The sequence below is a fragment of the Streptomyces yangpuensis genome, from assembly GCF_001005295.1.
Taxonomy (GTDB): Bacteria; Actinomycetota; Actinomycetes; order Streptomycetales; family Streptomycetaceae; genus Streptomyces; species Streptomyces yangpuensis.
The window spans coordinates 211,110-267,333 of the sequence record NZ_LBMK01000006.1 but is presented as its reverse complement, the minus strand read 5'-3'; the positions used below and the strand labels follow the sequence as shown (position 1 = coordinate 267,333).

Annotated in this window: 51 protein-coding genes, 1 tRNA gene and 1 riboswitch (1 of these 53 running past the window's edge); of the genes, 25 read left to right on the top strand and 27 right to left on the bottom strand. The window is 72.9% G+C overall.

Annotation, left to right across the window (positions count from 1 at the left end; translation table 11 throughout):
• A protein-coding gene (locus AAT21_RS27610) for a restriction endonuclease (RefSeq protein ID WP_200904469.1) crosses the window boundary here: on the bottom strand, positions 1–1,019 show its beginning. 1,072 nt of this gene lie to the left of the window's left edge; only the first 1,019 of its 2,091 coding nucleotides appear in the window; its start codon is at positions 1,017–1,019; its stop codon lies beyond the left edge, outside the window.
• 107 nt (positions 1,020–1,126) lie between these two features.
• Entirely contained in the window at positions 1,127–3,583 is a 2,457-nt protein-coding gene (locus AAT21_RS27605) for a DNA gyrase/topoisomerase IV subunit A (RefSeq protein ID WP_046779635.1), read from the bottom strand.
• Between the two features lie 240 nt (positions 3,584–3,823).
• Here AAT21_RS27605 and AAT21_RS27600 point away from each other — a divergent pair, with 240 nt between their 5' ends.
• From AAT21_RS27600 to AAT21_RS27585, 4 genes are all read left to right on the top strand, one after another.
• On the top strand, positions 3,824–5,191 hold the full coding sequence (locus tag AAT21_RS27600) for a M16 family metallopeptidase (protein ID WP_046779634.1): 1,368 nt from the start codon (positions 3,824–3,826) through the stop codon (positions 5,189–5,191).
• A gap of 20 nt (positions 5,192–5,211) precedes the next feature.
• Positions 5,212–6,579, top strand: coding sequence for a M16 family metallopeptidase (locus AAT21_RS27595; protein WP_046779719.1), 1,368 nt, complete (start codon positions 5,212–5,214; stop codon positions 6,577–6,579).
• A gap of 265 nt (positions 6,580–6,844) precedes the next feature.
• Positions 6,845–7,004, top strand: a riboswitch (cyclic di-AMP (ydaO/yuaA leader).
• A gap of 12 nt (positions 7,005–7,016) precedes the next feature.
• Positions 7,017–7,817: a M23 family metallopeptidase gene (locus AAT21_RS27590; protein WP_046779633.1), complete on the top strand. Its 801-nt coding sequence runs from the start codon at positions 7,017–7,019 to the stop codon at positions 7,815–7,817.
• Positions 7,818–8,023: 206 nt separating this feature from the next.
• Positions 8,024–8,701, top strand: coding sequence for a GntR family transcriptional regulator (locus tag AAT21_RS27585; RefSeq protein ID WP_046779632.1), 678 nt, complete (start codon positions 8,024–8,026; stop codon positions 8,699–8,701).
• Positions 8,702–8,942: 241 nt separating this feature from the next.
• On the opposite strand, the gene AAT21_RS27580 is transcribed toward AAT21_RS27585, so the two are convergent.
• Positions 8,943–9,224, bottom strand: a complete 282-nt coding sequence (locus tag AAT21_RS27580; RefSeq protein WP_030026990.1) for an HPr family phosphocarrier protein — start codon at positions 9,222–9,224, stop codon at positions 8,943–8,945.
• A 179-nt stretch (positions 9,225–9,403) separates the two neighbouring features.
• On the opposite strand from AAT21_RS27580, the gene AAT21_RS27575 reads away from it, so the two are divergent.
• The 4 genes from AAT21_RS27575 (at position 9,404) to AAT21_RS27560 (ending at position 14,698) form a co-directional block, all read left to right on the top strand.
• The gene (locus tag AAT21_RS27575) at positions 9,404–12,133 is read left to right on the top strand and encodes a bifunctional acetate--CoA ligase family protein/GNAT family N-acetyltransferase (RefSeq protein WP_412180344.1); all 2,730 of its coding nucleotides are present in this window, start codon (positions 9,404–9,406) and stop codon (positions 12,131–12,133) included.
• A gap of 50 nt (positions 12,134–12,183) precedes the next feature.
• Complete coding sequence (locus AAT21_RS27570) at positions 12,184–12,783, top strand: DUF5998 family protein (RefSeq protein ID WP_046779630.1); 600 nt, start codon at positions 12,184–12,186, stop codon at positions 12,781–12,783.
• Complete coding sequence (locus AAT21_RS27565) at positions 12,783–13,985, top strand: alkaline phosphatase family protein (protein WP_046779629.1); 1,203 nt, start codon at positions 12,783–12,785, stop codon at positions 13,983–13,985. The genes AAT21_RS27570 and AAT21_RS27565 overlap by 1 nt, the downstream gene beginning before the upstream one ends.
• Positions 13,986–14,047: 62 nt before the next feature.
• Entirely contained in the window at positions 14,048–14,698 is a 651-nt protein-coding gene (locus tag AAT21_RS27560) for a thymidine kinase (RefSeq protein WP_046779628.1), read from the top strand.
• Between the two features lie 4 nt (positions 14,699–14,702).
• On the opposite strand, the gene AAT21_RS27555 is transcribed toward AAT21_RS27560, so the two are convergent.
• The 12 genes from AAT21_RS27555 to AAT21_RS27500 form a co-directional block, all read right to left on the bottom strand.
• The gene (locus tag AAT21_RS27555; protein WP_046779627.1) at positions 14,703–15,992 is read right to left on the bottom strand and encodes a DUF2254 domain-containing protein; all 1,290 of its coding nucleotides are present in this window, start codon (positions 15,990–15,992) and stop codon (positions 14,703–14,705) included.
• Between the two features lie 199 nt (positions 15,993–16,191).
• On the bottom strand, positions 16,192–17,958 hold the full coding sequence (locus AAT21_RS27550) for a cation:proton antiporter (RefSeq protein WP_046779626.1): 1,767 nt from the start codon (positions 17,956–17,958) through the stop codon (positions 16,192–16,194).
• A 42-nt stretch (positions 17,959–18,000) separates the two neighbouring features.
• Positions 18,001–19,062, bottom strand: a complete 1,062-nt coding sequence (locus AAT21_RS27545; RefSeq protein ID WP_046779625.1) for a cytochrome d ubiquinol oxidase subunit II — start codon at positions 19,060–19,062, stop codon at positions 18,001–18,003.
• Complete coding sequence (locus AAT21_RS27540) at positions 19,059–20,510, bottom strand: cytochrome ubiquinol oxidase subunit I (protein ID WP_046779624.1); 1,452 nt, start codon at positions 20,508–20,510, stop codon at positions 19,059–19,061. The genes AAT21_RS27545 and AAT21_RS27540 overlap by 4 nt, the downstream gene beginning before the upstream one ends.
• A 39-nt stretch (positions 20,511–20,549) precedes the next feature.
• Positions 20,550–21,344: an SDR family oxidoreductase gene (locus AAT21_RS27535; RefSeq protein WP_046779718.1), complete on the bottom strand. Its 795-nt coding sequence runs from the start codon at positions 21,342–21,344 to the stop codon at positions 20,550–20,552.
• A 266-nt stretch (positions 21,345–21,610) separates the two neighbouring features.
• A complete protein-coding gene (locus AAT21_RS27530) occupies positions 21,611–23,200 on the bottom strand; it encodes a GMC oxidoreductase (RefSeq protein WP_412180343.1) in 1,590 nt (529 codons plus the stop codon).
• Between the two features lie 23 nt (positions 23,201–23,223).
• The gene (locus tag AAT21_RS27525) at positions 23,224–24,141 is read right to left on the bottom strand and encodes a cyclase family protein (protein WP_046779623.1); all 918 of its coding nucleotides are present in this window, start codon (positions 24,139–24,141) and stop codon (positions 23,224–23,226) included.
• Positions 24,142–24,182: 41 nt separating this feature from the next.
• Positions 24,183–25,697: a gluconokinase, GntK/IdnK-type gene (locus AAT21_RS39905; protein ID WP_079025994.1), complete on the bottom strand. Its 1,515-nt coding sequence runs from the start codon at positions 25,695–25,697 to the stop codon at positions 24,183–24,185.
• 6 nt (positions 25,698–25,703) lie between these two features.
• A complete protein-coding gene (locus tag AAT21_RS27515; protein ID WP_079025993.1) occupies positions 25,704–26,144 on the bottom strand; it encodes a DUF7144 family membrane protein in 441 nt (146 codons plus the stop codon).
• Between the two features lie 14 nt (positions 26,145–26,158).
• A complete protein-coding gene (locus AAT21_RS27510) occupies positions 26,159–27,526 on the bottom strand; it encodes a chloride channel protein (protein ID WP_046779622.1) in 1,368 nt (455 codons plus the stop codon).
• A 39-nt stretch (positions 27,527–27,565) separates the two neighbouring features.
• Positions 27,566–27,859 carry an SHOCT domain-containing protein gene (locus AAT21_RS27505; RefSeq protein WP_046779621.1) on the bottom strand — a complete coding sequence of 98 codons (294 nt, stop codon included), beginning with the start codon at positions 27,857–27,859 and terminating at the stop codon, positions 27,566–27,568.
• 121 nt (positions 27,860–27,980) lie between these two features.
• Complete coding sequence (locus tag AAT21_RS27500) at positions 27,981–28,427, bottom strand: DUF6325 family protein (protein ID WP_200904468.1); 447 nt, start codon at positions 28,425–28,427, stop codon at positions 27,981–27,983.
• A gap of 247 nt (positions 28,428–28,674) precedes the next feature.
• On the opposite strand from AAT21_RS27500, the gene AAT21_RS27495 reads away from it, so the two are divergent.
• A tRNA-Cys gene (locus AAT21_RS27495) sits at positions 28,675–28,746 on the top strand.
• Here the strand turns inward: AAT21_RS27495 and AAT21_RS27490 are convergent.
• The 6 genes from AAT21_RS27490 to AAT21_RS27465 are packed head-to-tail and all read right to left on the bottom strand — an operon-like array spanning position 28,747 to position 34,611.
• Positions 28,747–29,745 carry a pyridoxal-phosphate dependent enzyme gene (locus tag AAT21_RS27490; protein ID WP_046779620.1) on the bottom strand — a complete coding sequence of 333 codons (999 nt, stop codon included), beginning with the start codon at positions 29,743–29,745 and terminating at the stop codon, positions 28,747–28,749. It lies immediately after the preceding tRNA gene.
• On the bottom strand, positions 29,666–30,703 hold the full coding sequence (locus tag AAT21_RS27485) for a GHMP family kinase ATP-binding protein (RefSeq protein ID WP_079025992.1): 1,038 nt from the start codon (positions 30,701–30,703) through the stop codon (positions 29,666–29,668). Before AAT21_RS27485 ends, AAT21_RS27490 begins: the two co-directional genes overlap by 80 nt.
• The gene (locus AAT21_RS27480; RefSeq protein WP_046779619.1) at positions 30,700–31,542 is read right to left on the bottom strand and encodes a Rossmann-like domain-containing protein; all 843 of its coding nucleotides are present in this window, start codon (positions 31,540–31,542) and stop codon (positions 30,700–30,702) included. The genes AAT21_RS27485 and AAT21_RS27480 overlap by 4 nt, the downstream gene beginning before the upstream one ends.
• A 45-nt stretch (positions 31,543–31,587) precedes the next feature.
• Positions 31,588–32,403 (bottom strand): ABC transporter ATP-binding protein, encoded by an 816-nt coding sequence (locus AAT21_RS27475; RefSeq protein WP_046779618.1) that lies wholly within the window; start codon positions 32,401–32,403, stop codon positions 31,588–31,590.
• The gene (locus AAT21_RS27470) at positions 32,400–33,584 is read right to left on the bottom strand and encodes a FecCD family ABC transporter permease (protein WP_079025991.1); all 1,185 of its coding nucleotides are present in this window, start codon (positions 33,582–33,584) and stop codon (positions 32,400–32,402) included. The genes AAT21_RS27475 and AAT21_RS27470 overlap by 4 nt, the downstream gene beginning before the upstream one ends.
• Positions 33,574–34,611 (bottom strand): ABC transporter substrate-binding protein, encoded by a 1,038-nt coding sequence (locus AAT21_RS27465; protein ID WP_052758003.1) that lies wholly within the window; start codon positions 34,609–34,611, stop codon positions 33,574–33,576. The genes AAT21_RS27470 and AAT21_RS27465 overlap by 11 nt, the downstream gene beginning before the upstream one ends.
• Positions 34,612–34,752: 141 nt before the next feature.
• On the opposite strand from AAT21_RS27465, the gene AAT21_RS27460 reads away from it, so the two are divergent.
• Entirely contained in the window at positions 34,753–36,021 is a 1,269-nt protein-coding gene (locus AAT21_RS27460; RefSeq protein ID WP_046779617.1) for an MFS transporter, read from the top strand.
• On the opposite strand, the gene AAT21_RS27455 is transcribed toward AAT21_RS27460, so the two are convergent.
• Complete coding sequence (locus tag AAT21_RS27455) at positions 36,015–36,806, bottom strand: VOC family protein (RefSeq protein ID WP_046779616.1); 792 nt, start codon at positions 36,804–36,806, stop codon at positions 36,015–36,017. The genes AAT21_RS27460 and AAT21_RS27455 overlap by 7 nt on opposite strands.
• A gap of 175 nt (positions 36,807–36,981) precedes the next feature.
• On the opposite strand from AAT21_RS27455, the gene AAT21_RS27450 reads away from it, so the two are divergent.
• The gene (locus AAT21_RS27450) at positions 36,982–37,827 is read left to right on the top strand and encodes a sulfurtransferase (protein WP_046779712.1); all 846 of its coding nucleotides are present in this window, start codon (positions 36,982–36,984) and stop codon (positions 37,825–37,827) included.
• A 35-nt stretch (positions 37,828–37,862) separates the two neighbouring features.
• On the opposite strand, the gene sepH is transcribed toward AAT21_RS27450, so the two are convergent.
• Positions 37,863–38,888 carry a septation protein SepH gene (gene sepH / locus AAT21_RS27445; RefSeq protein ID WP_046779615.1) on the bottom strand — a complete coding sequence of 342 codons (1,026 nt, stop codon included), beginning with the start codon at positions 38,886–38,888 and terminating at the stop codon, positions 37,863–37,865.
• A 527-nt stretch (positions 38,889–39,415) separates the two neighbouring features.
• On the opposite strand from sepH, the gene AAT21_RS39755 reads away from it, so the two are divergent.
• Positions 39,416–40,195, top strand: a complete 780-nt coding sequence (locus AAT21_RS39755) for a hypothetical protein (protein WP_268768209.1) — start codon at positions 39,416–39,418, stop codon at positions 40,193–40,195.
• Positions 40,196–40,201: 6 nt separating this feature from the next.
• Here AAT21_RS39755 and AAT21_RS27435 read toward each other — a convergent pair whose 3' ends face one another.
• Positions 40,202–41,530 carry a D-arabinono-1,4-lactone oxidase gene (locus AAT21_RS27435; RefSeq protein ID WP_046779613.1) on the bottom strand — a complete coding sequence of 443 codons (1,329 nt, stop codon included), beginning with the start codon at positions 41,528–41,530 and terminating at the stop codon, positions 40,202–40,204.
• On the bottom strand, positions 41,481–42,734 hold the full coding sequence (locus AAT21_RS27430; RefSeq protein WP_046779612.1) for an MFS transporter: 1,254 nt from the start codon (positions 42,732–42,734) through the stop codon (positions 41,481–41,483). Before AAT21_RS27430 ends, AAT21_RS27435 begins: the two co-directional genes overlap by 50 nt.
• A 171-nt stretch (positions 42,735–42,905) precedes the next feature.
• On the opposite strand from AAT21_RS27430, the gene AAT21_RS27425 reads away from it, so the two are divergent.
• Together AAT21_RS27425 and AAT21_RS27420 are read left to right on the top strand one after the other, a co-directional pair.
• On the top strand, positions 42,906–44,060 hold the full coding sequence (locus AAT21_RS27425) for a ferrochelatase (protein WP_046779611.1): 1,155 nt from the start codon (positions 42,906–42,908) through the stop codon (positions 44,058–44,060).
• A 58-nt stretch (positions 44,061–44,118) separates the two neighbouring features.
• Positions 44,119–44,880 carry an inositol monophosphatase family protein gene (locus AAT21_RS27420; RefSeq protein ID WP_412180348.1) on the top strand — a complete coding sequence of 254 codons (762 nt, stop codon included), beginning with the start codon at positions 44,119–44,121 and terminating at the stop codon, positions 44,878–44,880.
• Positions 44,881–44,977: 97 nt separating this feature from the next.
• On the opposite strand, the gene AAT21_RS27415 is transcribed toward AAT21_RS27420, so the two are convergent.
• Positions 44,978–45,157, bottom strand: coding sequence for a hypothetical protein (locus AAT21_RS27415; RefSeq protein ID WP_046779610.1), 180 nt, complete (start codon positions 45,155–45,157; stop codon positions 44,978–44,980).
• A 246-nt stretch (positions 45,158–45,403) separates the two neighbouring features.
• Between AAT21_RS27415 and AAT21_RS27410 the strand changes: the two genes are divergently transcribed.
• The 4 genes from AAT21_RS27410 (at position 45,404) to AAT21_RS27395 (ending at position 48,927) form a co-directional block, all read left to right on the top strand.
• The gene (locus AAT21_RS27410; protein WP_030036265.1) at positions 45,404–46,057 is read left to right on the top strand and encodes a response regulator transcription factor; all 654 of its coding nucleotides are present in this window, start codon (positions 45,404–45,406) and stop codon (positions 46,055–46,057) included.
• Positions 46,058–46,061: 4 nt separating this feature from the next.
• Positions 46,062–47,306, top strand: a complete 1,245-nt coding sequence (locus AAT21_RS27405; protein WP_046779609.1) for a sensor histidine kinase — start codon at positions 46,062–46,064, stop codon at positions 47,304–47,306.
• A 382-nt stretch (positions 47,307–47,688) separates the two neighbouring features.
• A complete protein-coding gene (locus AAT21_RS27400) occupies positions 47,689–47,985 on the top strand; it encodes a DUF4193 domain-containing protein (protein WP_030036261.1) in 297 nt (98 codons plus the stop codon).
• 12 nt (positions 47,986–47,997) lie between these two features.
• Positions 47,998–48,927 carry a hypothetical protein gene (locus AAT21_RS27395; RefSeq protein WP_046779608.1) on the top strand — a complete coding sequence of 310 codons (930 nt, stop codon included), beginning with the start codon at positions 47,998–48,000 and terminating at the stop codon, positions 48,925–48,927.
• 46 nt (positions 48,928–48,973) lie between these two features.
• Here the strand turns inward: AAT21_RS27395 and AAT21_RS27390 are convergent, their stop codons facing one another.
• Positions 48,974–49,432 carry a DUF3093 domain-containing protein gene (locus AAT21_RS27390; RefSeq protein ID WP_046779607.1) on the bottom strand — a complete coding sequence of 153 codons (459 nt, stop codon included), beginning with the start codon at positions 49,430–49,432 and terminating at the stop codon, positions 48,974–48,976.
• Between the two features lie 58 nt (positions 49,433–49,490).
• Here AAT21_RS27390 and AAT21_RS27385 point away from each other — a divergent pair, with 58 nt between their 5' ends.
• The 7 genes from AAT21_RS27385 (at position 49,491) to AAT21_RS27355 (ending at position 56,189) form a co-directional block, all read left to right on the top strand.
• Positions 49,491–50,075 carry a PaaI family thioesterase gene (locus tag AAT21_RS27385; RefSeq protein WP_046779606.1) on the top strand — a complete coding sequence of 195 codons (585 nt, stop codon included), beginning with the start codon at positions 49,491–49,493 and terminating at the stop codon, positions 50,073–50,075.
• A complete protein-coding gene (gene dut, locus AAT21_RS27380; protein WP_046779605.1) occupies positions 50,075–50,620 on the top strand; it encodes a dUTP diphosphatase in 546 nt (181 codons plus the stop codon). The genes AAT21_RS27385 and dut overlap by 1 nt, the downstream gene beginning before the upstream one ends.
• Position 50,621: 1 nt before the next feature.
• A complete protein-coding gene (locus AAT21_RS27375) occupies positions 50,622–51,407 on the top strand; it encodes a DUF3710 domain-containing protein (protein ID WP_046779604.1) in 786 nt (261 codons plus the stop codon).
• Positions 51,408–51,620: 213 nt separating this feature from the next.
• Positions 51,621–54,260, top strand: coding sequence for a sensor histidine kinase (locus AAT21_RS27370; RefSeq protein ID WP_079025990.1), 2,640 nt, complete (start codon positions 51,621–51,623; stop codon positions 54,258–54,260).
• Positions 54,257–54,943, top strand: a complete 687-nt coding sequence (locus tag AAT21_RS27365) for a response regulator (RefSeq protein WP_046779603.1) — start codon at positions 54,257–54,259, stop codon at positions 54,941–54,943. Before AAT21_RS27370 ends, AAT21_RS27365 begins: the two co-directional genes overlap by 4 nt.
• A gap of 25 nt (positions 54,944–54,968) precedes the next feature.
• Positions 54,969–55,388, top strand: coding sequence for an OB-fold nucleic acid binding domain-containing protein (locus AAT21_RS27360; RefSeq protein ID WP_079025989.1), 420 nt, complete (start codon positions 54,969–54,971; stop codon positions 55,386–55,388).
• A 6-nt stretch (positions 55,389–55,394) separates the two neighbouring features.
• A complete protein-coding gene (locus AAT21_RS27355; RefSeq protein ID WP_235439234.1) occupies positions 55,395–56,189 on the top strand; it encodes a DUF3159 domain-containing protein in 795 nt (264 codons plus the stop codon).
• Positions 56,190–56,224 lie beyond the last annotated feature (35 nt).

Below are 56,224 nucleotides of genomic sequence, written 5' to 3'. Positions count from 1 at the left end.
TGCTCCAGCCGGAGCCCGGTGAAGGTGCTGCGCGGCGCCGGCACCGAGGCGAGCACGATGCGCGCCTCCTGCCCGGTCACCGGATCGTGGTCGTCCACGAAGCCGTTGACCACGACGGACTCCAGCGCGCCGAACTCGTCCGCCGCGTAGAGCTCGTGCACCACCAGCAGCAGGCACTGCGCCAGCAGGTCCCGGTACAGGGCGCGACGTTGCGTGGCGGGGCGAGCCGTCTCCTTGTCCTGGTCCGTGCTCGGCATGTACCGGACCGACTTGGCCTCGGGCACCACCTGGAAGCCCGGCAGCTGCCAGTCCAGCACCAGCTCGCGCGCGCCCGGATCGTACGCGGCGGCCAGCTGTCTCGGCAGCGCCTCGGGCCAGGCGGTGGAAGCGAAGAGGGCGGCCGAGAAGTACTCCACGGCGGCCTCTGCGTCACCCGCGCGCAGCGCCCTGGCCAGCTCGGCGAGACCGTTGTTGTGCTCCCGGATTCCGGCAAGCTGCTGCGCCGCCCACCGGTCGTACTGCTGCCGGTAGGCCGTCAGTTGCTGCTGCCGTTGCATCTCCGCAGCGTGCGCCGCCTGCCAGGCCTGGGTGTAGCGGGCGTGTGCCTCGCGCTCCGCCTGCGCCCGGCGGTTCGGGCCGAGGGTCCAGCCGCTGCTCTGCTGCTGGAACTGCTCAAGGCGCGGCATCGGCAGCGGGTGGGCGAGATTCCCCGGGGCGAAGGGCTCCAGCTGCTCCGGCCTGACCAGTGCGGCCGTACGGAACGCCGGTGCCCGGCAGCCCGCGGCCAGCAGTCCCTGGAGCGCGGCGACCTCCGCCTCGATGCGCTCCGTCCGCCGTCGTGCCTCGGCCTCGCGATGCTGCCGGTAGGCGGCCTGCTGCTCGCGCTGCCCCCGGGCCGCCTCCCGTTCGTACGCGCGCTGCCGGTGTTCCGCCTCGCGGTGCTGGATCTGCTGCGTCTGCTGCATCCGGCGCTGGGCCTCGGCCCAGTCCCCGATCAGTCCGCCCGACCGACGACTCATCAGCTCTGTGTTCTCCCGCCCCACCCGACAGTGCCAAGAGGGAAAACACTAGTCGCCGTTCGGGTGATACGTCCCCCGGACGTACCACCCGAACGGTCTGGAACCTCCTACAGTGCGGGCCCTGCCAGCGTCGCCACCGCCGCCGGCAGCGGCGCCCCCGAGCCGTCCCGGCGCGGATCGGTCGCCGGCAGCTCGGCCGGGGCGCCGTTCGCCGCCGCCGCCCGGGCGGGCGCGCCGCCGGCCCAGGCCAGCACCAGCAGGTCCTCGCCCTTCAGGAACCGCTGGCAGCGCACGCCGCCGGTGGCCCGGCCCTTGCGTGGGTACTGGTCGAAGGGGGTCAGCTTCCCCGACAGCATCGAGTCGTCCAGGGTCCCGTGCGAACCGGCCACCGTGAACACCACGGCGTCCCGGCCCGGGTCGACCGCCGAGAAGTGGATCACCTTGGCGTTCTGGGAGAGCTTGATGCCCGCCATACCGCCCGCCGGGCGGCCCTGCGGGCGCACCTGGCCCGCCGGGTAGCGCAGCAGCTGGGCGTCGTCGGTGATGAAGACCAGGTCCTCCTCGCCCGTGCGCAGCTCGACCGCGCCGACGATCCGGTCACCGTCCTTGAGGGTGATGACCTCCAGCTCGTCCTTGTTGGCCGGGTAGTCCGGCACGACGCGCTTGACCACGCCCTGCTCGGTGCCCAGCGCCAGCCCCTGCGAGGACTCGTCCAGCGAGGTCAGGCAGATCACCTTCTCGTCCGGCTCCAGCCCGGAGAGGAACTCCGAGACCGGCGCACCGCCCGCGAGGTTGGGCGCGGCGTGCGTGTCCGGCAGCTGCGGCAGGTCGATCACCGAGAGCCGCAGCAGCCGGCCCGCGGAGGTGACCACGCCCACGTCGGCCCGTGCGGTCGCGGCGACCTGCGAGACGATCAGGTCGTGTTTGGCCCGGGCGCCGCCCTCGTCCTGCGGCAGCGGCTCGCCGTTCGCCGTACGGGCCAGCAGGCCCGTCGAGGACAGCAGCACCCGGCACGGGTCGTCCGCGACCTCCAGCGGGACGGCCGCCACCGCGGTGCCCGCCGACTCCAGCAGGACCGTACGGCGCTCGGTGCCGAACTTCTTGGCGACGGCGGCCAGTTCCGCGGAGACCAGCTTGCGCAGCTCGTTGTCCGACTCCAGGATCCCGGTCAGCTCGTCGATCTCGCCCGTCAGCCGGTCGCGCTCGGACTCCAGCTCCAGGCGGTCGAACTTGGTGAGCCGGCGCAGCGGGGTGTCCAGGATGTACTGGGTCTGGGTCTCGCTCAGCGAGAACCGCTCCATGAGCCGGGCCTTGGCCTGGGCGGAGTTCTCGCTGTCGCGGATGAGCCGGATGACCTCGTCGATGTCGATGAGGGCCACCAGCAGGCCCTCGACGAGGTGCAGCCGGTCCCGGCGCTTGGTGCGGCGGAACTCGCTGCGCCGCCGGACGACCTCGAAGCGGTGGTCGAGGTAGACCTCCAGCAGCTCCTTGAGGCCGAGGGTGAGCGGCTGCCCGTCCACCAGCGCCACGTTGTTGATGCCGAAGGACTCCTCCATCGGCGTCAGCTTGTAGAGCTGCTCCAGCACGGCCTCCGGGTGGAAGCCGTTCTTGATCTCGATGACCAGGCGCAGGCCGTGGGCGCGGTCGGTGAGGTCCTTGACGTCGGCGATGCCCTGCAGCTTCTTGGAGCCGACCAGGTCCTTGATCTTCGCGATGACCTTCTCGGGGCCGACCGTGAAGGGCAGTTCGGTGACGACCAGACCCTTGCGGCGGGCCGTCACGTTCTCCACGGTCACCGTCGCGCGGATCTTGAAGGAGCCGCGGCCGTTCTCGTAGGCGTCCTTGATGCCCGAGAGCCCGACGATCCGGCCGCCCGTCGGCAGGTCGGGACCCGGGACGAAGCGCATCAGCGCCTCCAGGTCCGCGTGCGGGTAGCGGATCAGGTGGCGGGCGGCGGCGATGACCTCGCCGAGGTTGTGCGGGGGCATGTTGGTCGCCATGCCGACCGCGATCCCGGACGCGCCGTTGACCAGCAGGTTCGGGTAGGCGGCGGGCAGCGCCACCGGCTCCTGCTCCTGGCCGTCGTAGTTGGCGGTGAAGTCGACGGTGTCCTCGTCGATCGACTCCGTCATCAGCGACGTGGCGTCGGCCATCCGGCACTCGGTGTAGCGCATCGCGGCCGGCGGGTCGTCGTTGCCGAGCGAACCGAAGTTGCCGTGGCCGTCGACCAGCGGCAGGCGCATCGAGAAGGGCTGGGCCATGCGCACGAGGGCGTCGTAGATGGAGGCGTCGCCGTGCGGGTGGAGCTTGCCCATGACCTCGCCGACGACGCGGGCGCACTTCACGTACCCGCGGTCGGGACGCAGCCCCATCTCGTTCATCTGGTAGACGATGCGCCGGTGCACCGGCTTCATGCCGTCCCGGGCGTCGGGCAGGGCACGGGAGTAGATCACCGAGTACGCGTACTCGAGGAAGGAGCCCTGCATTTCGTCGACGACGTCGATGTCGAGGATCTTCTCCTCGAAATCCTCCGGCGGCGGGGTCTTCGTGCTGCGGCGGGCCATCGCTGCGCGGCTCCTTAACCAAGAATGGGATGTGCTGGGTGTCTGGCTGGTCTGGCGGGGTCTGGCTGGGTCCCGCCGGTGTCCGGCGGGGTACGACGCCGACCATTGTGGCCCGAGGCGCCGACAACGCCGACTCCGACCCAGGTCTGGGCCGGGAACTTATCCGGTGGCCGACGCGCTTGCATACAGTGGCAGGTCTGACGGAAATCTCTGCATCGCGATCGAAGGGACCACATGCCCATGGGTCACACGGCCACAGCCCAGGCCGGCTCCGGCGGCCTGACAGCGACCGAGCACCGGCTGGCCAACGGCCTGCGCGTGGTGCTGTCCGAGGACCACCTGACCCCGGTCGCCGCGGTCTGCCTCTGGTACGACGTCGGCTCGCGCCACGAAGTCAAGGGGCGTACCGGCCTGGCTCACCTCTTCGAGCACCTGATGTTCCAGGGTTCGGCGAGCGTACCGGGCAACGGCCACTTCGAGCTCGTCCAGGGCGCCGGCGGTTCCCTGAACGGCACCACGAGCTTCGAGCGCACCAACTACTTCGAGACGATGCCGACCCACCAGCTGGAGCTCGCGCTCTGGCTGGAGGCGGACCGCATGGGGTCCCTGCTGGCCGCCCTGGACGACGAGTCCATGGAGAACCAGCGCGACGTCGTCAAGAACGAGCGCCGGCAGCGCTACGACAACGTCCCGTACGGCACCGCCTTCGAGCGGCTGACCGCCCTCGCGTACCCCGAGGGCCACCCGTACCACCACACCCCGATCGGCTCCATGGCCGACCTGGACGCCGCCTCCCTGGAGGACGCGCGCACCTTCTTCCGTACGTACTACGCACCCAACAACGCGGTGCTGTCGGTCGTCGGGGACATCGACCCGGAGCGGACGCTCGCCTGGATCGAGAAGTACTTCGGCACCATCCCCTCCCACGACGGCAAGCAGCCGCCGCGCGACGGCTCGCTGCCCGACGTCATCGGCGAGCAGCTGCGCGAGGAGATCGTCGAGGAGGTCCCGGCCCGCGCGCTGATGGCCGCCTACCGGCTTCCGCACGACGGCACCCGCGAGTGCGACGCCGCCGACGTGGCCCTGACCATCCTGGGCGGCGGCGAGTCCTCGCTGCTGCACAACCGCCTCGTACGCCGCGACCAGACGGCCGTCGCCGCCGGCTTCGGCATGCTGCGCCTGGCCGGGGCGCCGTCCCTGGGCTGGCTGGACGTCAAGACCTCCAGCGGGGTCGAGATCCCCGCCATCGAGGCGGCCGTCGACGAGGAGCTCGCGCGGTTCGCCGCCGAGGGCCCGACCGCCGAGGAGATGGAGCGCGCCCAGGCGCAGCTGGAGCGCGAATGGCTGGACCGGCTGAGCACGGTGGCCGGCCGCGCCGACGAACTGTGCCGGTACGCGGTGCTCTTCGGCGACCCGCAGCTGGCCCTCACCGCCGTCCAGCGCGTCCTCGACATCACCGCCGAGGAGGTGCAGGCCGTGGCCGCGGCCCGACTGCGCCCGGACAACCGCGCGGTGCTCGTCTACGAGCCGCTCGCGGCGGACGGGGCCGAGGGCGACGAGGGCGAAGAGAACGCCGACAGCGACGAGAACGAGGGGGCGGAGCAGTGAGCGACACCGCAGCCGTCACGATGACCTTCCACCCGCGCCCGCAGGCCGGCGAGCCGCAGCCGTGGGCCTTCCCGGCCCCCGAGCGCGGGACGCTGCCCAACGGGCTGACCCTGCTGCGCTGCCACCGCCCGGGCCAGCAGGTCGTCGCGGTCGAGATCAACCTGGCCGCGCCGCTCGACGCCGAGCCCGAGGGCCTGGACGGCGTGGCGACCATCATGGCGCGCGCCCTGTCGGAGGGCACCGACAAGCACTCCGCCGAGGAGTTCGCCGCCGAGCTGGAGCGCTGCGGAGCCACCCTCGACGCGCACGCCGACCACCCGGGCCTGCGGGTCTCCCTGGAGGTCCCGGCCTCCCGGCTGGCCAAGGCGCTGGGCCTGCTCGCCGAGGCGCTGCGCGCCCCCGCCTTCGCCGACGCAGAGGTGGACCGGCTGGTGCGCAACCGGCTCGACGAGATCCCGCACGAGCTGGCCAACCCGCAGCGCCGCGCCGCCAAGCAGCTCTCCGCGGAGCTCTTCCCGGCCTCCCTGCGGATCTCCCGGCCGCGCCAGGGCACCGAGGAGACGGTCGCCCGGATCGACGCCGCCGCCGTACGCGCCTTCTACGAGGCCCACGTACGCCCCGCCACCGCCACCGCGGTGGTCGTCGGCGACCTGACCGGCATCGACCTGGACGCCGTACTGGCGGACACCCTGGGCGCCTGGACCGGCGACACCGCCGAGGCCCGCCCCGTGCCTCCCGTGACCGCCGACGACACCGGCCGCGTGGTCATCGTCGACCGGCCCGGCGCGGTCCAGACGCAGCTGCTGATCGGCCGCATCGGGCCGGACCGCCACGACCGCGTCTGGGCGGCCCAGGTGCTCGGCACCTACTGCCTCGGGGGCACTCTGACCTCCCGCCTGGACAAGGTGCTGCGCGAGGAGAAGGGGTACACCTACGGCGTGCGGGCCTTCGGCCAGGTGCTGCGCTCCACCGCCGACGGCAAGGGCGCCTCCATGCTCGCCATCAGCGGCTCGGTGGACACCCCCAACACCGGCCCGGCGCTGGAGGACCTCTGGAAGGTGCTGCGCACCCTCGCGGAGGGCGGTCTGACCGACGCCGAGCGCGATGTGGCCGTGCAGAACCTGGTGGGCGTGGCCCCGCTGAAGTTCGAGACGGCCGCCTCGGTCGCCGGTACCCTGGCCGACCAGGTCGAGCAGGAGCTGCCGGACGACTACCAGGCGCAGCTGTACGCGCAGTTGGCCGAAACCGGCACGGTGGAGGCGACCACGGCGGTCGTGAAGGCGTTCCCGGCGGACCGGCTCGTCACGGTCCTGGTGGGCGACGCCGCGCAGATCGAGGAGCCGGTGCGGGCCCTCGGGATCGGTGAGGTCACGGTCGTCACCAACTGACGTCGTGGTCGACGTCGTGGTCATCACCAACTGACGCACGTCACCAACTGACGTAAAGGACGCCCGGATGACGGGCGGCCGACGCACTTCGCACGAGGCTCCGGCGGTTTTCCGCCGGAGCCTCTTTTGTCCGTTTAGTGGTGAGGTTGCTTGTATGTGATGTGGCGTACGCAACAAAAAGGCGCGTCTGTTTGGCGATTGACTGATGATCCGCCTAGCGTCGGCCGTGCTGTCCGTCAGTTGTGCCCGCCGCACCCGCGGCACCGGGCAGCGATCGCCGAGTCCCCGTCAGGCGCGAGCCTGGGGAGCCGGGGACCCACATCAGTCCCTGGGGTGAATCGGACTCCCTCGCAAGAGGAGGTCCGTAGGAGACCTTCCTGCTCCGAACCCGTCAGCTAACCCGGTAGGCGAGAAGGAAGGAAAGGATCAAACCCTTCATGGCGTTTGGCAGTCGTCCCGCTGGTACCGGCAAGCACCGTGGTTCCAGCCGCCTGAGCAAGAAGACCGCCGGCTACGCCGGTATCGCCGCGATCGCCACCACGGGTGTGGTCGGCTCCCTCGCCGCCCCGGCCTTCGCCGCGGACAACCACAGCAGCTCCGCCCCGGAGAACGGGCTGGGTGCCGTCGTCGTCGCCGAGGACCTCGCGGGCGACATCCAGGACCAGGCCGAGTCCCAGCAGCGCGCCGCCGAGCACGCCGCCGCCAAGGCCCAGGCCGAGGCCGACGCCAAGCAGAAGGCCGCCGAGGCCAAGCGCCTCGCCGAGGCCAAGGCGAAGGCCGAGCGCGAGGCCGCCGAGCGCGCCGCCCGCGAGGAGGAGCGCAAGCGCCTCAACACCTTCGTCTCGCCGCTGGCCGACTCCTACGTCAGCACGCAGTACAAGGCGGGCGGCGGCATGTGGTCCTCCGGCAGCCACACCGGCATCGACTTCCACGCCGCCTCCGGCACCTCGGTTCAGGCAGTGGGCTTCGGTACCGTCGTCGAGGCGGGCTGGGGCGGCGCGTACGGCAACAACGTCGTCATCAAGCACAACGACGGCACCTTCACGCAGTACGGCCACCTGTCCTCGCTGAACGTCTCCGTCGGCCAGCAGGTCACCCCGGGCCAGCAGATCGGCCTGTCGGGATCCACCGGCAACTCCAGCGGCCCGCACCTGCACTTCGAGGCCCGCACCGGCTCGCAGTACGGCTCGGACATCGACCCGATCGCCTACCTGCGCTCGCACGGCGTCAGCCTCTGACCCCTCGGCGCCGCCCACCGCGGCGCGCGTGCAGCGCACAGCTTCACGAAGACCCCGCTCCCGAGCCGGGGTCTTCGTGTTTTTGCATCCGGGTGCAATGTTTCGGATTTCCGTCCGCTCTCGAAATTATGCTGTGCTGCAATAGAGTCGTGGCGTGCGCGTGTGCGCACGGGGACTGGCGATCGGAAATAGGCGGAGGTTCGGTCTTGCGTATTCCTGCGCACGCGGTATGCACGGCAATTCGCGACGACATCGTCTCCGGGGTGTTCGAACCGGGAGGTCGGCTGACCGAGGAGGTGCTGGCCCGCCGGTACGGGGTCTCGCGCGTCCCGGTCCGCGAGGCCCTGCGGACCCTGGAGTCCGAGGGCTTCGTGACCACGCGGCGCCACGCCGGGGCCTGTGTGGCCGAGCCGACGGCGCAGGAGGCCGCGGACCTCCTGGAGCTGCGGATGCTGTTGGAGCCGCTGGCGGCCGCCCGGGCCGCCCGGCGCCGCACCGACGCGCACCTCAAGGTGCTGCGGGGGCTGGTCAGGCTGGGTCAGGAACGGGCCAGGCGGGGGCAGGGCGAGGACCTGCGGTCGCTCGGCGGCTGGTTCCACGAGACGCTCGCGCAGGCTTCCGGCAGCCCGGGGCTGATCGCGCTGCTCACGCAGATGCGGCACAAGGTGGCGTGGATGTACGTGGTGGAGGCGCCGGCCCGGCCCGTGGAGTCCTGGGCGGAGCACGGCGCGATCGTGGACGCGGTGGCGCGCGGGGACGCCGAGCGGGCGCGGACGCTGACCGCGGTCCACGCCGATCGCGTGGCCGCCGCGCACCGGCTGCGGAAGCGGCCGGCGGTGAGCACTTCGCAACCTGCCGTAAACATGTCGAGCGGCCGGCATTAACAGGAGCCGTATACAAAGGATGGCACCGTGCGAATTCCGTGCGCTGAGTAATTCGCTGCGCCGAATTCCGGTGGACCGCGTGCGATGCCGCGCGGCGCGAATCGGGCCGGGCCTTTTCGGCGGAGCCGAATTACCGGGCGGCCGGTTCCCCAGGCCTTCCGTACCGGAGAACGACGCAGCCGCGGCCCCCGTCCGGGGCCGCGGCTTCGCCGTTCGCGTGATGCGGGGTGAACCCGAAGGGTCAGACGGTCTCGGGGAGCTCTTCGAGACCCTCGGCGACCAGCTTCGCGAGGCGGTCCAGTGCGGCCTCCGCACCCTCGGCCTCGGAGGCGAGGACGATCTCCTCGCCACCCTGCGCGCCCAGGCCCAGCACCGCCAGCATGGAGGCGGCGTTGACGGGGTCGCCACCGGACTTCGCGATGGTCACCGGGACGCCGGAAGCGGTCGTCGCACGGACGAAGATCGAGGCGGGACGAGCGTGAAGGCCCTCGGCCCAACCGACGTTGACGCGGCGCTCTGCCATGGTGATGCCCTTCAGGTTCTCAACGTTGTCTAGACCAGTCTCTCACGGCACCCCGAATGCTCCGACCGACCTCCGGCCCGAATGCCGCCGCTCCTCGACCTTCCCCAGCTTGCACCGGTCTGACCCGGCTTGCCTACTACGCCGCGCGAGCGCTGTCCGCCCCGGTCCGGCCGTAAGGTATGCGCATGACCATAGAGTCGGACCCGTCCTACCCGGCCCACTGGGAAGCCGACGTCGTCCTCCGCGATGGCGGCACCGCCCGGATCCGGCCCATCACCACCGAGGACGCGGGCCGGCTCGTCAGCTTCTACGAGCAGGTCTCGGACGAGTCGAAGTACTACCGCTTCTTCGCGCCCTACCCCCGCCTCTCCGACCGCGACGTGCACCGCTTCACGCACCACGACTACGTGGACCGGGTGGGCCTCGCCGCGACCGTCGGCGAGGAGTTCATCGGCACCGTCCGCTACGACCGCATCGGCCCCGACGGCCGGCCCGCCTCAGCCCCCGCCGACGAGGCGGAGGTCGCCTTCCTCGTCCAGGACGCCCACCAGGGCCGCGGCGTCGCCTCCGCACTCCTCGAACACATCGGCGCGGTGGCCCGCGAGCGCGGCATCCGCCGGTTCGCCGCCGAGGTGCTGCCCGCCAACACCAAGATGATCAAGGTGTTCACGGACGTCGGCTACCAGCAGAAGCGCAGCTTCGAGGACGGGTCCGTCCACCTCACCCTCGACCTCGAACCCACCGCCGAGTCCCTGGCCGTGCAGCGCGCCCGGGAACAGCGCGCCGAGGCCCGCTCCGTGCAGCGCCTGCTGGCCCCCGGCTCGGTGGCGGTCGTCGGCGTCAGCCGTTCCGGCGCCGGCGTGGGCGCGGCCGCACTGCGCAACCTCCGCGACAGCGGCTTCCACGGCCACCTCTACGCCGTCAACGAGGCCGTCACCCGCGACCTCCTCGACGGGGTGCGCGCCTACCGCACCGTCGGGGCCATCGGCGCCCCCGTCGACCTCGCGGTGATCGCCGTCCCGGCCGACCGGGTCCCGGACGCGGTGGCCGCCTGCGGCGAGCACGGCGTGCAGGGGCTCGTCGTCCTCTCCGCCGGGTACGGGGACAGCGGCCCGGCCGGGCTGGCCCGCCAGCGCGAGCTGCTGCGGCAGGTGCGCTCGTACGGGATGCGTCTCATCGGACCCAACGCCTACGGGGTGATCAACACCGCCCCGGAGGTGGAGCTCAACGCCTCCCTGACCCCCGCGCCGATGCCGGTGCGCGGCCGCACCGGCCTGTTCACCCAGTCCGGGGCGATCGGCATCGCCCTGCTCTCGGCGCTGCTCCGGCGCGGCGAAGGCCTGTCCTCCTTCGTCTCCGCCGGGAACCGGGCCGACGTCTCCGGCAACGACATCCTCCAGTACTGGTACGAGGACGAGGCGACCGACGTCGCCCTGCTCTACCTCGAAACCCTCGGCAACCCGCGGAAGTTCACCCGCCTCGCCCGCCGGACCGCCGCAGTCAAGCCCGTGGTCGTCGCCAAGGGCGGCCGCCACACCCCCGCCGGACACGTCGTCCCCGGCACCCGCCTGTCGGAGGACACCGTCTCCGCCCTGCTGCGGCAGGCCGGCGTCATCCGGGTCGACACGGTCACCGAGCTGGTGGACGTCGGCCTGCTGCTGGCCTCGCAGCCCCTGCCCGCCGGACCCCGGATCGCCATCCTCGGCAACTCCGAGTCCCTCGGCGTCCTCACCTACGACGCCTGCCTCACCCAGGGCCTGCGGCCGCTGCCGCCCCTGGACCTGACGACCGCGGCGTCCCCGGAGGACTTCCGCACCGCCCTGGCCGCCGCCCTCACCTCCGACGACTGCGACGCGGTGGTCGTGACCGCCATCCCGTGGGTCAGCGAGCACGCCCTCGCCGACGACCTGGCCGACGCGCTCCGCGAGGCCGTCGCCGAGGCCCCCGGCAAGCCGGTGACGGTCGTGCACGTGGAACTGGCCGAGCTGGTGCAGGCCCTGTCCGCGACCCGCGCACCCGGCGCCACCACCGCCGACGCGGACCGCATCCCCAGCTACCCCGCCGCCGAGCGCGCCGTGAAAGCCGTCGCGGAGGCCGTGCGCTACGGACAGTGGCGGCGGGCCCTCGCCGACGCCGGGCAGGTCCCCGAGTACGAGGACATCGACGAGGCCGGCGCCGCGGCCCAGCTCGCCGGGCTGCTCGCGGACGTCGACGGCGGGGCCGTGCTGACCCTGAGCGACCCGGACGCCCGCGAGCTGCTCGCCCGCTACGGGATCCGCGTCCTGCCCACGCTCCCCGCGCCCAGCCCCGACGCCGCCGTCCGGGCCGCCGGGATCCTGGGCTACCCGGTCGCCCTCAAGACCACCGCCCCGCACCTGCGCCACCGCGCGGACCTGGGCGGCGTACGGCTCGACCTCACGAACGAGGCCGAGCTGCGGCGCTCGTACGAGGAACTCACCGACGCGCTCGGCAAGCCCGCCGAGCTCCAGCCCGTGATCCAGGCCATGGTGCCGCGCGGTGTCGACACCGTCGTCCGGTCCGTCATCGACCCGGCCGCCGGCGCCGTCCTCTCCTTCGGGCTCGCCGGGGTCGCCTCCGAGCTGCTCGGCGACACCGCCCACCGGCTGGTCCCCGCCACCGACCGGGACGCCGCCGGACTGATCCGGTCCATCCGCGCCGCTCCCCTCCTCTTCGGCTGGCGCGGCAGCGACCCCGTCGACACCCCCGCCCTGGAGGAGGTGCTCCTGCGGCTGTCCCGGCTCGTCGACGACCATCCGGAGGTGATCGGCGTCTGCCTGGAGCCCGTCGTCGTCGCCGTCGAGGGGATCTCCGTGCTCAGCGCCACCGTCCGGGTCGCCCATCCGCCCGCCCGCGGCGATCTCGGGCCGCGGACCCTCCCCAGTTACTGACCGGGTACGGCGCGGTAGGAGGGCACCCGAGGGGCCTTACCATTGACCCCATGGCGAAATCCGGTACGACGACCCAGGGGCTGCGCACGGCGATCGAGCGCAGCGGCTACTACCCGGCCCTCGTGGCCGAGGCGGTGGAGGCCGCGGTGGGCGGCGAGCCGATCTCGTCGTACCTGGTCCACCAGGAGACGACCTTCGACTCCAACGAGGTGCGCCGCCACGTCACCGTGCTCGTCCTGACCGGCAACCGCTTCATCGTCAGCCACACCGACGAGCAGGCCGCCGACGCCGGGTCCCCGTCCCCGTACGCGACGACCTCCACCGAGTCGGTCAAGCTCTCCAGCATCTCCTCCGTGGTGCTGAGCCGCGTCGTCGCGAACCCGGAGTCCTACACCCCCGGCACCCTGCCCCGCGAGGTCGTCCTGACCATCGGCTGGGGCGCGGTCTCCCGGATCGACCTGGAGCCGGCCGCCTGCGGCGACCCCAACTGCGACTCCGACCACGGCTACACCGGCAACTCCACCGCCGACGACCTCAGCCTGCGGGTCAGCGAGGCCGGCGACGGACCGGAGGCGGTGCGCCAGACCCTGGTCTTCGCGCAGGCCCTCTCCGAGGCGACCGCGGCGACCTCCACCCCCTCCGCCCGCTGATGGCGTACTCCGCACCGCAGGACTGGACCGAGCCCGAGCTGCTGGACCTCGCCGGCGCCCCCGTCCCGGAGTATGGCGCCGGCTCGCTAGCCGACCTGCTGCCGACGCTCGTGGCCGGCCAGGGCGTCCCCGGCTACACCGCCGCCATCGCGGAGCTGACCCCGGCCGACCGCAACTGCGTCTTCCTCGTCGACGGCATGGGCTGGGAGCAGATCAGGGCCCACCCGGACGAGGCCCCCTACCTCACCTCCCTGCTCGGCAGCTCGCGCGGCGGCACCGGGCGCCCGATCACCGCGGGCTTCCCGGCGACCACCGCCACCTCGCTGGCCTCCGTCGGCACCGGGCTGCCGCCCGCCCGCCACGGACTGCCCGGCTACGCCGTCCGCAACCCGGCCACCGGCGAGCTGATGAACCAGCTCCGCTGGCACCCGTGGGCGCCGCCGAAGCCGTGGCAGCCGTACCCGACGGTCTTCCACGAGGCCGACAAGGCCGGCGTGGCGACCGCGCAGGTGTCCTCGCCCGCCTTCCAGACCACCCCGCTCACCAAGGTCGCCCTGAGCGGCGGCACCTTCCTCGGCCGGATGACCGGCGAGGAGCGGATGGACGTGGCCGCCGAACGCCTCGCCGCCGGTGACCGCTCGCTCGTCTACACCTACTACAGCGAGCTCGACGGGGCCGGACACCGCCACGGCGTGGACTCGGACGCCTGGCGCGGCCAGCTCATGTACGTGGACCGGCTCGTCCAGCGGCTCGCCGAGCAGCTTCCGCCGCGCACCGCGCTGTACGTGACCGCCGACCACGGCATGGTCGACGTCCCCTTCGACGAGGACGCGCGGATCGACTTCGACGAGGACTGGGAGCTGGGCGCCGGCGTCGCCCTGCTGGGCGGCGAGGGCCGGGCCCGGCACGTGTACGCGGTGCCGGGGGCGGAGGCCGACGTGCTGACCGTGTGGCGCGAGGTGCTCGGCGACCGCTTCTGGGTCGCGAGCCGCGAAGAGGCCCTGGAACTGGGATGGTTCGGCCCGCCCGGGGAGTGCGACGAGCGCGTGCTCGGCCGGATCGGCGACGTCGTCGCGGCGGCCCAGGCCGATGTCGCGATCACCGCTTCGCGCAACGAGCCGAACGAGTCGGCACTCACCGGAATGCACGGCTCCATGACCGCGGCGGAACAGCTCGTCCCGCTGCTCGAAATCCGCACCTGACCGGTCCGGTCTCCGGCCGCCACCCCCGTACCCGCCCACGACCCGAAAGGTCCGTACTTCCCATGCCCGAGCTGGTGTTCTTCTCCGGAACGATGGACTGCGGAAAGAGCACTCTGGCGCTCCAGATCACGCACAACCGCTCGGCCCGCGGCCTGCAGGGCGTGATCTTCACCCGCCAGGACCGGGCCGGCGAGGGCAAGCTGTCCTCGCGTCTGGGCCTGGTCACCGAGGCGGTCGAGGTCGCCGACGCCATGGACCTCTACGCCTACCTCGTGGGCGAGCTGTCCCAGGGCGGCAAGGCGGACTACGTGATCGTCGACGAGGCCCAGTTCCTGGCTCCGGAGCAGATCGACCAGCTGGCCAGGATCGTAGACGACCTCGACAAGGACGTCTTCGCCTTCGGTATCACCACGGACTTCCGCACGAAGCTCTTCCCGGGCTCGCAGCGCCTGATCGAACTCGCCGACCGGATAGAGCAGCTCCAGGTCGAGGCCCTGTGCTGGTGCGGCGCCCGCGCCACCCACAACGCCCGCACGGTCGGCGGCGTGATGGTCGTCGAGGGCGAGCAGGTCGTCGTCGGTGACGTGAACCGCCCGTCGGAGGAGATCGGCTACGAGGTCCTCTGCCGCCGCCACCACCGCCGCCGCATGACCTCCGCCGCGGCCCACGCCGCCGCCCTCTCCCCGGACGTCCTCCCCGTCACCTCCGGCTGACCGGTCAGTCGGAGCGGGGGCGGGGGCGGGCACCGATGCCCTGGGGGTCGGGGGTGCGGGCACGGGTGCGGCGGGCGGGGTCGGGGTACTCGCGCTCGACGGCCTCCCGCAGCAGGGTCAGTTCGGTGTGGACGGCCGGCAGGGGGCCCGGGGGCAGGGCGGTAAGCAGGCCCTCCAGCAGGGCGCGCAGCCGCCGGCAGATCTGGACGGACGAGGTGCCGTACTCGCGGATCTCGGTCACGGCCAGCTGGAGGTAGTCCTCCCAGTCCCGGCCCTGCACCACCAGCCGCGGCGTGCCGTCCCGGTCGGCCAGCACGTAGCGGTTGCGCAGGCCGGTGCGGCCGACCGTGTGGAGGAACGTCTCGATCCGGTTGAGCACCTGGACCGCGGTGGTCGGGTCGTTCACGGCGGGGGAGAGCGCCCGGACGGCGATGTCCACGAGGACCCGCAGCGCGAACGCCGGGTCCTGCTCGATGGTCCGCTCGGAGCCGAAGGCGATCAGTCCGGTCACCCGCCGCGCCGCGGGGGCCGGGCCTGCGCCGTGCACCTCGACGACGACGGCGCCCGGCGGTACGTAGTCGCCGACCAGGCGGGTGACCACGAGGAGGCAGTCGTGGCGCGCCGCCAGGGCCGTGAGCCGTTCCGGGTGGAACGCCTGGATCACACCGCCGCGTTCGGACCGAACGTAGGTGACCGGACCGCCGGCCGGAGGCGGTACGGGGTCGCCCGCGCGCGGCGCGGCGCCGAGGACCGCGGCCTCCCCGCGTGCCAGGACCTCCTCGCCCATCCGTCCGACCAGGCCGGCGATGGCCACGGGCCGGAGGTTGTGGGTGAACCGGTTGAGGTAGACGAGCAGCAGCAACAGGCTGACGGACACGGCCGACCCGGCCATGGTGACCCCGAGGTCGGGCACGGAGTCGGACTCGATGCTGCGCAGCAGGGCGAAGGAGAAGGAGAAGGTCCCGGTGAAGGTGGCCAGCACGGCCTTCTGCAGCCGGTCGCGGTACCACAGGCGCATGTAGCGCGGGGACAGGGTGCCCGTCGCCTGCTGGACGACGAGCACGCCGATCGTGACGACGAATCCGAGCAGGGCGATCATCGCGCCGACGATGGCGGTGAGTACGCCGCCGGCCGTCGAGGCGGAGTACCGCCAGCCGGCCGGGAGCCACTCCGTGGCGTCCACGGAGACGGCCCATTCCGCCAGCAGTACGCCGAGGACCAGACCGATCAGCGGCACGATCCAGAGGCTGGCCTTCGTGTACTGCAGCAGCCGGAAGCGGGAGGCCCAGGACATCAGGGACCGGAGCGGGCGTCCGGTGGCCCGGCGGGCGCCTTCGTGCGCCTGTGCGGCAACGGCACGTGTGACCTCCGACCTCCGGTTCGCGGTTCGGGACGGCTTTCGGCCCCACGGTAAGGCCGTCTCCCGCCCTCCGCATGCCGCCGGTGGCGAGACCGGGAGGCGGTCACCCCGGACGCGGTCACCCCGGACGCGGTCACTCCGGACGCGGTACGGGACCGAGCAGGACGAGGAGGTCGTCCGCCGCCGGGGAGACGGTCCCGCCCTCGGTGACCGGGTGGAGCCTGCCGTCGCCGCGTACCACGAACAGCGTCTCGGAGCCCGCCGGGACCGGCCGGGAAGCAGGCTGCACCAGGTACCGGGCGCCCCGCCGGTACCGCTCGGCCAGGACGTGCCGGACCAGACGGGCGCCGAAGAGGACGTCGCCGCCCGTGTAGGGGGCGACGACGCCGTGACCCTCGTGCGGGGGCGCGACCCGGTAGACGGGCCCCTCGACGTTGCCCTCCACCACGACCGAGGCCAGGGCGTTGAAGTCGTCGTCGTCCGTGAGCAGGAAGACGGTGGTGACGCCCTCCAGCCGGGCGCGCGGATTGGTGGCCGTGGCCAGGAGCTCCCCCTGGGCCAGTTCGAGTCCGGCGTCCTTGATCCGCTCCCGCTCGTCCTCGTCGCCGGCCCACATGAGGACGTCGAGTCCGGCCGACCGCAGGGCCCTGCCCAGGTCGACGACCCAGTGGTCGCCGCCGACCAGCAGGGGACGTGAGCGGGACGGGCGGACGACGCCGAGCCTGCGGGCCACGGGCGCGGCGGTCAGGGCGTAGAGCAGGACGGTTCCCACGATCACCAGGAAGGTGACGGGCAGGATCTTCCCCGCCCCGGCCAGACCCTGGTCGGACAGGGTGGTGGCGAAGGCGGAGGCCGTGGAGGCGGCGACGATGCCGCGCGGGGCCATCCAGCCGATGAACCCACGCTCCCCGCGGGTCAGCCCCGACCTCCCCGTGGAAAGGAAGGCGACCAGCGGCCGTACGACCAGGACCAGGAACGCGACGAGGGCGAGCGAGGGGAGCAGTACGGGCCGCAGGGAGGCCGGGGTGACGGTCGAGGAGATCGAGACGAACAGCAGGCCGATGATCAGCTGGACCAGCGTCTCGAAGAAGGGCCGCCGGGCGGGCATGTCGAAACCGGGGAGGTTGGCGACGGCCAGACCGGTGACGGTCGCGGCGATCAGTCCGGTGTCGTCACGGACGACGTCGCATCCCGCCGCCACCACGATCACCACGGCCAGCTGGGCGATCGTGCCGAGCGTCTCGCCGAGCCGCAGCACGCGCAGCGTCAGCCACAGCAGGGCGACGCCCACGACGCCGCCGACCAGGCCGACGCCCATGCTGATCGCGAACTGGCCCAGCTGGTAGCCCCGGCCCAGGTCGGCCTGCGAGGAGGAGACGGCGTGGAAGACGAGCGCCCCGAGGATGCCGCCGATCGGGTCGATCAGCGTCCCCTCCCAGACCAGGACGCGCCGCAGCCTGTCGGTGGGCCGCACGTATTCGAGGAGGGGCCCCACGACCGTCGGGCCCGACACCACGAGGATCACGCCCACCATCGCGGCACTGGCCAGGGACATGCCGAACAGGGCGGGGGCGACGGCGCCGACGGCCAGGAAGGTGACGAGGACGCCGGTCGCCAGCAGCCGGCCGACGATCCCCCGGGTGCGGCCGGTGAGCCGGCTCACGTCGAGCCCGAGCCCGGCGTCGTACAGGATCACCGCCACCGACAGGGAGACCAGGGCGGAGAACTCCGGCCCGAGCAGGTTGTCCGGATGGATGACGTCGGTCAGTGCCCCGGCGACGAAACCGGCCGGCAGCAGCAGGAGCAGCGCCGGTACGCGCAGCTTTCCGGCGAGGATCTGGCAGGAGGCGGCCAGCCCCACCGTGAGGGCGATGCCGAGGAGGATCCGGTCCTCGTTCACGACGGCGTTCCCCTCCGGTCTTTCCGCTGCGGCGGACGGCCCTCAGGCCCCATCGGCGCCCTCGCCCGGTCCGGCGGCGCCGCCGCGGCGCCGCAGGTCGGTGTCGGTGAGCGACTCCAGCTCGCCGTGCGTGTCCAGCCAGTACAGGAGGAAGACGGCCGGGGCGACGATCACCAGCGAGACCAGGGTGACGAACACCAGCCACGTCAGGGTGGACGGGGCACCCGCGGCGTCGGCGACCGTCAGCGAGGTGGGGATGAGGTAGGGACGCTGGGCCATGCCCCAGGCGAGGACCGCCGCCGCGACGACCCCGACGGCCGTGACGCGTACCCAGGTCCCCGGCGGGCGCAGCAGCAGCCACGCCGTGGCGAAAGTGGCCGCCGCGGCCAGGAGGACGAAGCCGAGCCCCACGCCGTGGGTGAGGCCGTGCCAGATGTGCGGGGCGTCCGTGCGGGTGACGAACAGCGCGACCACGGCCAGTACGGCCACCACGGCCAGCGAGGCCAGGGCCCGCCCCCGGAAGTGGTCGACCAGATCGGGCGCGTCGAAGCGGCGGGCGTCGCCGGAGAGGAACACGGCGCCGAGGAAGGCCGTGGTCGCGATGGCCAGCAGCCCGAACATGAGGGAGGTGGGGTTGGACCAGGCCTTCGCCGAGGCCTCCGTACCGAGCGCGACCCGGCCGGAGGCGATCCCGCCGACGGCCGCGCCGAGGAAGAAGGGCGTCAGAAGCGAGGACACGGCGAACAGGGTCCCGAACAGGCGCCGCCCGGCGATCCGCTGCGAGGCCTTGCGGAAGGCGAAGCCGGCGCCGCGCAGGACCATGCCGACGGCGGCCAGCGCGAGCGGTACCCACATCGCGGAGAACACCGTCTGGAAGAAGACCGGGAACCCCGTCCACATGATGACGAAGATGAAGATCAGCCAGACGTTGTTGACCTCCCACACCGGGGCCATGGCGTGGTCGATGAGCCACCGGGGCCGCTTGCCCCGCTCCGTCCCTCCCGCGGTCAGGTCCCAGAAGCCGGCCCCGTAGTCGGTGCCGCCCGCGCAGGTGTAGGCGGTCACGGCGAGCAGCAGCACGAAGGCGATGACGTCGGCGGTCACGGGCTGCCGTCCCGGGAGGCCGATGCCACGGACGAGCGCGGTCCGTACGGTGTGTCCGCCTCCGGTGGCTCGACCGGACGCCCCGCCCCCTCCTGCGCGTCGGCGAGCCGCCATCGGGTGCGCATCTTCAGCAGGACGGCGAGGAACGCGCCGAAGACGAACACGTACACCACGATCACCAGCCCGAACATGATCCACAAGGTGGTCGAGCGCGTCGCGGTGACGGCCTCGGCGACCCGCATGTTCTGGTAGACGATCCACGGCTGGCGCCCCACCTCGGTGGCGACCCAGCCGCATTCCACGGCCACGACGGAGGCGACCCCCGCGCAGGCGGCGCTGCGCCAGAACCACTTGGACTCCGGCAGCCTGCGGCGCCGCCACCAGACCAGGGCGTACCAGAGGGCGAGCAGCACCAGCACGGACCCGATCACGGCCATGAGGTCGAAGGCCCAGTGGGCGATGGTCGCCTGCGTGGCGTTCGGCCGGTCGCTCTCGGGCACCGAGGACAGCCCGATCACCTTCGTGTCCGGGCTGAAGCCGGCCAGGATGGAGTCGAGCTGCGGGACCTTGATACCGCCCGAGACCGTTCCGTCCGGGTGCAGCCGGCCGAACAGGTACTCGGGGACGTGGGTGTCGGTCTCCCAGACGATCTCCAGGGCGGCGAACTTCACCGGCTGCTTGTGGAACACCTGCCGGGCGATGGAGTCGCCGAGGAAGAGCTGGATCGGGGTGGCGACGGCGGCGACGGTGAAGGGGACGGTGAAGCCGAGCCGGTGGTAGTGGTCCCGGCGGCCGCGCAGCCAGCCGACGGCGTAGACCCCGGCCACCACGTATCCCGCGGTCAGCACCATCGCCACGACGAAGTGCCAGTACTGCGGGCCGAACATGGGGGTGAAGACGGCCTTCCAGATGTTCACGTCGACCGGGTTGCCCGCGGAGTCGAGGGTGAAGCCCCGCGGTGTGTTCATCCACGAATTGGCGGCCAGGATGCCGAACGCCCCCATCAGCGCGGCGGCCGGCAGCGGGAGGCCGAGCAGGAAGTGCGTACGGGGCTTCAGCCGGCGCCAGCCGTACAGGTAGATCGCGATGAGCACCGCTTCGAGGAAGAAGGCCCAGGCCTCGACACCGAAGCCGATGCCGAACACGTCGCCCCACTTGCCCATGAGCCCCGGCCAGAGCAGCCCGAACTCGAAGGACAGGACGGTGCCGGTGACGACGCCGACGGCGAACTGCACCGCCATGACGGCCGACCACCGCCGTGCCAGCAGCAGGGCGGTGGGGTCGTCGCGGCGGATGCCGCGGTAGTGCATCAGCAGGGTGATGAAGGGCAGGGCCACGCCCAGCGGTACCAGGATGATGTGCGAGGCGAGGGTGAAGGCCATGAGCTGTCGGGCCGGGAGCAGCTGGGCCGGCGCGTCCGCCGCCAGCAGCTGGAACATCGTGTGCATGCGTGCCTTCGCTGCTAGGACCTGGCGGAGGGGGAGCGGTCAGCCGCCGGTGGCGAATCCGGGGAAGAGGGTCATCCCGCCGTCGACGTAGAGAGTGGCCCCCACCACGTAGTCCAGAAGGTCGGAGGCGAGGGCGACGACCGCGTTGGCGATGTCCTCCGGGTCGCCGATCCGGTCGTACGGGATCAGCTTCAGCAGGTCCTCGCGGGCCTGTTCGGTCTCCCAGGCGTCGCGGTTGATCGGCGTCCTGATGGCTCCGGGGGCGACCGCGTTCACCCGGATCTTCTGCGGCGCCAGCTCCTGGGCCAGGGTTTCCATCATCATCTGCACGCCGCCCTTGGAGGAGGCGTAGTTGACGTGCCCCGCCCACGGAATGATCTGGTGCACCGAGCTCATGCAGATGATCTTCCCGGCCGCCCGGGACACCTCGGGTACCACGCCGCGCCGCAGGAACTCCTTCGTCGCCTCCCGCGCGCACAGGAACTGGCCCGTCAGGTTGACGTCCAGGACCTTCTGCCACTGGGCGAGGGTCATCTCGGTGAACGGGGCGTCGCGTTGCAGGCCGGCGTTGGCGACCATGATGTCGATCGTCCCGAACTCCCGGACCATCCGCTCCACCATGGCGACGACCTGGTCCTCCTGGGACACGTCCGCCTCGTACGCCGCCGCGCGCACCCCGAAGGAGGTGATCTCCCGGACGACCGCCTCGGCGGACTCCTGGTCCGCCACGTAGTTCACGACCACGTCGGCGCCGGCCCTGCCGAGCCCGATGGCGGTCGCCTTCCCGATACCGGAGTTGGCGCCCGTGACCAGCGCCTTCTGGCCCTTCAGCAGGTGAGCCGGATTCACACCCTGCGGTGCGCCGACGGTGGAATCCACGTTGTGCTGCCTCCTCGACGAGCGGGCCCGGCGCGGCCGGGCCGCGGGCGGCCGGACCGACCGCCCACGTAATCACCGGCTGTGGCGGCGGGCCCGCCGGGCGGGCCCCGGTTGGGCCGTTCGGCCGAGGATCTTCCTCCGGTCGGCGCAGGTCCGCGCAGGTCCGCGCAGGCTCTCGCAGGTCCCCGCCGGTCGGTGACCGGCGGGGCCCGGGGCGGAGGTCAGTTCAGCCGGGCCAGGAGGTGGTCGCCGACCCGCAGGGCGTTGGCGATCGCGGTCAGGGACGGGTTGACCGCGCCGATGCTCGGGAAGAAGCTCGTGTCGACCACGTACAGGTTGTCGAGGTCGTGCGCCTTGCAGTTGAGGTCCAGTGCGGAGGAGGCCGGGTCCGTGCCGAAGCGTACGGTGCCCGCCTGGTGCGCGGTCGCCCCGATCGGCATGCCCTTGTGCAGGTAGATGCTGTGCGACAGCAGGTGGTGCTCGTGCATGCCCAGGTGGCCGAGCATGCTCTGGAGCTTGTGCCGCAGCCGCTTCAGGCCCTCGGTGTTGTTCTTCTCGTCGAGTGCGAGGTGGATGGCGCCGTCACCGTCCAGGGTGACCCGGTTGCCGGGCTGCGGAAGGTCCTCGCCGCACAGCCAGAAGTCGACCGCGTGGTGCGCGAGTACCTCGAAGGGCAGGTCCGGGGTGACCGCTCCGGCCCAGCGCGGCGCCTCGCCGTGGATCTGCTCGGCGTCCGACTTGCCCAGCATCTGGATGCCGCCCAGCGGGAAGTCCCAGTCGTCCGCGCCCAGGTACCAGTCGTGCAGCGCGAGGGTCTTCTGGAACTGCGTGGGGTTGGGCTCCTTCGACACCGCCATCAGGGCCAGGTTGTTGTGCCGCATGTAGTGCCGGCCCACCACGTCGGAGCTGTTGGCCAGCCCGCGGGGGTGACGGTCGTTGGCCGAGGCCAGCAACAGGGCGGCGGAGTTGACCGCCCCGCAGGAGACGACCACGACATCCGCGGAGAACCGGGTCTCGCGGCCGTCCGGCAGCCTGACGACGACGGCGGTGACGCTGCGCCCGGCCGGGTCGGTCTCCAGCCGGACCACGTGGGCGCCGGTGACCAGTTCCACGCCGGGGTGTTCGAGGGCGGGCTCCACGCAGATCACCTGGGCGTCGGACTTGCCGCGCACCAGGCAGGGGAAGCCGTCCACCCGGTTGCAGCGGATGCACACGCTGGAGGGGACGGCCCGTCCGTCGGCGTCCTGCACCAGGTCGACCCCGATGGGCAGGTGGAAGGGGTGCAGTCCCTTCCTCTCCAGGTCGTCGCTCAACTGCTGGATGCGCGGCTCGTGTTCGACCGGCGGGTAGGCGTACTGCGCGCTCGCCGGGCCCTCGCCGGGGTCCTCCCCGTGCCGCCCGTGCACGCGGTAGAGGTGCTCGGCCTGCGTGTAGTACGGCTCCAGGTCCTCGTACCGCAGCGGCCAGGCGGGGGAGACGCCGCCGTGGTGGCGGATCTCGCCGAAGTCCTCGGGCCGCAGCCGGAAGAGGGCGGCTCCGTAGAACTTGGTGTTGCCGCCGACGTAGTAGTTGACCTCGGGCGGGAACTCGTTGCCGTGCCGGTCGAACCAGAACTCCGGGGCCCGGTACTTGCCCCGGACGAACACGGCCTTGGACTCCCAGTTGTCCCGCTCCCGCGGCAGCCAGCCGCCGCGTTCGAGGAGGAGCACGCGCTTGCCGGAGGGCGCCAGCCGGTGGGCGAGGGTACCGCCCCCGGCGCCGGTGCCGATGATGATGACGTCGTAGGGGGAGGAGTCGCCCACGTCGACCACCGTCCTTGGGTTAGGGACCGCCGTCACAGCACGGCGACCGGGTTCACGGGGGAGCCGGTGGCACCGGGCAGGCGCAGCGGCGCGACCACGCACAGGAAGCTCCAGCGGCCGGCCCGTGCGCAGGCGCCCGCCAGTTCCTCGAACTGCAGGTAGTCCATGAGGTGCACGCCCATCGCGTGCACCGCCAGGACGTGCACGGGGAAGGCGACGTCCGCCACCGCGCTGGGGGCGGTGTCGTTGTTGCCGTCGCCGCCCAGGACCGACACCTCCCGCTCGGCCAGAAACGTCAGGGCCCGCGGGTGCAGGCCCGCCCTGGCCCGGGCCGCCTCCCACGCCCCCAGCTCCCGGCGGCGGCGCCGGTGACCCACCCGGACCAGCAGCAGGTCCCCGGGGCCGACGCGGACCCCCTCGGCCGCCTCGGCGGCCGTCAGGTCCTCCACCGTCACGTGGTCGCCCGGCTCCAGCCAGGGCACGCCGCGCAGCCGCGGCACGTCCAGCAGCACACCCCGTCCGACGATGCCCTCCCGGACCAGGTCCACGGAGAGGGAACGGACCTCCGGGGCCGTCGGGTCGCCGGCCGGGACCCCGTCGTAGAGCTCGCCGTCGTACAGCACGTGGTTCAGCGCGTCGAGGTGGCTGTCCGCGTCCCCGTGGACGTTCATGGCGAACCGGTCGAGGGCGAAGTGCAGCCCGTCGGCCCCGGCCTCCCCGGTGGCGGGGCCGGTCATCCGGTGTTTCGCCGGCTCGGGGTTGTCCGGGCCCGGCCGGGTCTCGATCGGAGCGGCCAGGGACACCGTGCGTCCGAGCCGGACCTCGGCCGCGGCCGCCGCGACACGGGCCGGGGTCAGGTGGCGCAGCGCCCCGCGCCGGCCGCCCTCCGTGCCGGACCGCGCCGCCCGGCGCAGCCGCTCGTACAGCGTCCGGAAGTCCTCCGTGCTCATGGGCCGCGGCGCGGGAGGTCCGGGAGGTCCGGGGGGCCGGGTCATCGGGTCCCGTCCGGGTCCGCGCTTCTCCAGGGGCGCAGGCCCCAGCGGAGCACATGGCCGGCGCCGGGCTCCAGGACGGTGAGGCCGCTGCCGGTCCGGAAGGCGTCCGCGGGGCAGGACATGGGCTCCACGGCGACACCGCGCCGACGCCGCCCGGGCTCTGCGAGGGTGTCGCCCGTGTAGATCTGCACGTACCGGGTGCCCTCGCCGAGCCACAGGTCGGTACCGCGCTGCCCCGACGGGTGCGCCAGCCGCACCACGGCCCGCCCCTCCGTGTCGCGTTCGAGTCCGGTGAAGGCGGTGTCCAACGCCTGCGTGCCGATGGGCCGGGCGGTGCGGAAGTCGTACGCGGTGCCCTCGACGGGCTCCTCGCCCGTCGGCAGGCCCTCCTCGCCGGTGGTCAGCCGGTGGCGGGCGGGCACGGTGAGCAGCGCCGTGTCGACGAGACCGGTGCCTACCGTCAGGTACGGGTGCTGCCCCACCCCGTACGGGGCCCTCGTGGGGCCCGCGTTGACGGCGCGGACCAGCACCGTCAGGCCGTCGTCGCCCAGCCGGTACTCGGCGTACACCTCCAGCAGGAAGGGATATCCGGGCTGCGGGTGGAGGGTGGCCCCCACCCGGACCGCGTCGCCGGAGTGGGCGAGCAGCCGCCACGGGGTCCAGCGCAGCAGTCCGTGGATCGCGTTGCGCCGCTCCGGCTCGCTCAGCGGGAGCTGCAGGTCGGCGCCGTCGAAGCGGTAGCGGCCGCCGCCCACCCGGTTGGGCCAGGGCACCAGCAGCTGACCGCGGCCCGAGGTGACCGGCTCGTCGGCGGCGAACCCGTCCAGCAGGGGCACTCCGTCGGCCTCGTAGTGGCGCAGGGCGCCCCCGAGTTCGACGACGACGGCCCGCTGCCCGCCGTGGCGCAGCTCCCACTGCTCACCCGTGGGGCCGGCGGACCGGGGCGTCTGCTCGGGCATGGGGGTCTCCTCGGACGGCGGGGACGGGGCGGCGAGGTCCAGCAGGGAGAGCGCGGCCGCCGCCACGGCCTCCGGCGGCTGGTCGACCTCGACGACGACGGGGTGCTCGTCGGGCCCCGGTTCCTGCAGGTCGGCGAACTGGCTGTCCAGCAGGGCCGGCGGGAAGAAGTGGCCGTGCCGGGCCCCCAGGCGGGCCCGTACGAGGTCCGGCGTGCCGTGCAGGTACAGCAGGCGCACCCCGGGCCGGCCCCGCAGCAGCCGGTCCCGGTAGGAGCGCTTGAGCGCCGAGCAGGTGACCACCGCCGGGCGGTGCGCCGCGGCCTCCTGGTCCATCCAGGCGCCGATGGCGGCGAGCCAGGGGGCACGGTCGGCGTCGTCGAGGGGGTGCCCGGCGGCCATCTTGGCCCGGCTGGCCGGGGAGTGGAACTCGTCGGCGTCCCGGTAAGGCCAGCCGAGCCGTTCCGCGAGCAGCCGGGCCACCGTGGTCTTGCCCGAGCCGGACACCCCGACGACGAGCACCAGCGGAGTCGGCGGCGCGGCTTCCACCGGCATCCGGGATCAGTCCTCCAGGAAACCGGGTGCCGTGCACAGGGCCCAGACGATCAGACCGTCGACCGCCAGGAGCACCAGCGCCCAGAACGGCGTGTACGGGAGCCACATGAAGCTCGCGACCATGCTGAGGCCCGCCAGCGCCAGGCCGACGATGCGGGCCCACAGTGCGCCCTTGATCACGGCGAATCCGGCGAAGAAGATCACGACGCCCAGGATGAGGTGGATCCAGCCCCAGCCCGTGAGGTCCAGCTCGTAGGCGTAGTGCGGGGTGGGGATGAAGACGTCGTCCCTGGCGAGCGCGGAGATGCCCGAGAACACCATCATCAGTCCGCCGAAGATCATCAGGAATCCGGCGAAGAGCAGCCAGCCGTTGCGGGCGCTGAAGCCGCCCTTCCGCGCGGTCGGCACCGCGCCGTTCGGGCGTGCTCCGCCCGCATGACTCGTCATGACGTGCTCCTTCCTCACTTCGCCCCGGCCGCGGGGACTGCGACCGCCCTGCCCACAGGGGGGACCTCGGGCCCGGGCGGCAGCAGTTCGGTCACCACGAAGGCGACCACGGACGCGAGGATGATCACGGGGATCATCGCGCCGCTGCCGAGCAGCAGCACGACGAGCACCACGCTGCTGACCGGCAGCCGCAGCGCACAGGTGGCCGCGGCCGCCATGCCGGCCGCCATGCCCGGTATGACGCCCAGCCCGGGCAGCGGTGCGACCAGCACGCCCGCGGCCGCGCCCAGGAACAGAGCGGGGAAGATCGGGCCGCCGCGCAGGCTGCCCAGACAGAGCGCGTACGCCGCGCCCTTGCACAGCAGGACCGCGATCAGCGCCCCGATGCCCCAGGCCTGCGGATCGGCGGCCATGCTGCCCATCACGGCCTGGCCCGAGGACGCCACGTCGACGGGGGAGTTGCCGGTGACGAGCGCGTACAGGGCGCCGAAGGCACCCGCCGCCACGGCGCAGACGGCCGTGTGGGCCACCGGCCGCCGGGCCACGTACACGGAGGCGAACCGGCCGCCGGCCAGCACCATGTGCATGAAGACGCCCATGACGGCCGCCAGGAGCAGCGACCACAGCACGTCGGGGGCGTCGAGGCGGGGGAAGGGCGTGTCCAGGTCCAGCGTCAGGCTGCCCGTCGACAGGCCCGTCCAGCGGCCGAAGCCGGTGAACACCAGCTCGCCGACCCCGCTGGAGAGCAGGGCCGGCAGCATGATCGCGAACAGTTGCGGTCCGCCCACGCCGGCCACCTCCATCAGCAGCACGGCACCGATCAGCGGATTGCCGAAGATCGCGGAGATGGCCGCCGCGGCGCCGGCCGCACCCAGGATGGCCGTGCTCTGCGGGGTCGCGGGCGCCTGCGCCAGGTCCCGGAAGAGCAGCGCGAGCCCCCCGCCGAGGGCGATCAGCGGGGCCTCCGGGCCGAGGGTCGCACCCAGCGGCAGGCTGAGCACGGCCGCCAGGATCACGCCCGGCAGCGCGGCGGAGGAGGCACCTCCGGCGTGCAGTCCCGAGGCGGGGATGTGCCCGCCCGCGCCGGGCAGCCGGGTCACCACCAGCCCGACCAGGACACCGGCCACCAGCAGCAGCGGCAGCGGCCACCACCAGGGCGGGGCGCTCCAGCCGAACGCCTCCGGGAGGTCGGTCCACATCAGGTGCTCCAGCTCGTGGAGCCCGACCAGGAACCAGAACGCCGCGAGGGAGACGGGGATGCCGATGAGGGCGCACAGGACGAGGAGTTTCAGGTAGCCCGGCGTGCGCAGCATGTCCCGCAACCGGTCGCCCTCCGCGGGCGGTTCGGCGGATGCCGGTGCCGGGGTACGCGGTGCCGTCATGGGGTCATCCCTTCCCGTCCCCCGTGACCGACCGGCTCCTCAGCCGAGGAGTCTGCTCTTCTGCTGGGCGAACTCCTCCTCGGTCAGCAGTCCCTGGGCCTTCAGCTCGCCCAGCTTCTGCAACTGGTCGAGCTTGCTGCTCATGTCGTCGCCGGCGGGCGGGGCCGGGGGCGGGGGAGGGGGAGGGGCCTGCTGCTGTTGGTACGCCTGCTGCTGTTCGTATTCCTGCTGCTGCCAGCGGCCCGCCTGCCGCCGCGAGACGCGGTTGGACACCGCGGTGGCGGTTCCGGCCACGACGGCGGTACGGGCTACACCGCGAAGAAGTCCGGGCATGGGGCGTCATCTCCCTGGTTGCCTTGGGGCGGACGGCCGCCGTGCGCGTCCGGTCCGCGGGTCGTCAGGTGCCAAAGGCCGCAGGCCGGGCCGCTGCCCGCCTGCCGCCCCCGGCTCGGGCTCACGCCTCCATGGCGTCGAGCGAGGCCAGCAGCGCCTGGACGGGAATCCGGCCGCCGGCCACCAGCTGCGCACCGCCGCGGCGCAGGGCGCGGGCGAACGGCGCCGCCCAGACGTTCTCGTACACCAGGATCCCGGCGGAGTTGCCGGCCTCCAGGGCGGCACCGGCCTCGTCGATGTCGTCCTGGCCGAGCAGGCCCGAGGCCGCACCCTCGAAGACGGTCAGGTCCATCTCGCCGCCGCCTGCGTCCTTCAGCTCCAGGGCGACGACCGAACCATCGGCATCCTTGCGGACGAAGACCAGGTCGAGGATGCGGATGATGCCGCGATCCACGAGATCGACGAGCAGGGGCAGGCCCTCGCCGGTCATCCTGTTGCCGGGGAACTCGACGACCAGGTAGTCGACCGGCCCCATCGTTTCGATGTCTTCGCTGATCTCGTCGCTCATCACCACTCCTCATGTGCGATGCGGTGGGGGTGACCGCGTCGTGAGCCGCCACACTGCGGGGCAGCCCACCAGCTCATTGCAGCACCCCCACGACGCCTTCGCACCTCCGGCCGGCGGCCCCCGACGGCCCCCGACGGCCGCGCCCGGCGCGGTCCGTGAACGGCGTATGGCAGTCGTGTGTCGGGCCGCGGCGCTCCCTTCACCTCGCCGCGCGGTGCGCCTACGGTCGTACCCGAAGCGCCACCACGACCGTGTGCCCGAGTGGCCCAGGGGCCGGACTGCAAATCCGGTGACGCGGGTTCGAATCCCGCCACGGTCTCTACGACGGAGGGTCCGCCCGGTTCCAGTCCATCCGGGACCAGGGCAGGGCCAGCCCGTCCCGGCCCGCCACCTGCCGCGGGGCCAGCGAGCCGACGGGGACGGCCTCCCGGTGCCGCGCGTACACGGTGTCCACGTACCGGTGGCCGGTGTCGGCGGCGACGAAGAGGACCGTGCGCCGCGGCGACCGGGCTCGCTCCCAGCGCGCCGCCAGATAGCCGGCCCCGGTGGACAGCCCGGCGAACACCGCGTGCCGGCGCAGCAGGTCGACGCTGCCGGACAGGGCGGCCTCGAACGAGATCCAGTGGAGCGTGTCGTACGACGCGTGCCGGACGTTCCCGAACGGGATGGAACTGCCGATCCCGGCGATGATGATCTCCGGGTCGGCGACGTGCTCCGCGCCGAAGGTGACACTGCCGAAGGGCTGCACGCCGACCAGCTCGGTGCCGGGCGCGTCCTCGCGCAGGTAGTGGGCGAGGGCTCCGGTGGAGGCGCCCGAGCCGACCCCGCCGACGAGGGTGAGCTCCGCACCGTCCGTGGCCCCGCGGATCAGGTCGGCCACGGCCCGGTAGCCCAGGTAGTGGACGTCGTCGTGGTACTGGCGCATCCAGTGGTGCCCGGGGTGTTCGGCGAGGATCTCGTGGACCCGCTCGACGCGCCGCTTCTGGTCCAGCTTCAGGTCGCTGCAGGGCTCCATCTGCTCCAGCGTCGCGCCGAGCACGGCGAGTTGGGTGCGCAGGGTGTGGTCGACCGTCGTCGAGCCGACGATGTGGCAGCGCATGCCGTACCGGTGACAGGCCAGCGCGAGGGCGTACGCGTAGATCCCGCTGGAGCTGTCCAGCAGGGTGTCACCGCGCCGCACCACGCCCGTGTCGAGCAGGTGGCGGACCGCGGCGAGGGCGGAGACCACCTTCATCGTCTCAAAGCGCAGACACACGAGCCGGTCGTCGAGGCGTATCAGGTCCGGTCGGCCGATGGCCTCCGCGATGTGCTGGTCCACTCGGGGACTCCTTGGTCGTCGGGAAGGTCGTGAACGTGCGGGTGGCGGGGATGCCCTCGCCCTCCAGGGCCCGCAGGCAGCCGCGGACCCGGTGGTGCAGCCCCGGTGCGGACGGGTCCAGCAGCAGCCCGGCCACCGCCCCGCTGTGCGCGATCTGCACGCCCACGGCCCCGAGCCGCCGGGCGATGCCGACGAGCGCGTCGAACTCCGGATGGCGCAGCAGCCGCTGCCCGCGCCGGGCACTGGCCGTCGCCACCCGGCCGAGCAGTGCGGCGTCACCGGTGGTCACCGCCCGCCGCAGCAGCACGCGCAGACGCTCGAAGGCGCGGACGTCGTGGTCGTCGTACTCACGGGCGGGGAGCGAGAGCGTGTCCACGGGCGCGCCCCCGCCCAGGGCGCAGCCCACGACCACGAGGGACGGCAGACGGTGGCCGAGCACCTCCAGCACCCGCCCCTCGCGCTGGGCGAAGAGCACCGGGCGGGCGTCGAGCATCAGCGGGTCGCAGGCCAGCTCGGCACGGACCGCGAGCCGGGCGACGGCGGCGGCCGGGAGCCGTATCCCGTAGGAGTCCGCGACCGCCCGGACCACCGCGATGACGTCACTGGTGGAGCTGCCCATGCCCAGCCCCACCGGGATGTCACCGGAGATCCGCAGCTCCCCGCCGCACGGCGGCTCCCCGCGGCGCAGGGCGCACTCCTCGATGGCCAGGACCGCCGCGCGCGCCGCTTTCGTACGGTCCGCGGGCCGTACGGTGAGCCGCTCCGGCGGGGTGCCGGGCCGCCGGGTGAACTCGGCCCCGCTGCCCGGCCCGCTCATCGGCAGGGTGACCAGCCCGGCGCACCGGCGCCCGGCGGCGTCCAGGAAGACGCCCTGGAGGATCTCGCCGTGGTGGCAGGAGGCGTGCCCGGCGCCGCGGCGGTCGGCGCCGGGGGAGTTCCGGCGGGTCGCCGCGATCACGCCGGGCCCGCCGTCCGGTAGCGGTACAGGGTGGTCGGGTCGGCGCTGAACTGGGAGAAGGGGAAGGGCTCGGCGGACAGGGCGGTCACCCCGGCGCCGAGGAAGGCACGGGCCACGGCGCTGCCGCTCTGGGCGTACACGACGAGCGGGATCCCCCGCGTGCGGCAGCGGTCGAGGATGGTGTCGAAGGAGCCGTTGCTCAGGGTCATGCCGGTGGCGACGACGGCGTCGGCGCGCTCCAGCACCTCGTGCATGTCGGTGGTGACGGGGTCGCCCCACTGGGTGGTACGGAGGTTGAAGTCGCAGGGCAGCGGTGCGCCGCCGCGCTCGCGGATCGCCGCGACCAGCGGGTTCACCACGCCGATGAGGCCGACCGCGGCCCCGCGGTCGATGTCCAGCAGCCCGGCGATGGCCGCGTCGCGGGCCCTCGCCCGCACCTCGGGGGTACCGGCGGGGAGGGTGACCGGCTCGGCCCCGGAGTCGCGGTGCGGGTGCCGGAAGGCCAGGTAGGCGTCGAGGGCGGCGATCCGCAGCGGGCGCGGTGCCTCACGCAGCAGGACGTCCAGCGGGGCGCCGGAGGAGTCGCGGCAGATCGCCGGGTCGATCTCACCGGCCTCGAAGGCGCAGCCGCCGAAGGCGCCGCCGAGCCGGACCAGGACGTACTGGTTGAGGTAGGTGGTGTCGCCGCCGGCCAGCCGGGTGCCGTGGTGGATCCAGAACACGCTGGTCGCCGTCAGCCCGGAGGGCAGTGGCCCGTGCTCGCCGGCCAGTACGGCCTCGATCAGGGCGTCGACGCCGGCCGGGGGAGCGGTGGTCGTCGTGGGGGCGGGGTTCGTCATGGGTTTCCTTGTCGGAGCGCGGATCGGGAGGGGCCGGGAGGGGATTCAGGGGGCGGACGGGGAAGCGGACGTGGAGGGGGCCCGGGGCGCGGTGCCGCGCAGGGGCCCGCGGTAGGTGACCGCCGGCCGGCCCAGGGCGTCGGCGGACAGTTCGGCGTCCACCTCGAAGAACCGGGCGAGGTTCTCCGGGGTCAGGACGTCGGCGGGAGCACCGGAGGCGACCAGCCGGCCGCCGTACAGCAGCAGCAGCCGGTCGCAGTGGCGGGCGGCCAGGCCCAGGTCGTGCAGCGCGACCAGAACCGTCTGATCGGCTCCGGACAGCAGCTCCATCAGCTCCAGCTGGTGCTTCACATCGAGGTGGTTGGTGGGCTCGTCCAGCAGCAGCCCGTACGGCTGCTGCGCGAACGCCCGCGCGATGTGGGCCCGTTGGCGCTCCCCGCCGGACAGGGACTTCCACGGGCGCCCGGCGAGCGCGGTGAGTCCCACGCGTTCGAGCGCGGCGGCGACCACGGCCCGGTCGTGGGCGTCCGGTCCGCGCCAGCGGTCACGGAACGGGGTCCGGCCCAGCCCGACCACGTCGGCCACGCGCAGGTCGGTGTCGAGACCGGAGTCCTGCGCGACGAAGGCGACCCGGCGGGCGATCGTGCGGGCGCTCAAGTCCCGTACGGACACGCCGTCGTAGCGCACCGTGCCCTCGTCGGGCACGCGCAGCCCGGCCAGGCAGCGCAGCAGCGAGGACTTGCCCGAGCCGTTGGGGCCGATCAGCCCGACGGTCTCGCCCGGTGCGATGTCCAGGCCGACCCGGCGGACGACGGGCGTGCCCGAGACCGACCAGCTCAGCCCTTCGGCGGTGATCCTCACAGCTCCCCCCTCCTGCGCAGGACGACGAGGAACAGCGGGACCCCGATCAGCGCGGTGACCACGCCGACGGGCACCTCCCGGGGCGCGAAGACCACCCGCGCCAGGGCGTCGGTCCACACCAGGAACACCGCGCCCGCGAGCGCCGCGTGGGGCAGCAGCACCCGGTGCAGCGGCCCGGCCAGGAAGCGCACCCCGTGCGGGACGATCAGCCCGACGAATCCGATGGCGCCGACGGTGGCCACCGCGACCGAGGTCAGCACGGCCGTCACCACCAGCAGCAGCATCCGGGTGCGCCGTACGCCGATCCCCAGGGAGGCGGCGGTGTCCGCGCCGAAGGCGAGACCGTCGAGGGCGTTCGCGCACAGCCAGGCGGCGCCCAGTCCCAGGGGGGTGACGACCGCGCAGACCACCACGGCGTCCCAGCGGGCCGGGGCCATCGAGCCCAGCAGCCAGTGGGTGACGGCACGCGTCGTGTCGGCGTCCGCCGAGGCCATCAGGGCGAGCGAGGTCAGGGCGGTGAAGAGCTGACCGACGACCACACCGGTCAGCACGATACGGACCGAGTCCAGTCCCGTGCGGCGCAGCAGGAGCAGCAGCCCCGCGAACGCCAGCAGCGCCCCGGCGAGCGCCCCGCCGGTGACGCCGAGGGTGCCGGCGCCGGCGCCGAGCACGACCACGGCGACCGCTCCCGCCCCGGCGCCCGAGGAGACCCCGAGCAGGTACGGATCGGCGAGGGCGTTGCGCGTGACGGCCTGGAGCACCGTGCCGCAGACCGCGAGCGCGGCGCCGACCAGGGCCGCCATCAGGACCCGCGGCAGCCGCAGGTCCCAGACGAGCGAGTCCAGCAGCGGCGGCAGCGGTTCGGTGTCCAGCCCGAGCCGCGCTCCGAACACCCGGGCCAGGTCGGTCCATCCCACGTCGGCGGTGCCGACCCGGGTGGCGGCCGCCACCGAAGCGGCCAGTACGACCGCCATGGCGGTCAGCAGCCCGGCCCGCGCGGGACCGTACCGGGGGGCCGCCGCGGACGGCGGGGGCGGCACGGCGGCGGCCGGGCCCGGGGTGCGGGCCGAGGGGTGCAGCAGGCCGACGGACGGGCCCGTCGCCGCGGCCGGTGCCGGTTCCGGCGCGAGATCCGTTGCCGGGGCGGCCGGCCGGGCCCGGCCGGCCGCGTCAGCGGACATACCCGAGGTCCTTCATCCCGGCCGCCAGCAGGCCCAGTGCGTGCACGGACCGTACGGACGGGTCCAGTTCGATGCCGGGAACCTCGACGATCCTGTTGTCGCGCACCGCCGCCAGCTTGGAGACCACCGGGTCCTCGGCCATCGCCCTGCGCTTCTCGGCGGCGCTGTCGCCCGGCCGGCCGCGCTCGGACAGGTCGCCGATCACGATGAAGTCCGGGTTCCGCCGCGCGACCTCCTCCCAGGACACCTCCGGCCAGTCCTCCTCCACGTCGTCGAAGGCGTTTCGCGCGCCGACGATCCGGCTCATCTCGCTGGGCAGGCCGGTCCGGCCCGCCACGTACGGCATGCCGTTGAAGACGGAGTAGAGGTAGACGACGGTGGGCTGCTTCCCGTCCCGGGCCGTGCCGGCGGCGCTCTCGCCGGCCTTGGCGACGGCGGCGCGCTGCTCCCGGGCGAGGGCGGCGGCCCGGTCCTCGGCCCCGAAGACCTTCCCCAGCGCTTCGTAGTCGGAGAAGAGCAGTTCGAAGGGGGACTTCCCGGCCTCGTTCTGCTGGGGGCAGTCCACCGCGCTGACGAAGGCGGGGACCTGGAGGGCGGCCAGTTCCTCCCGGGTGCCCGCCCGGTCCTTCGTGTAGAGGTCGGTGGAGCCGGCCACCACGAAATCGGGTGTGGCGGCACGCAGTTGCTCACCGGTCGCGATCTTGGGGGCGATCACCGGGACCTTGGCGTAGGCCTCCTGGTACTGCGCGGGAATCTTCGTCTTGAGGTTGGCCGTCCCGGCCATCCGGTCCTGGAGGCCCAGTTCGAGGAGGGTCTCGGTGGAGGTCTGGTCCAGGGCGACGGCGCGTTTCGGGGGTCCGTCGAAGGAGAGCCGGCTGCCGCAGCTGGTGACTGCGGTCCGGGCGGCGGCCGCACCCGCCGCGGTGCGGTCCGTGCCGCGGTCGGGGGTGGTCGCGCAGCCCGCGGCGGCGGCCGCGGAAGCGAGAACGAGGGTCAGGGCAAGGCCGGTTCGGGCGCGGTGGCGCATGGAATCTCCGTCGGGGAGGGCGTGGGTGTGGGCGTGGGTGTGGGGGGATGCGGACGTGGTCGTGCACCGGGCGGGAGCGCCGCGTTCACAGAGTACTGTAATGGTTATCGTTTTCATTAATGGAATGAGGAGCACCACATCGTGGCGACCACACCTGCCCCCACGGAGTCCAAGAGCCGTCCACCGCAGGCACGTTCCGTCCTGCGCGACATCGCCTTCCTGCGTCTGTGGGCGGGCACCACCGCCTCCGGACTCGCGACCTGGGCCCTGCCCTTCGTCCTGGGCCTCGCCGTGCTGCAACGGGAACTGGGCGCGGCCGGCCTGGGGCTCGTCCTCGCGGCGCGCACGGCCGGCTTCCTCGTCGCGGTGGCCGTCGGCGGGGTGCTGGCCGACCGTCACTCCCGCCGGGCCGTCGTGCTCTGGTCCGCCCTGGCTGCCGCGGCGGCAGCACCCCTCCTCGCGGTCGGACTCGGCCGCTCGCTCCTGCTGATGACCGTCGCCGCCGCCCTGGCCGGCGCCGGCCAGGGGGCCTGCCGCCCCGCCTTCCAGGCGCTCACGGCCGAGGTCGTCGACGCCGACCGCAGGCAGCAGGCCAACGCCGCGACGACCCTGGCCGTACGCGCCTCCACCCTGGCCGGGCCGGCCCTGACGGCGCTGCTCGCGGCCTTCACCGGCGTCGCGACCCTGCTGCTCGGGATCGGCCTGCTCTGGCTGGTCGCCGCACTCCTGCCGGGCCGGGGGGCCACGGCCGCAGCGCCGGACGACGCGCCCCGGCCGCGGCGGGCGTCGCTGCGCGCCGAGTTCGTCGACGGGATACGCGAGGCCCGCCGCCACCCCTGGTTCCTCGCGGGACTGGGCGCCCTGACCGCCGTGATCGCGCTCGGCTACTCCGCCACCAGCGTCGCCCTGCCCCTGATCAGCCGTGACCGCTACGCCACCGAGTGGGTCCTGGCCGCCGCCATGACGGCCTACACCGTGGGCGCGCTCGGCGGCGCCCTGGTCACCGCCCGCCTCCGGCCGCGCTCCCAGGGCTGGGCGGCCTTCGCGGGCCTGGCCGCCTACGGCTTCGCGCCGCTGAGCCTGATGTTCCCCGTGCACCCGGCCGTGGTGATCGGTGCCTACGCGGTCGCCGGTATCGGTATCGAACTGTTCAACGTGCCCTGGTTCACCGCCACGCAGCGCGAGGTCGCCCCGGACAAGCTCGCCCGGGTCTCCTCACTGGACTTCCTCGTGTCCTACGGCCTCGCCCCGGTGGGCCTGGCCCTGATCGCCCCGGCCATCGACACCTTCGGGGTCACCCCGGTCCTCGGCGCATGCGCCGCGGCCTGCTTCCTCGTGCCCGCGGCGGCCGCGCTGGCGCCCACCGCCCGCCACTTCGGCCGGCCGCCGGCGCCGCGGGAGACTCACTGAGGACGCTGTGGGCGCAGGAGGGCGAACACCGCGCCCTCCGGGTCCGCGACCGTGGCCTGCCGTCCGCGCATGCCCTCCCGGGGCGGGTCGACGACGCGTCCGCCGAGCTCCTCGACCCGGCTCGCGGCGGCGTCGGTGTCCTCCACCTCGAAGTAGGCCAGCCAGTGCGGACCCCGGTCGTGCGGCAGCGAACGGCCCACGCCGTGCACGGCGGCGACGGGCCGCCCCGCCAGGTTCAGCGTGAGGTGGTCGAAATCGTCCGCGGCGGTGGCATGGGTCTGTGCCTCGTGGCCGAATACGTGCTCGTAGAACTTGCCGACCGTCGAGGTGTCCTGGGTGATCAGCTCGTGCCAGACGGGGGTGCCCGGCCCGCCGTGCGGCCGGGCGCCCAGGTGGGCCTGCGCCTGCCACAGCCCGAAGACCGCGCCCAGCGGGTCCGAGCAGATCGCCACCCGCCCCGCGATACCGGCGTCCAGCGGTCCCACCGCGACCGTGCCGCCGCACGCCCGGACCGACTCGGCGGTCGCGTCGGCGTCGTCCGTGGCCAGGTACGTGGTCCACGCCATCGGAAGATGTCCGTCGGGCGGCATCTCGCCGATCCCCGCCACCTCGTGGCCGTCCAGCACGGCACGGACGTACGGCCCGAGCTGCTCCGGCCCGGGCACGTACTCCCACCCGAACAGGTCGGCGTAGAAGTCCTCGGTGCTCCCGAGGCCGTGCACCATGAGACTCACCCAGCACGGGGTGCCGGGGGTGCGCCGGGTCGCTTCCGCTGCCTCGGTCATGTCAGCCGTCTCCTCCGTCGTGCCGTCACCGGTGCTGATGGTTCCACTCCGGCGCACGCGGCGCGCCCCGACCGCGCCGCATTCCGGTGGTCCGGAACGGAGTTGACCGGAACAGGGTGCCCCGCTGATGACGGCCCTGTTACGCGGGTGCCGGGCGGGGAGGAAGATGGCCGGCATGACTGCGAACACTGCGATCCTTTCCGCCGCCGAACTGGGGAACGAGCTGGCGGGCTCCCGGCCGCCGGTCCTGCTCGACGTCCGCTGGCAGCTCGGCGGCCCCGACCAGCGGCCCGCGTACGAGGCCGGACACCTGCCGGGCGCCGCGTACGTCGATCTCGACCGTGAACTGGCAGGTCCGGCCGGGTCGGGCGGACGCCACCCGCTGCCGGACGCGGAGGCCTTCGGCGCGGCGATGCGCAGGGCCGGGGTCCTGGCGGACGCGCCCGTGGTCGTGTACGACGGCGGCCAGGGCTGGGCGGCGGCCCGCGCGTGGTGGCTGCTGCGCTGGACGGGTCACCCGAACGTGCGAGTCCTGGACGGCGGCCTGGCCGCGTGGACGGCGGCGGGAGGCGAACTCACGGCCGAACGGGTGATTCCGGTTGAGGGCGATTTCAAGCCAACCCCGGGTGCTCTCGGGCTGCTCGACGCCGACGCGGCGGCGCTGCGGGCGCGCGAAGGCGTCCTCCTCGACGCCCGGGCGGGGGAGAGGTACCGCGGAGAGGTGGAGCCGATCGACCCGGTGGGCGGCCACATCCCGGGCGCACTGTCGGCCCCGACCACCGAGAACGTGGGCCCCGACGGCCGCTTCCTGCCGGCGGACGCACTGCGGGCCCGGTTCGAGGCGCTCGGCGCCTCGGAGGGGAGGCCCGTGGGTGTGTACTGCGGCTCGGGAGTCTCCGGAGCCCATGAGGTGCTCGCCCTGGCGGTGGCCGGTATCGAGTCCGACCTCTACGCGGGCAGCTGGTCGCACTGGTGCGCGGACCCGGCCCGTCCGGTGGCCACGGGTCCGGACCCCCAGTAGCGGCCCGGGGGCCGGGCGCTGCCCGGCCCCCGGGGCTACTCCTGCTTCTTGCGGCGGGTGCCGAAGACGATCTCGTCCCAGCTCGGCACGGCCGCGCGGCGCCCGGGGCGGACCCCGTCGGCCTCGGCCTGCCGGTCGGTGGTGCCCGTCAGCCGGTCGCGATGGCCCGCCACCGTCCGGGGCATCAGGACGTCCGCGTACGCGGCGCCCGCACCCGCCGACGCGGCGGGAGCCGGCGGCTCCTCCGCCTCCGGTTCGGTGTCCGTCGGCTCGGTGCGCTCGGGGACGATCATGTCACCGCGGAAGCTCGGTACCGCCTCCAGCAGGCTGGTCAGCGTGTCCCGCTCCTCCTCCGGCTCCGGTACGGGCGCGGGCCGGGGCTCGACCCGCTCCAGCTGCCGGTCCAGGGCACGGTCCAGCGGCCGGTCGCGCGGCAGGCGCGCGATCCTCGGTACGAAGGGGAAGCTCGGCTCCGGCGCCGCCGGCAGGTCCTCCGACTCACCGATCAGCGAACGCGCCTCGTCGTCCACGGCCACGACCAGCCGGCGCGGCGGGTCGTAGGTCCAGCTGGCCGCGTGGGGTTCACCGGCGACCCGGTAGACCAGGAGGACCTCCCAGGTGCCGTCGTCGCGGCGCCACGAGTCCCACTGGACGGAGTCCTTCTCGGCCCCGCGCAGGGTGAGGCGTTCCTGCACGGCCTCGCCCAGCTGCGGCCCGGTGTTCTCGCCGGGGCGGCGCACCGGGGTCTTGCGGGCGCGTTCGGCCATGAAGGCGCGCTCGGCGAGCACGGGGCCCTCGAAGCGGCGGACGCGGTCGACGGGGATGCCGGCGAGTTGAGCGACCTCCTCCGCGGAGGCACCGGCTCGTATGCGCGCCTGGATGTCGCGGGGGCGGAGGTGGCTCTCGACCTCGATCTCGATCTGGTTCAGGCGCGCGCGGTCGTTGCGTACCGCAGCCCGAAGCCGCTCGTCGATCGGAAGCGTGTACTCCGTACTGTCCGCAGCCTTGAGCACCAGTCGTGTGCCGTCATTGGAGACGGCCACGACACGCAGTTCGGGCATGGGGACCTCCCGGGTGGTGCCTGCCGACGTCACGTGCGTCGCTGCTTCCGCTAGTCGAGTGTGGCCTGCCCGGGTGCAGCCTGCCACAACCTTGCCGAGTTAAACCGGCGTGTCGGGCATGCGCCCTTGATCGCCGTTATGGCACGGTTACCTGTTGGGCACGCACAGTGACCAAGTGGTTACTGTGCGCAGCAGGAACCGTGCAATGCCGCGGCATCGCCGGTCTTCGAGTGCCGCTTTCCGTCAGCCGGCCCCCTCTCCCGGGTCCGGACATCCGAAAGGAAGGACAGACCCAGGGCTCGCCACAGTACTCCATTCGGGCCACCTGGGTGGACCGCCGCGCCGCCGAAGTTTCCTCGGACGGCGGGAGTTGGGCTGCCCGCTGTCGGGTCCCGCCCTTGTGTGCCGACTTGTCGCGGGTGTCCTGCTTCACAGAATCACCCGAAACGGAACTATCCCCTTCGCTCAGCTGTCAGTAACTGCTGAAAGAGCGGAAGCACGAGAGGCCGGACACACAGGGGATGGCGATGGGCCGGAGGACGACGGGTGACGCCGGGGTTGAACCGGAGGCGAAGAAGCTCGACCTGAGCGTGGCCCAGGTCGCCGGATCCTCCCTCGCCACCGTCGCCGCCGCCCTGCTCGCCTCGAAGATGGGCGTCTACGGGACCATCCTCGGCGCCGGTGTGGTCAGCGTCGTCACCACCGCGGGCGGACCCGTCATCCAGCACCTGTTCCGGCGCACCGGCGGCCGGCTGCGCGAGAGCACCCGGCCGAGGGCCCGTCAGGTGCCGCCGCACCACGAGGAGGGGGAGGCCGCGGCGGCCGCGGGCCCGGCGCAGGAGTTCGGCGCGGCCACCGTGCACGGCACCCGGATGCGCGGATGGAAGCGCACCGCGGTGGCCTCCGGCGCCGCCTTCGCCCTCGCCATCGGCGGCCTCGGCACCTACGAGGCGCTGGCAGGCACCTCCGTCAGCAGCGGCGGCGGCACCCTCTTCTCCGGCGGAACCCGCACGGCGGGCGAGGATCCCGCCCCGCCCGAACACGGTCCGGCCGACGGGGAGAAAGGGCGGCGGGGCGGCGCCGGCACCCCCGGGCCGGGGACCTCCCCGACCCCCTCCCGGCCTGACGGGAGCCGGAGCCCGGCTCCGGACCCCGGACCGTCACGCTCCGGCGAGCCGGCGCCGGGCCCCTCGGCGCCGACGCACGGGCCGGCGCCGACCCCCACACCGTCGGCGCCCGACCCGGCCCCGCCGACGGCGCCGAGCGCCGGCGGTGCGACGCCGTCGCCGCGGACGAGTGCCCCCTGACCTGCCTCAGGCCCCCAGGACGCGCCGCAGGTAGTCGTTGCCGAAGACCCGGTCCGGGTCGAGGCGGTCGCGCAGCGCGGTGAACTCGCCGAAGCGCGGGTAGATCCGGGAGAAGTACGCGGCGTCCCGGGTGTGCACCTTGCCCCAGTGCGGGCGCCCGCCGTGCGCGGTGAAGATCTGCTCGGCCGCGGTGAAGTACGCCTGGTACGGGGTGCCCCGGTACATGTGCACCGCGATGTAGGCCGTGTCGCGCCCCGAGGCCGTGGACAGCGCGATGTCGTCCGCCGGGGCCGTCCGGACCTCCACCGGGAAGCTGATCCGCAGCCGGGAGCGGTCGACCATCGCCCGCAGCTCCCGCAGCGCCTCCACCACGGCCTCGCGCGGGAGGGCGTACTCCATCTCCACGAACCGCACCCGGCGCGGGCTGGTGAACACCTTGTACGGGATGTCGGTGTAGGTGCGCGCCGACAGGGCACGGCTGGCCACGCGGGCGATGGAGGGGATGGTGGCCGGGACCGCGCGGCCCAGTGTGTTGACGGCCTGGAAGAGGCCGTTGGAGAGCAGCTCGTCCTCGATCCAGCCGCTGACCGGGCCGGGCGGGGCGGCGGGGCCCTGGCTGCGGTTGTTGCGCTTGGTGTTGCAGTTGCCGGTGTGCGGGAACCAGTAGAACTCGAAGTGCTCGTTCTCCGCGAAGTGCTCCTCGAACTCCGCGGTCACCCGGTCGAAGCCCATGGGCTCTTCACGGGCGGTCAGGAAGAAGAGCGGCTCCACGGCGAAGGTGATCGCGGTGACGATGCCGAGCGCGCCGATGCCCACCCGGGCCGCGGCGAAGACCTCGGGGTTCTCCTTCTCCGAGCAGACCAGCAGCTCGCCGTCCGCGGTGACCAGTTCCATGGAGCGGATCTGGGCGGCGATGGAGGCCGAGTCGCGGCCGGTGCCGTGGGTGCCGGTGCTCGTGGCGCCGGAGACCGTCTGCTCCATGATGTCGCCCATGTTGGTGAGCGAGAGGCCCTCGGCGGCGAGGGCCCGGTTGAGGTCCTTCAGGGCCGTGCCCGCCGCCACCGTGACGGTGCCCGCGGCGCGGTCGACCGAGCGGATCCCCGCCAGCGCCTGGGGCCGTACGAGGACCCCGTCGGTCGCGGCGGCCGCGGTGAAGGAGTGGCCGGTGCCGACCGCCTTCACCCGCAGCCCGTCCTCGGCGGCCCGGCGGACCGCCTCCTGGAGCTCCCCGACCGATGCCGGGGTCACCACGCGGGTGGGCGTGGCGGTGACGTTGCCCGCCCAGTTACGCCACGCGGTCGCCGTGCTGCCGTTCCGTGCTGTCGCCGTCCCCATCGGTTGCAGGCTCCTCCCCTTGCGCCGGCCTCGTCAGCCGGCGGTATCCCGCGAACGCAACCGCCGCCGCGGCCGCCCCCGCCGAGAGGGAGACGACGTACCCGGTCCGTGCACCGGCGGCGTCGACGACCCAGCCGGTCACGGAGGACCCGAGCGCGATACCGACCGCGAGGCCGGTGCTGATCCAGGTCATGCCCTCGGTCAGCTTCGCGTGTGGTACGTGCGCCTCGATCAGGGCCATCGTGGTGATCATCGTGGGAGCGATGGCGAGGCCCGAGACGAAGAGCGCCACGGCCAGAATCGGAAGGTTCCCGGCCAGTAGGAGGGGGATCATACTCACGGCCATCGCACTGATGCCCACCACCCAGCGAGGTTCGGCCTTGCCCTTGAAGTGCAGCAGGCCGAAGACGATCCCCGCGAGGCAGGAGCCGAAGGCCCACACGGCGAGGAAGATGCCGCCGAGGGACTTGCTGCCGTGCTCCTCGGCGAAGGCGAGGGTGGCCACGTCCACGGAGCCGAAGATCGCGCCGGTCGCCACGAAGGTCGCCACGAGTACCTGCAGGCCGGGGGAGCGCAGCGCGGACGAGAGGTCCGAGTGCTCGTGCCGCGGATGCGGCTTCGGCTCGGTGGCCGTCAGGGCCGTCAGCCACCACACGCCCGTCACGAGGAAGACGACGGCGACCACGGGGCCGGCCTCGGGGAACCAGCCGGCCGAGAGCGTGGCGGCGAGGGGCGGACCCACGATGAAGCAGACCTCGTCGAGGATGGACTCGAAGGAGTAGGCCGTGTGCAGCTGGGGGGTGTCGCGGAACAGGGCCGTCCAGCGGGCCCGGACCATCGAGCCGACGCTGGGCACGCACCCGGCGACGACGGCGAAGACGAAGAGCGTCCAGCTCGGCCAGCCCCGGGCGGCGGCGGCCAGCAGGCCGGTCACCGAGGCGGCGGCGACCAGGGTGGCGGGGCGCAGCACCCGGCGCTGTCCGTGCTGGTCGACCAGCCGGGAGACCTGGGGGCCCACAGCGGCGGCGGACAGGGCGATGGTGGCGGTGATCCCGCCGGCGAGGGCGTAGCTGCCGCCCAGCTCGGTGATCATCGTGAGGACACCGATGCCCACCATGGACAGCGGCATCCGGCCTATGAGGCCGGCGGCTGTGAACCCCTTGGTGCCGGGGGTCGCGAATATCGCGCGGTAGGGACTGGGCACGCTGCCCTCCGTAAGGGACTGGATTGGCTCACACAGGTTACGTCTGCCAGTGAAGCGCGCGCACGGGAATGCGACGGGCAGGAACTTAGGGTGACCTTACCTGTCATCCGGGGTGTGAGACGGACCCGGGTCCGTTACCGGGGGCAGCGGCCGGGTGGCAGGATTCGAGGCATGTCAGACCAGTTCCGTGCCCCCGGCGCCGAGTCCGCCGCCCCGTACGACGCACTCCTGCTGCTCTCCTTCGGCGGCCCCGAAGGACCCGACGACGTCGTGCCGTTCCTGGAGAACGTCACCCGCGGGCGCGGCATCCCGCGCGAGCGGCTCAAGGAGGTCGGGCAGCACTACTTCGGTTTCGGCGGGGTCAGCCCGATCAACCGGCAGAACCGCGAGCTGCTCGACGCGCTGCGCAAGGACTTCGCCGGTCACGGGCTGGACCTGCCGGTCTACTGGGGCAACCGGAACTGGGCCCCCTACCTGAACGACGTGATGCGCGAGATGGCCGCCGACGGCCGCCGCCGGATCGCGGTCCTCGCCACCAGCGCCTACGCCTCGTACTCGGGCTGCCGGCAGTACCGCGAGAACCTGGCCGACGCCCTGGCCGCGCTGGAGCAGGAGGGCGTGGAGCCGCCGCGCGTCGACAAGCTGCGGCACTACTTCAACCACCCCGGCTTCGTGGAGCCCATGATCGACGGCGTGGTGGCCTCGCTCGACGCGCTCCCCGAGGAGGTACGCGCCGGCGCGCACCTCGCCTTCACCACGCACTCCATCCCGACCGCCGCCGCCGACACCTCCGGCCCCGTCCCGGACCACACCGAGGGCGGTGAGGGCGGCGCGTACGTCAAGCAGCACCTCGACGTCGCCCGGGTGATCGCCGACGAGGTCGCGGTGCGCACCGGCGTCGCCCGCCCCTGGCGGCTCGTCTACCAGTCCCGCAGCGGCGCCCCGCACATCCCGTGGCTGGAGCCGGACATCTGCGACCACCTGGAGACCCTGCACGCCGAGGGCGCCCCCGCCGTGGTCATGGTCCCCATCGGCTTCGTCTCCGACCACATGGAAGTCCTGTACGACCTGGACACCGAGGCCACCGCCAAGGCCGCCGAACTGGGCCTGCCCGTCGCGCGCTCCGCGACCGTCGGCGCCGACCCGCGCTTCGCCGAGGCCGTACGGGAGCTCGTCCTGGAGCGGGCCGCCAAGGAGCGCGGCGAGGCGGCGCAGGAGTGCTGGGTGGGCACGCTCGGACAGAGCCACGACCTGTGCGCGGTGGGCTGCTGCCCGGCGCGGGCCCCGCGGCCGGCCGCCGCGGGCGCGGACAGCCCGTACGCCTAGGAAGAGGAGGGGAACCGTGATCTCCGAAGAACTGAAGGCCGAACTGCTGGCGGTCGGCATGGAGGCCGCCCGGCAGGCCGGGGCCCTGCTGCGCGACGGCCGGCCGGCCGATCTGGCGGTGGCGGCGACGAAGAGCAGCCCCATCGACGTGGTGACCGAGATGGACATCGCGGCGGAGAAGCTGATCACCGGCATCCTCGCCGAGCGGCGCCCCGAGGACGGGCTGCTGGGCGAGGAGGGCGCGGACAGCCCGGGGACCAGCGGGGTGCGGTGGGTCGTCGACCCGCTGGACGGCACCGTGAACTACCTCTACGGACTTCCCAGCTGGGGCGTGTCCGTCGCCGCCGAGTACGAGGGCGAGACCGTGGTGGGCGTCGTGGCGGCGCCGATGCGCGGCGAGGTCTACCACGCCGTCCTCGGCGGCGGCGCCTGGCTGGGCCCGGCACGCCTCGCCTGCCGTCCGGCCGCCCCGCTGGACCAGGCGCTGGTGGGGACCGGGTTCGCCTACGTCCAGACCCGGCGGGCGCACCAGGCCGACGTGGCGCAGCGGATCATCCCGCTGGTGCGGGACATCAGGCGGGGCGGCTCGGCGGCGCTGGACCTGTGCGACGTGGCCGCGGGACGCCTGGACGGCTACTACGAGCGCGGCCTGAACCCCTGGGACCTGGCCGCCGGGGAGCTGATCGCCCGCGAGGCGGGGGCCGCGACCGGCGGCCGCCCGGGGGAGCCGGCCTCGGGCGAGCTGGCCCTGGCCGCCACCCCGGCGGTGTTCGCCTCGCTCCAGCCGCTGCTGGAGGAGGCCGGGGCCTGGCACGACTGAGCGCGGCCGGACGTGCGTGGACCCCGGCCGCCCGAGGGGGCGGCCGGGGTCCACGCACGTTCTGGAGCCGGCGCTCAGCAGCCGTCCGGCAGACCGGTCAGCAGGCGGGAACGCAGGCCGAGACCGGGACGCCGTGCTCGGCGGCCAGGCGCTGCAGGTCTTCCAGCTCCGCCTGTTCCACTTCCGCGAGGAAGTCGTCGCCCGTCTCACGGGCGTGCCTGAGATCCGACTGCGTGGCCCTGATGCGCTGCAGGAGACCCGCGCTGAATGCGTCCATGATGGGTTCGCCCCCTCTTCGTGGGTCGGCGGCGGCACGTGGCGATACCGCCGTCAGGGAGTGGATGGGGTGTTCTCACGTCCTCCCCGGCACCCTGGCCTCAGAAACCTCTCGGGGCGAGGGAATCCTCACTTCCGCCCCGTGAGCCCCCGCAGGACCCGTCTTACAGCCGGTTTACGGCCGAAACGGGCAGGATGTACGACGCAATACACGTGTGCCCTTCTGGGCTCGGAGGAAGGAAACGACGTGCGCGTACTCGTCGTCGAGGACGAGCAGCTGCTCGCCGATGCGGTGGCCACCGGCCTGCGCCGGGAGGCCATGGCCGTGGACGTCGTGTACGACGGCGCCGCCGCCCTGGAGCGGGTCGGCGTGAACGACTACGACGTGGTGGTGCTCGACCGGGACCTCCCGCTCGTCCACGGTGACGACGTCTGCCGGAAGATCGTCGAGCTCGGCATGCCCACCCGGGTGCTGATGCTGACCGCCTCCGGCGACGTGAGCGACCGCGTGGAGGGCCTGGAGCTCGGGGCGGACGACTACCTGCCCAAGCCCTTCGCCTTCACCGAGCTCACCGCCCGGGTGCGGGCGCTCGGCCGGCGCACCACCGTCGCGCTGCCGCCCGTACTGGAGCGGGCCGGCATCAAGCTGGACCCGAACCGGCGCGAGGTGTTCCGTGAGGGCCGCGAGGTGCAGCTGGCCCCGAAGGAGTTTGCGGTCCTGGAGGTCCTCATGCGCAGCGAGGGGACCGTGGTCTCCGCCGAGCAGCTGCTGGAGAAGGCCTGGGACGAGAACACCGACCCGTTCACCAACGTGGTGCGTGTGACGGTGATGACCCTGCGCCGCAAGCTGGGCGAGCCGCCCGTCATCGTGACGGTGCCCGGTTCCGGATACCGGATCTGACCGCATGGCGACCACTCCGGCGCCACCGGCGGCGCCACCGAAACCGACCTGGGACCCCGGCCAGCCCGAGGGTCCCTTCCCGTGGCTGAGGCCGACCATCCGGATACGCCTCACCCTGCTCTACGGCGGGATGTTCCTGATCGCGGGCATCCTGCTGCTGTCGATCATCTACCTGCTGGCGGCCCAGGCCCTGCGGCAGGGCAACGCCCTGCCGTTCCAGATCGTCGGCGGCCAGGTGAAGGTCACCAGCAGTTCCTGCCCGGGAGTGGTGGGGCTCGAACTCACGCCCGACCAGTTCAACGCGGCGATCGGCCAGTGCATCCTCGAACAGCGCAGGCACGCCCTGGACGACCTGCTGAGCCGCTCGCTGATGGCCCTGCTGGGGCTGAGCATCATCGCCTTCGCCTTCGGCTACGCGATGGCCGGCCGGGTGCTCTCGCCGCTGGGCAAGATCACCCGTACCGCCCGCCGCGTGGTCGGCTCCGACCTGACCCGGCGGATCGAGCTGGACGGGCCGGACGACGAGCTCAAGGAGCTCGCCGACACCTTCGACGAGATGCTCGACCGGCTGGAGCGGGCCTTCACGGCCCAGCAGCGGTTCGTCGCCAACGCCTCGCACGAGCTGCGGACGCCGCTGGCGATCAACCGGACCCTGCTGGAGGTGCACCTGTCGGACCCGGGCGCCCCGGTGGAGCTCCAGCAGCTCGGCAAGACCCTGCTCGCCACCAACGAGCGCAGCGAGCAGCTGGTCGAGGGCCTGCTGCTGCTGGCCCGCAGCGAGAACCAGATCGTCGAGCGCAAGCCCGTGGACCTGGCGGAGGTCGCCTCGCGCGCCGTCGACCAGGTGCGCGGCGAGGCCGAGGCCAAGGGTGTGGAGATCCGCGGCGAGCGCGCGCCGGCCGTCGTGCAGGGCAACGGCGTCCTGCTGGAGCGGATCGCCCTCAACCTGGTGCAGAACGCCGTCCGGTACAACGTGCCGGAGGACGGCTGGGTGGAGGTCACCACCGAGGCCCAGCACGGCCAGGCGGTGCTCCTGGTGTCGAACACGGGTCCCGTGGTTCCCGCGTACGAGGTGGACAACCTCTTCGAACCGTTCAGGCGGCTGCGTACGGAGCGTACGGGCAGTGACAAGGGTGTCGGGCTGGGTCTGTCGATCGCGCGCTCTGTGGCGCGCGCACACGGCGGCAGGATCCAGGCGATGCCCCGGGAGGGCGGTGGCCTCGTGATGCGTGTCACTCTGCCTTTGTGAGAGCCTCACCCCGTGTTCGCTTTTGGCTGAATTCATGGCCTCTGAATACATCCACCCCTGTGTGATCGATCACAGTGGCCGGTGTCCAGGCCTGTGCGTTCGGTGACTCGGGGGAGGCCGGAACGCCCGGGACGTCCGGGTTTCCGGCCCCCCGAATGGCGGGAAATACACGGGGTGGCGTTTGTGCAAGACGGCGCCCGGACCGTGTACGGTCCCGGTCGTCATCCCAGCCGATCGCCCCTCCAGGCGGGCGGCTGGGTGTCGATTGAGTAACAGACCTTGATGTGAGGCAAAATCTCCGCCTCAGGTCGGGCACAAGTCCGGCCTCTCGTGCGTTACGTGCGCTGAGACACCGCTAACACCCAGAGGGGGAGAGCGAACAATGGCAACGGACTACGACACCCCGCGCAAGACCGACGACGACGTTGACAACGACAGCATCGAAGAGCTGAAGGCTCGACGCAATGAGAAGTCGTCCTCGTCCGTCGACATGGACGAATTCGACTCGGCCGAGAGCCTGGAGCTTCCCGGTGCGGACCTCTCCAACGAGGAGCTGGCCGTTCGGGTCCTGCCCAAGCAGGCCGACGAGTTCACCTGCATGAGCTGCTTCCTGGTGCACCACCGCAGCCAGCTGGCGCGCGAGAAGAACGGCCAGCCGATCTGTCGCGACTGCGACTGAGAGGCGTCGGCCGTGGCTGGCTCGACACCGTTTCGGAAGGGCATCTTCCGGAAGCAAGGTGATCCGGCGGAGACGCAGGTGGTGACCACGGACCCGGAGACGGGTCCCGAAGCCCCCGGCGGCTCCGCCAGTGCGGCACTCGCCGTTCCCTCCGCCGCCGCCCTGGCGGCGTCGGACGCGGAGCCCGGCGACGGGCCCCGGCGCGGCCCCGGCGGCCGCCGGCTGCAAGCCGTCAGGAACGGCGTGCGCAAGGGCGGCGAAGGCGTGCGCGGCGCCGCCCTCTACGTCACCGACAGGATCATCGAGAACGCACCGCGCGTTCCCGTCCGGGACCTCGCGACGCTGCGCGCGCAGTTCCCCGGCCTCGGCCCCGACCAGCTGGCCGACAAGCTGATCTCGGGCGCCTGCGCCGCCTCGGCGACCGTCGGGGCGAGCATCGGCGCGGCGGCCATGCTGCCCGTGCCGCCCGCGATGCCCGCCGAACTCGCGGCGGAGATCACCGGCGTCGCGGCGATCGAGCTGAAGCTCATCGCGGAACTCCACGAGGTCTACGGCCGGCGGCCGCACGGCAACCTCAAGGAGCGCACGTTCGCCTACCTGACGGCGTGGACCGAGGAGCGCGGGGTGGACCTGACCAGGCCCACCACGCTGAACGCGGCGCTCGGCGGCCAGATGAAGCGCGAACTGCGCCAGCAGATCCTCAAGCGGATGATCCGCAGCCTGCCGAACCTCATGCCGTTCATGGTGGGCGCGGCGGTCGGAGCGGTCATGAACCGCCGCGACACCCGCAAACTCGCCGAGAAGGTCCGTGGAGACCTGCGCAGGCAGGCGGTGGCCTGGGAGGCCCTGCGCGCCCTGCCGCCCCTGGAACGGCCCCTGGAGCCCCTTCCCGAGGCCACCAGGGCAGCCCTGGAGGGTCCGGAGTACCTCACGCGCGACTGACGCACTCCGCCCGAAGCGGCCGGGCGGCGGCTCCGGGCAGGTGCCGTCAGGCCGCCCGCGCCGCGCGCAGGGCCGCGACCAGGGCCTGCGGCTCGCGGGTGGAGACGTAGACGTACGGGGTCGGGTCGGCGGCGTCGGTGACCTCGATGCGGACCGCCGTCGGCACGTAGCTGCGCATCAGCATGAAGGCCCGGGTGTCCGCCTTGTACGTACGCCAGGCGCGTGCCTCCTCGGCGTCCAGGATCTCCGGCTCGCCCAGCGCCGACACCGGGATCCGCGCGTCGCCGACGGCCAGCGCCCCGTTCATCACGCGCACGCGCGCGGACCCGTACGAGCTCACCAGCAGACCGGCCAGCGCGGTGCCCCCGACGAGGCCGGCCAGCAGCGGCAGCGTGCCCAGGGGCAGCAGCATCAGCGCGCCCGCGAGGCCGGTCATGACGGCGATGCCCCACCAGGAGCGGGGGGCGGTCAGGCGTTCGTCGTGGTGCGCGGTGGAGAGCTGCATGCCGTCAAGCCTGCCACGAGGCGACCGGCGGGTAGCCGCGCGGGTAAGGTCTGCGGCTGTGAGTGGACGAAACACAGCGTTGACGCCCCCGGCCGATGCCGCCGCACCAGTCCGGCACCCCGACGCGCCCGCACCCGGTGAGCTCCTCGGTGCCCACTACGAGCACTGCTTTGGCTGCGGCGGGGGCCAGCCGCACGGACTCCACCTGGAGGCCCGGGCCGGCGACGGCGTGCGCGTCACCGCCGAGTTCACTGTCAAGCCCGCCCACCAGGGCGCGCCCGGGCTCGCCCACGGCGGGGTGCTCGCCACCGCACTCGACGAGACGCTGGGCTCGCTGAACTGGCTGCTGCGCGTGATCGCCGTGACCGGACGGCTGGAGACGGACTTCGTGCGGCCGGTGCCCGTGGGTACCCTGCTGCACCTGGACGCCGAGGTCACCGCCGTCGCCGGCCGTAAGATCTACTGCACGGCGGTGGGCCGGATAGGCGGGCCGGAGGGCGAGGTCGCGGTCCGCGCCGACGCGCTCTTCATCGAAGTGAAGGTCGACCACTTCATCGACAACGGACGGCCCGAGGAGATCCAGGCGGCCATGGCCGACCCGGACCAGGTCAGGCGCGCACGCGCCTTTGAGGTGAACCCCTGATGTCCCTGAACAGCAACGGATCCCGCCACGACGTCGACGTGCTGATTCGTCGCGTCGACCCGGAGGTTCCCATTCCGGCGTACGGTCACCCCGGTGACGCCGGCTGCGACCTCGTCACCACCGAGGCCGCCGTGCTGGAGCCCGGTGAGCGCGCGGTGCTGCCCACCGGGGTGGCGATCGCCCTGCCCGACGGGTACGCGGCCTTCGTGCACCCGCGGTCGGGCCTGGCCGCGCGCTGCGGGCTCGCGCTCGTGAATGCCCCGGGGACGGTGGATGCCGGGTACCGTGGAGAGATCAAGGTGATCGTGGTCAATCTCGACCCTCGCGAGAGCGTCCGGTTCGAGCGTTTCGACCGCATTGCCCAGCTGGTTGTCCAGCGGGTCGAGAAGGTGCGCTTCCACGAGGTGGCGGAACTTCCCGGCTCGGCCCGGGCCGAGGGGGGTTTCGGCTCCACCGGCGGTCATGCGGCCGTGGCCGGATCCGGGGCTGGTCAGCAGGGTGGGAATGGCTACGCTTCGGTCGTAACCGACCGGGAAGGACAGTGACGTGTTCGGACGTCGCAAGAAGAACGACTCCGCCAAGGACGGCGGCGCGGCCGAGCAGGTCGTAGACGGCGTCGCCGCTTCTGAGCAGGACGGCGCGGGCGAGCCGGAAGAGGCCGCCCCGCGCCGGATCAACCTGCCCCCGGCCCCGCGGCCGGACGGCCCGTGGGACGTCTCCGAGGTGCTCGGGAACCCGGCCGACGGCCGGGTCGACCTGGGCGGCATCTTCGTACCCGGTGTCGACGGCATGGAACTGCGCGTCGAGGTGGCCGGGGACGCGATCGTGGCCGCCACGGTGGTCCTGGGCGACAGTGCCGTGCAGCTGCAGGCCTTCGCCGCGCCCAAGAAGGAGGGCATCTGGGGCGAGGTCCGCGACGAGATCGCCGCGGGCATCACCCAGCAGGGCGGCATCATCGACGAGGTCCAGGGCTCGCTGGGCTGGGAGCTGCGCGCGCAGGTCCCCGTCCCGCTGCCGGACGGGCAGACCGGCGCCCAGCTGGTCCGCTTCGTCGGCGTCGACGGCCCGCGCTGGTTCCTGCGGGGCGTCATCTCCGGCCAGGGCGCGGTGCGCCCCGAGTCGGCGGGCGTGCTGGAGCAGATCTTCCGGGACACCGTCGTCGTCCGCGGCGACGGCCCGATGGCCCCGCGCGACCCGATCGTCCTGAAGCTGCCGAACGACGCCCAGATGGTGCCGGACGGCGTGCAGACGACGGAAGAGCAGGAAGGCTCCCGCTTCGGCGGCGGCATGGGCCAGCTCGAGCGCGGCCCGGAGATCACCGAGGTCCGCTGAGGCCGGCCGACCCGGACCGCCCCCGCGCACAGGGGGCGCGTCGTGCTCCGCAGCCGGTGGGCCCCACTCCTTCGGGTGGGGCCCACCGGCTTTCGCATGCCGCTGCCCGGCCGCGGCGGTGCGGCGCCCGCGCCGCGTCAGGGATCCGTCAGAGATCGGCCCGGGGCCCGTGATCGGTGCGTACGCGGTCCGGACGTCCCCGAGAATGAGCCCATGGGACGCGGCAAGCTCAGGATCTACCTCGGCGCGGCACCCGGTGTGGGCAAGACCTACGCGATGCTCTCCGAGGGGCACCGCAGGGCGGAGCGCGGCGCGGACTGCGTCGTCGGCTTCGTCGAACACCACGGGCGGCCGCGGACCGAGGTCATGCTCCACGGCCTCGAACAGGTCGAACGCAGGACCCTGCGCCACCGCGGCGCCTCCTTCACCGAGATGGACGTGGACGCGCTCCTCGCCCGAAGGCCGGCCATCGCACTCGTGGACGAGCTCGCGCACACCAACGTCCCCGGCTCGCGCAACGCCAAGCGCTGGCAGGACGTGGAGGAGCTGCTGCGCGCCGGCATCGACGTGGTGTCCACCGTCAACATCCAGCACCTGGAGTCCCTCGGGGACGTGGTCGGGTCGATCACCGGGGTGCGGCAGCGGGAGACCGTGCCCGACGAGGTCGTCCGCCGCGCCGACCAGGTCGAGCTCGTCGACATGTCGCCGCAGGCGCTGCGCCGGCGCATGGCGCACGGGAACATATACAAGCCCGAGAAGGTGGACGCGGCCCTCTCGAACTACTTCCGGCCCGGCAACCTCACCGCCCTGCGCGAGCTCGCGCTGCTGTGGGTGGCCGACCGGGCGGACGAGTACCTCCAGCAGTACCGGGGCGAGCACGGCATCCGTTCGACCTGGCAGGCGCGGGAGCGGATCGTCGTCGGGCTCACCGGCGGGCCCGAGGGACGCACCCTCGTCCGGCGTGCCTCACGGATGGCGGCCAAGGGCTCGGGCAGCGAGATCCTCGCCGTCTACATCGCCCGCAGCGACGGCCTGACCGCGGCCTCGCCGAAGGAGCTCGCGGTCCAGCGGACGCTGGTCGAAGACGTCGGAGGAACGTTTCACCACGTCATCGGCGACAACATCCCCGACGCCCTGCTCGCCTTCGCGCGCGGGGTCAACGCCACCCAGATCGTGCTCGGCTCCAGCCGCCGCCGCTCCTGGCAGTACCTCTTCGGTCCCGGTGTCGGCGCCGGCGTGGCCCGCGACTCGGGACCCGACCTCGACGTCCACATCGTCACCCACGAGGAGGCCGCCAAGGGACGCGGCCTGCCCGTCGCCCGCTCCGCGGCCCAGCTCGGCCGCAACCGGGTGCTGGCCGGCTGGGTGGTCGGAACGGCCTTCCCCGTGCTGCTGTGCCTGCTGCTCACGCACATCCAGGCCGACCTCGGGCTCGCCAACGACATGCTGCTGTTCCTGGCGCTGACGGTGACCGCCGCGCTGCTGGGCGGGCTCCGGCCGGCCCTCGCCTCCGCCGCCCTCGGTTCGCTGCTCTTGAACTACTTCTTCGCGCCGCCGCTGCACCGGCTCACCGTCTCCGACCCCAGGAACATCGTCGCCATCACCGTCTTCTTCGGCGTGGCCGTCTCGGTCGCCTCGGTGGTGGACCTCGCCGCCCGGCGCACCCACCAGGCCGCCCGGCTGCGCGCCGAGTCCGAGATCCTCTCCTTCCTCGCCGGGAGCGTGCTGCGGGGGGAGACCACCCTGGACGCGCTGCTGGAACGGGTGCGCGAGACCTTCGCCATGGAATCGGTGGCCCTGCTGGAGCGGCAGAACGACCTGGAGCCATGGAAACCGGCCGGCAGCGTCGGCCCCCACCCCGTCGCCCGGCCCGAGGACGCCGATGTGGACATGCCCATCGGCGACCACATGGCACTGGCCCTCTCCGGACGGGTCCTGCCCGCCGAGGACCGCCGGGTGCTCGGTGCCTTCGCCGCCCAGGCGGCCGTGGTCCTGGACCGCCAGCGGCTGGTCGGCGAGGCGGAGGAGGCCCGCCGGCTGGCCGAGGGCAACCGGATCCGGACCGCCCTGCTGGCCGCCGTCAGCCATGACCTGCGGACCCCGCTGGCCTCCATCAAGGCCTCCGTGACCTCACTGCGCTCCGACGACGTGGAATGGTCGGACGAGGACCGGGCCGAACTCCTGGAGGGCATCGAGGACGGGGCCGACCGCCTCGACCACCTGGTGGGCAACCTGCTGGACATGTCACGGTTGCAGACCGGGACCGTCACCCCGCTGATCCGGGAGATCGACCTCGACGAGGTGGTCCCGATGGCGCTGGGCGGCGTACCGGAGGACAGCGTGCTGCTGGACGTGCCCGAGTCGCTCCCCATGGTGGCGGTGGATCCCGGTCTGCTGGAACGGGCCGTGGCCAACGTCGTGGAGAACGCCGTCAAGTACAGCCCGGCCGGAAATCCGGTGCTGGTGGCGGCCAGCTGCCTCGGCGACCGCGTCGAGGTGCGGGTCGTCGACCGCGGCCCGGGCGTCCCCGACGAGGCCAAGGACCGGATCTTCGCCCCTTTCCAGCGGTACGGGGACGCGCCGCGCGGCGCCGGAGTGGGCCTCGGGCTGGCCGTCGCCCGGGGATTCACGGAGTCCATGGACGGCACCCTCGCCGCCGAGGACACCCCCGGCGGCGGGCTGACCATGGTGCTGACCCTGCGCGCCGTGCCCCACCGCCCCCCGCCGGCCCGTGGCACGGTGGACGCCGACGGAAGCGGCGGCGAGGACGGCCCCCGAGCCCCCGGTGCGGACGCACCGCAGACCGGTCACGACCGTGACCGGAGAACGCGACAGAAGGCAGGACCTCAATGACCCGGGTGCTCGTGGTGGACGACGAGCCGCAGATCGTCCGAGCCCTCGTGATCAATCTCAAGGCACGCAAGTACGAGGTCGACGCGGCGACCGACGGCGCGAGCGCACTGGAACTCGCGGCAGCCCGCCACCCCGACGTGGTCGTCCTCGACCTCGGCCTGCCGGACATGGACGGGGTGGAGGTGATCAAGGGGCTGCGCGGCTGGACCCGCGTACCCATCCTGGTCCTGTCCGCCCGGCACAGCTCCGACGAGAAGGTCGAGGCCCTCGACGCGGGCGCCGACGACTACGTGACCAAGCCCTTCGGGATGGACGAACTGCTGGCCCGGCTGCGCGCCGCCGTCCGCCGCGCCGAACCGGCCGCCGGGTCCGGCGAGGACGAGGTGGTCGTGGCGACGGAGGGCTTCACGGTGGACCTGGCCGCCAAGAAGGCGGTGCGTGAGGGACGCGACGTACGGCTGACGCCCACCGAGTGGCACCTGCTGGAGGTCCTGGTCCGCAACGGCGGCAAACTGGTCAGCCAGAAGCAGCTGCTCCAGGAGGTCTGGGGTCCGTCCTACGGCACCGAGACCAACTATCTGCGGGTCTACATGGCCCAGTTGCGGCGCAAGCTGGAAGCGGACCCCTCACGTCCGCGGCACTTCATCACCGAACCGGGCATGGGATACCGCTTCGAGCGGTAGTCGGCGCGCCGGTAGGCTTTCCTGTATGAGTGCTGAACCGCGTCCCGAGAAGCCCGCACGGCCGGCCAGGCCGGCGGGCCGGTTCCGCCGGATGATCGAGCGGCTGTCGACCTCGCAGGAGGAGCTGCATTCGGCGGAGCTGCAGGAGGACGCAGAAGCCGCGGGCTGTACGCGGATCTGCGACTGCGACGACCGCCAGATAGTCAAGGTGACCGGCACCCTGCGTACGGTCACACTGCGGCCCAGAGCGGGCGTCCCCGCCCTGGAGGCGGAGCTGTTCGACGGCTCCGGCGCGCTGGACGTGGTCTGGCTCGGGCGTCGCTCGATCGTGGGAATCGAGCCCGGGCGACGCATGATCGCCTCGGGGCGCATCTCGCTGAGTCACGGCCGTCGGGTGCTGTTCAACCCGAAGTACGAACTCCGACCGCTCGGACAGGAGCAGTAACCGGCGATGTCACTCGACAAACCGACCAACCCGGAGCCCGGCGCCGAGGCGTCAGCGGCGCCCGAAGCGTCAGTGGCGCACGTGGCGCACGAGGCGCACGTGGCGCACGAGGCCTCCGCGGACCAGAAGGCCGTGACCCAGGCGGCGCTGTTCGACGCGTTCGGAGGCGTCCGGGGCACCGTGGAGACGATGCTCCCCGGGCTGCTCTTCGTGATGATCTACACGATCAACAAGGACGTGAAGATGTCCGCCATCGCGGCGGGCGCGGTCGCCGTGCTGCTGGTGATCGTGCGGCTGCTGCGCAAGGACACGGTGAAGCACGCGTTCAGCGGGGTCTTCGGCGTGGGCGTGGGCGTGGCCTTCGCCCTCTTCACGGGCAGCGCGAAAGGTTTCTACCTGCCCGGCATGATCTACGGCGTCGGCCTGGGCGTGGCCTTCACGGTCTCGGCGCTGGTGGGCTTCCCGCTGCTGGGCGTGATCCTCGGCCCGGTCTTCAAGGAGAACCTCTCCTGGCGCACCCGCAACCCGGGGCGCAAGAAGGCGTACACCAAGGCCAGCCTGGCCTGGGGGCTGATCTTCCTCGCCAAGTACGCGATCCTCTTCCCGCTGTACTGGTGGGGCGACGCGACGCAGCTGGGCTGGGTGCTGATCGCGCTGAAGCTCCCGCCGATGGTGCTCGCCGTGTACTTCACCTGGGTCTTCCTGGCGAAGGCGCCGCCGCCGATCGATGTGATCGCGGAGTGGGAGGCCAGGGAAGCGGCCGAGGAGGCACGCAAGGCGCCGTCCCACCGGAAGCCCTGACCGGGCCGGTATGCGACGAACGACCGCAGGGGCGG

What these genes read in the sequence shown, in the direction of transcription:
- AAT21_RS27600 (WP_046779634.1), top strand. Translation starts at nt 3,824, where the DNA reads ATGGGTCACACGGCCACAGCCCAGGCCGGCTCCGGCGGCCTGACAGCG.
- AAT21_RS27465 (WP_052758003.1), bottom strand. Translation starts at nt 34,611, where the DNA reads ATGCGCCACCGCGCCCGAACCGGCCTTGCCCTGACCCTCGTTCTCGCT.
- AAT21_RS27370 (WP_079025990.1), top strand. Translation starts at nt 51,621, where the DNA reads ATGGGACGCGGCAAGCTCAGGATCTACCTCGGCGCGGCACCCGGTGTG.
- AAT21_RS27425 (WP_046779611.1), top strand. Translation starts at nt 42,906, where the DNA reads ATGTCAGACCAGTTCCGTGCCCCCGGCGCCGAGTCCGCCGCCCCGTAC.
- AAT21_RS27480 (WP_046779619.1), bottom strand. Translation starts at nt 31,542, where the DNA reads ATGACGAACCCCGCCCCCACGACGACCACCGCTCCCCCGGCCGGCGTC.
- AAT21_RS27500 (WP_200904468.1), bottom strand. Translation starts at nt 28,427, where the DNA reads ATGAGCGACGAGATCAGCGAAGACATCGAAACGATGGGGCCGGTCGAC.
- AAT21_RS27575 (WP_412180344.1), top strand. Translation starts at nt 9,404, where the DNA reads ATGCGCATGACCATAGAGTCGGACCCGTCCTACCCGGCCCACTGGGAA.
- AAT21_RS27420 (WP_412180348.1), top strand. Translation starts at nt 44,119, where the DNA reads ATGGAGGCCGCCCGGCAGGCCGGGGCCCTGCTGCGCGACGGCCGGCCG.
- AAT21_RS27365 (WP_046779603.1), top strand. Translation starts at nt 54,257, where the DNA reads ATGACCCGGGTGCTCGTGGTGGACGACGAGCCGCAGATCGTCCGAGCC.
- AAT21_RS27540 (WP_046779624.1), bottom strand. Translation starts at nt 20,510, where the DNA reads ATGCACACGATGTTCCAGCTGCTGGCGGCGGACGCGCCGGCCCAGCTG.
- AAT21_RS27505 (WP_046779621.1), bottom strand. Translation starts at nt 27,859, where the DNA reads ATGCCCGGACTTCTTCGCGGTGTAGCCCGTACCGCCGTCGTGGCCGGA.
- AAT21_RS39755 (WP_268768209.1), top strand. Translation starts at nt 39,416, where the DNA reads ATGGGCCGGAGGACGACGGGTGACGCCGGGGTTGAACCGGAGGCGAAG.
- AAT21_RS27450 (WP_046779712.1), top strand. Translation starts at nt 36,982, where the DNA reads ATGACTGCGAACACTGCGATCCTTTCCGCCGCCGAACTGGGGAACGAG.
- AAT21_RS27355 (WP_235439234.1), top strand. Translation starts at nt 55,395, where the DNA reads ATGTCACTCGACAAACCGACCAACCCGGAGCCCGGCGCCGAGGCGTCA.
- AAT21_RS27360 (WP_079025989.1), top strand. Translation starts at nt 54,969, where the DNA reads ATGAGTGCTGAACCGCGTCCCGAGAAGCCCGCACGGCCGGCCAGGCCG.
- AAT21_RS27415 (WP_046779610.1), bottom strand. Translation starts at nt 45,157, where the DNA reads ATGGACGCATTCAGCGCGGGTCTCCTGCAGCGCATCAGGGCCACGCAG.
- AAT21_RS27515 (WP_079025993.1), bottom strand. Translation starts at nt 26,144, where the DNA reads ATGACGAGTCATGCGGGCGGAGCACGCCCGAACGGCGCGGTGCCGACC.
- AAT21_RS27470 (WP_079025991.1), bottom strand. Translation starts at nt 33,584, where the DNA reads ATGTCCGCTGACGCGGCCGGCCGGGCCCGGCCGGCCGCCCCGGCAACG.
- AAT21_RS27400 (WP_030036261.1), top strand. Translation starts at nt 47,689, where the DNA reads ATGGCAACGGACTACGACACCCCGCGCAAGACCGACGACGACGTTGAC.
- AAT21_RS27570 (WP_046779630.1), top strand. Translation starts at nt 12,184, where the DNA reads ATGGCGAAATCCGGTACGACGACCCAGGGGCTGCGCACGGCGATCGAG.
- AAT21_RS27590 (WP_046779633.1), top strand. Translation starts at nt 7,017, where the DNA reads ATGGCGTTTGGCAGTCGTCCCGCTGGTACCGGCAAGCACCGTGGTTCC.
- AAT21_RS27595 (WP_046779719.1), top strand. Translation starts at nt 5,212, where the DNA reads ATGACCTTCCACCCGCGCCCGCAGGCCGGCGAGCCGCAGCCGTGGGCC.
- sepH (WP_046779615.1), bottom strand. Translation starts at nt 38,888, where the DNA reads ATGCCCGAACTGCGTGTCGTGGCCGTCTCCAATGACGGCACACGACTG.
- AAT21_RS27580 (WP_030026990.1), bottom strand. Translation starts at nt 9,224, where the DNA reads ATGGCAGAGCGCCGCGTCAACGTCGGTTGGGCCGAGGGCCTTCACGCT.
- AAT21_RS27435 (WP_046779613.1), bottom strand. Translation starts at nt 41,530, where the DNA reads ATGGGGACGGCGACAGCACGGAACGGCAGCACGGCGACCGCGTGGCGT.
- AAT21_RS39905 (WP_079025994.1), bottom strand. Translation starts at nt 25,697, where the DNA reads ATGCCGGTGGAAGCCGCGCCGCCGACTCCGCTGGTGCTCGTCGTCGGG.
- AAT21_RS27565 (WP_046779629.1), top strand. Translation starts at nt 12,783, where the DNA reads ATGGCGTACTCCGCACCGCAGGACTGGACCGAGCCCGAGCTGCTGGAC.
- AAT21_RS27605 (WP_046779635.1), bottom strand. Translation starts at nt 3,583, where the DNA reads ATGGCCCGCCGCAGCACGAAGACCCCGCCGCCGGAGGATTTCGAGGAG.
- AAT21_RS27455 (WP_046779616.1), bottom strand. Translation starts at nt 36,806, where the DNA reads ATGACCGAGGCAGCGGAAGCGACCCGGCGCACCCCCGGCACCCCGTGC.
- AAT21_RS27390 (WP_046779607.1), bottom strand. Translation starts at nt 49,432, where the DNA reads ATGCAGCTCTCCACCGCGCACCACGACGAACGCCTGACCGCCCCCCGC.
- AAT21_RS27525 (WP_046779623.1), bottom strand. Translation starts at nt 24,141, where the DNA reads ATGAGCACGGAGGACTTCCGGACGCTGTACGAGCGGCTGCGCCGGGCG.
- AAT21_RS27510 (WP_046779622.1), bottom strand. Translation starts at nt 27,526, where the DNA reads ATGACGGCACCGCGTACCCCGGCACCGGCATCCGCCGAACCGCCCGCG.
- AAT21_RS27560 (WP_046779628.1), top strand. Translation starts at nt 14,048, where the DNA reads ATGCCCGAGCTGGTGTTCTTCTCCGGAACGATGGACTGCGGAAAGAGC.
- dut (WP_046779605.1), top strand. Translation starts at nt 50,075, where the DNA reads ATGTCCCTGAACAGCAACGGATCCCGCCACGACGTCGACGTGCTGATT.
- AAT21_RS27405 (WP_046779609.1), top strand. Translation starts at nt 46,062, where the DNA reads ATGGCGACCACTCCGGCGCCACCGGCGGCGCCACCGAAACCGACCTGG.
- AAT21_RS27555 (WP_046779627.1), bottom strand. Translation starts at nt 15,992, where the DNA reads ATGTCCTGGGCCTCCCGCTTCCGGCTGCTGCAGTACACGAAGGCCAGC.